General features: G+C 72.0%; 46 protein-coding genes (1 of these 46 only partly in view). 19 read left to right on the top strand and 27 right to left on the bottom strand.

Features of this window, described 5'->3' with window-relative positions; translation table 11 throughout:
- Position 1: 1 nt before the first annotated feature.
- Complete coding sequence (locus ACNYC2_RS10685; RefSeq protein ID WP_419706986.1) at positions 2 to 454, bottom strand: SRPBCC family protein; 453 nt, start codon at positions 452 to 454, stop codon at positions 2 to 4.
- 144 nt (positions 455 to 598) lie between these two features.
- Here ACNYC2_RS10685 and ACNYC2_RS10680 point away from each other — a divergent pair, with 144 nt between their 5' ends.
- Complete coding sequence (locus tag ACNYC2_RS10680) at positions 599 to 1,468, top strand: SDR family NAD(P)-dependent oxidoreductase (protein ID WP_419706985.1); 870 nt, start codon at positions 599 to 601, stop codon at positions 1,466 to 1,468.
- Positions 1,469 to 1,487: 19 nt separating this feature from the next.
- Positions 1,488 to 2,954 carry a family 43 glycosylhydrolase gene (locus tag ACNYC2_RS10675; protein ID WP_419706984.1) on the top strand — a complete coding sequence of 489 codons (1,467 nt, stop codon included), beginning with the start codon at positions 1,488 to 1,490 and terminating at the stop codon, positions 2,952 to 2,954.
- Between the two features lie 29 nt (positions 2,955 to 2,983).
- Here the strand turns inward: ACNYC2_RS10675 and lnt are convergent, their stop codons facing one another.
- Positions 2,984 to 4,636 (bottom strand): apolipoprotein N-acyltransferase, encoded by a 1,653-nt coding sequence (gene lnt, locus ACNYC2_RS10670; protein WP_419706983.1) that lies wholly within the window; start codon positions 4,634 to 4,636, stop codon positions 2,984 to 2,986.
- A gap of 141 nt (positions 4,637 to 4,777) precedes the next feature.
- Between lnt and ACNYC2_RS10665 the strand changes: the two genes are divergently transcribed.
- Positions 4,778 to 5,350, top strand: coding sequence for a TetR/AcrR family transcriptional regulator (locus ACNYC2_RS10665; RefSeq protein WP_419706982.1), 573 nt, complete (start codon positions 4,778 to 4,780; stop codon positions 5,348 to 5,350).
- Here ACNYC2_RS10665 and ACNYC2_RS10660 read toward each other — a convergent pair.
- From ACNYC2_RS10660 to ACNYC2_RS10650, 3 genes are read right to left on the bottom strand one after another with little or no spacing between them, the layout of a single operon-like run.
- Positions 5,347 to 5,928 carry an SRPBCC family protein gene (locus ACNYC2_RS10660; RefSeq protein ID WP_419706981.1) on the bottom strand — a complete coding sequence of 194 codons (582 nt, stop codon included), beginning with the start codon at positions 5,926 to 5,928 and terminating at the stop codon, positions 5,347 to 5,349. The two genes, ACNYC2_RS10665 and ACNYC2_RS10660, sit on opposite strands and share 4 nt — an antisense overlap.
- A gap of 24 nt (positions 5,929 to 5,952) precedes the next feature.
- Positions 5,953 to 6,831: an NmrA/HSCARG family protein gene (locus ACNYC2_RS10655; protein ID WP_419706980.1), complete on the bottom strand. Its 879-nt coding sequence runs from the start codon at positions 6,829 to 6,831 to the stop codon at positions 5,953 to 5,955.
- A gap of 38 nt (positions 6,832 to 6,869) precedes the next feature.
- Entirely contained in the window at positions 6,870 to 7,808 is a 939-nt protein-coding gene (locus ACNYC2_RS10650) for an NADP-dependent oxidoreductase (protein ID WP_419706979.1), read from the bottom strand.
- Positions 7,809 to 7,920: 112 nt separating this feature from the next.
- Between ACNYC2_RS10650 and ACNYC2_RS10645 the strand changes: the two genes are divergently transcribed.
- The 9 genes from ACNYC2_RS10645 (at position 7,921) to rbsD (ending at position 19,382) form a co-directional block, all read left to right on the top strand.
- On the top strand, positions 7,921 to 8,421 hold the full coding sequence (locus ACNYC2_RS10645) for a MarR family winged helix-turn-helix transcriptional regulator (protein ID WP_419706978.1): 501 nt from the start codon (positions 7,921 to 7,923) through the stop codon (positions 8,419 to 8,421).
- 189 nt (positions 8,422 to 8,610) lie between these two features.
- Positions 8,611 to 10,074, top strand: coding sequence for a family 43 glycosylhydrolase (locus ACNYC2_RS10640; RefSeq protein ID WP_419706977.1), 1,464 nt, complete (start codon positions 8,611 to 8,613; stop codon positions 10,072 to 10,074).
- Positions 10,075 to 10,146: 72 nt separating this feature from the next.
- Positions 10,147 to 13,023 carry a sugar-binding domain-containing protein gene (locus tag ACNYC2_RS10635; protein ID WP_419706976.1) on the top strand — a complete coding sequence of 959 codons (2,877 nt, stop codon included), beginning with the start codon at positions 10,147 to 10,149 and terminating at the stop codon, positions 13,021 to 13,023.
- A 453-nt stretch (positions 13,024 to 13,476) separates the two neighbouring features.
- Positions 13,477 to 14,514, top strand: coding sequence for a LacI family DNA-binding transcriptional regulator (locus ACNYC2_RS10630; protein ID WP_419706975.1), 1,038 nt, complete (start codon positions 13,477 to 13,479; stop codon positions 14,512 to 14,514).
- On the top strand, positions 14,514 to 16,061 hold the full coding sequence (locus ACNYC2_RS10625; RefSeq protein WP_419706974.1) for a sugar ABC transporter ATP-binding protein: 1,548 nt from the start codon (positions 14,514 to 14,516) through the stop codon (positions 16,059 to 16,061). The genes ACNYC2_RS10630 and ACNYC2_RS10625 overlap by 1 nt, the downstream gene beginning before the upstream one ends.
- Entirely contained in the window at positions 16,058 to 17,038 is a 981-nt protein-coding gene (locus ACNYC2_RS10620; RefSeq protein ID WP_419706973.1) for an ABC transporter permease, read from the top strand. Before ACNYC2_RS10625 ends, ACNYC2_RS10620 begins: the two co-directional genes overlap by 4 nt.
- A gap of 90 nt (positions 17,039 to 17,128) precedes the next feature.
- Entirely contained in the window at positions 17,129 to 18,073 is a 945-nt protein-coding gene (locus tag ACNYC2_RS10615; protein ID WP_419706972.1) for a substrate-binding domain-containing protein, read from the top strand.
- Positions 18,070 to 18,999: a ribokinase gene (locus tag ACNYC2_RS10610; RefSeq protein ID WP_419706971.1), complete on the top strand. Its 930-nt coding sequence runs from the start codon at positions 18,070 to 18,072 to the stop codon at positions 18,997 to 18,999. Before ACNYC2_RS10615 ends, ACNYC2_RS10610 begins: the two co-directional genes overlap by 4 nt.
- Positions 18,996 to 19,382: a D-ribose pyranase gene (gene rbsD, locus ACNYC2_RS10605; protein WP_419706970.1), complete on the top strand. Its 387-nt coding sequence runs from the start codon at positions 18,996 to 18,998 to the stop codon at positions 19,380 to 19,382. The genes ACNYC2_RS10610 and rbsD overlap by 4 nt, the downstream gene beginning before the upstream one ends.
- Position 19,383: 1 nt before the next feature.
- Here rbsD and ACNYC2_RS10600 read toward each other — a convergent pair whose 3' ends face one another.
- From ACNYC2_RS10600 to ACNYC2_RS10585, 4 genes are all read right to left on the bottom strand, one after another.
- Entirely contained in the window at positions 19,384 to 20,754 is a 1,371-nt protein-coding gene (locus ACNYC2_RS10600) for an ABC transporter substrate-binding protein (RefSeq protein WP_419706969.1), read from the bottom strand.
- 11 nt (positions 20,755 to 20,765) lie between these two features.
- A complete protein-coding gene (locus tag ACNYC2_RS10595) occupies positions 20,766 to 21,677 on the bottom strand; it encodes a carbohydrate ABC transporter permease (RefSeq protein ID WP_419706968.1) in 912 nt (303 codons plus the stop codon).
- A gap of 26 nt (positions 21,678 to 21,703) precedes the next feature.
- Entirely contained in the window at positions 21,704 to 22,654 is a 951-nt protein-coding gene (locus ACNYC2_RS10590; protein ID WP_419706967.1) for a carbohydrate ABC transporter permease, read from the bottom strand.
- Positions 22,655 to 22,745: 91 nt separating this feature from the next.
- Entirely contained in the window at positions 22,746 to 24,956 is a 2,211-nt protein-coding gene (locus tag ACNYC2_RS10585; protein ID WP_419706966.1) for an alpha-galactosidase, read from the bottom strand.
- Between the two features lie 202 nt (positions 24,957 to 25,158).
- Here ACNYC2_RS10585 and ACNYC2_RS10580 point away from each other — a divergent pair, with 202 nt between their 5' ends.
- Positions 25,159 to 26,310: an ROK family transcriptional regulator gene (locus tag ACNYC2_RS10580; RefSeq protein ID WP_419706965.1), complete on the top strand. Its 1,152-nt coding sequence runs from the start codon at positions 25,159 to 25,161 to the stop codon at positions 26,308 to 26,310.
- 305 nt (positions 26,311 to 26,615) lie between these two features.
- Here the strand turns inward: ACNYC2_RS10580 and ACNYC2_RS10575 are convergent, their stop codons facing one another.
- The 14 genes from ACNYC2_RS10575 to ACNYC2_RS10510 form a co-directional block, all read right to left on the bottom strand.
- The gene (locus ACNYC2_RS10575) at positions 26,616 to 27,413 is read right to left on the bottom strand and encodes a glyoxalase (RefSeq protein WP_419706964.1); all 798 of its coding nucleotides are present in this window, start codon (positions 27,411 to 27,413) and stop codon (positions 26,616 to 26,618) included.
- A 95-nt stretch (positions 27,414 to 27,508) separates the two neighbouring features.
- Positions 27,509 to 28,972, bottom strand: coding sequence for a PepSY-associated TM helix domain-containing protein (locus ACNYC2_RS10570; protein WP_419706963.1), 1,464 nt, complete (start codon positions 28,970 to 28,972; stop codon positions 27,509 to 27,511).
- 14 nt (positions 28,973 to 28,986) lie between these two features.
- Entirely contained in the window at positions 28,987 to 30,213 is a 1,227-nt protein-coding gene (locus ACNYC2_RS10565) for a Dyp-type peroxidase (RefSeq protein WP_419706962.1), read from the bottom strand.
- Positions 30,213 to 30,860, bottom strand: a complete 648-nt coding sequence (locus ACNYC2_RS10560) for a copper chaperone PCu(A)C (protein WP_419706961.1) — start codon at positions 30,858 to 30,860, stop codon at positions 30,213 to 30,215. Before ACNYC2_RS10560 ends, ACNYC2_RS10565 begins: the two co-directional genes overlap by 1 nt.
- A 20-nt stretch (positions 30,861 to 30,880) precedes the next feature.
- Positions 30,881 to 31,519 carry a copper resistance CopC family protein gene (locus ACNYC2_RS10555; protein WP_419706960.1) on the bottom strand — a complete coding sequence of 213 codons (639 nt, stop codon included), beginning with the start codon at positions 31,517 to 31,519 and terminating at the stop codon, positions 30,881 to 30,883.
- A gap of 145 nt (positions 31,520 to 31,664) precedes the next feature.
- Positions 31,665 to 32,312 carry a hypothetical protein gene (locus ACNYC2_RS10550; protein WP_419706959.1) on the bottom strand — a complete coding sequence of 216 codons (648 nt, stop codon included), beginning with the start codon at positions 32,310 to 32,312 and terminating at the stop codon, positions 31,665 to 31,667.
- 188 nt (positions 32,313 to 32,500) lie between these two features.
- A complete protein-coding gene (locus ACNYC2_RS10545; protein ID WP_419706958.1) occupies positions 32,501 to 33,844 on the bottom strand; it encodes a replication-associated recombination protein A in 1,344 nt (447 codons plus the stop codon).
- Between the two features lie 33 nt (positions 33,845 to 33,877).
- Positions 33,878 to 35,407: an alpha-L-fucosidase gene (locus tag ACNYC2_RS10540; RefSeq protein WP_419706957.1), complete on the bottom strand. Its 1,530-nt coding sequence runs from the start codon at positions 35,405 to 35,407 to the stop codon at positions 33,878 to 33,880.
- Positions 35,408 to 35,573: 166 nt separating this feature from the next.
- Complete coding sequence (locus ACNYC2_RS10535) at positions 35,574 to 38,150, bottom strand: excinuclease ABC subunit UvrA (protein WP_419706956.1); 2,577 nt, start codon at positions 38,148 to 38,150, stop codon at positions 35,574 to 35,576.
- A 287-nt stretch (positions 38,151 to 38,437) separates the two neighbouring features.
- The gene (locus ACNYC2_RS10530) at positions 38,438 to 39,007 is read right to left on the bottom strand and encodes a TetR/AcrR family transcriptional regulator (RefSeq protein ID WP_419706955.1); all 570 of its coding nucleotides are present in this window, start codon (positions 39,005 to 39,007) and stop codon (positions 38,438 to 38,440) included.
- Entirely contained in the window at positions 39,000 to 39,836 is an 837-nt protein-coding gene (locus tag ACNYC2_RS10525) for an alpha/beta fold hydrolase (protein ID WP_419706954.1), read from the bottom strand. The genes ACNYC2_RS10530 and ACNYC2_RS10525 overlap by 8 nt, the downstream gene beginning before the upstream one ends.
- A gap of 218 nt (positions 39,837 to 40,054) precedes the next feature.
- Positions 40,055 to 40,939: a cation-transporting ATPase gene (locus ACNYC2_RS10520; protein ID WP_419706953.1), complete on the bottom strand. Its 885-nt coding sequence runs from the start codon at positions 40,937 to 40,939 to the stop codon at positions 40,055 to 40,057.
- A gap of 171 nt (positions 40,940 to 41,110) precedes the next feature.
- Positions 41,111 to 43,720, bottom strand: coding sequence for an ABC transporter permease (locus ACNYC2_RS10515; RefSeq protein WP_419706952.1), 2,610 nt, complete (start codon positions 43,718 to 43,720; stop codon positions 41,111 to 41,113).
- The gene (locus tag ACNYC2_RS10510; RefSeq protein ID WP_419706951.1) at positions 43,720 to 44,511 is read right to left on the bottom strand and encodes an ABC transporter ATP-binding protein; all 792 of its coding nucleotides are present in this window, start codon (positions 44,509 to 44,511) and stop codon (positions 43,720 to 43,722) included. Before ACNYC2_RS10510 ends, ACNYC2_RS10515 begins: the two co-directional genes overlap by 1 nt.
- 154 nt (positions 44,512 to 44,665) lie before the next feature.
- On the opposite strand from ACNYC2_RS10510, the gene ACNYC2_RS10505 reads away from it, so the two are divergent.
- Together ACNYC2_RS10505 and ACNYC2_RS10500 are read left to right on the top strand one after the other, a co-directional pair.
- Positions 44,666 to 45,619, top strand: coding sequence for a DUF389 domain-containing protein (locus ACNYC2_RS10505; RefSeq protein ID WP_419707817.1), 954 nt, complete (start codon positions 44,666 to 44,668; stop codon positions 45,617 to 45,619).
- 94 nt (positions 45,620 to 45,713) lie between these two features.
- Positions 45,714 to 49,082 carry a S8 family serine peptidase gene (locus ACNYC2_RS10500; protein WP_419706950.1) on the top strand — a complete coding sequence of 1,123 codons (3,369 nt, stop codon included), beginning with the start codon at positions 45,714 to 45,716 and terminating at the stop codon, positions 49,080 to 49,082.
- Positions 49,083 to 49,145: 63 nt separating this feature from the next.
- On the opposite strand, the gene ACNYC2_RS10495 is transcribed toward ACNYC2_RS10500, so the two are convergent.
- Entirely contained in the window at positions 49,146 to 50,342 is a 1,197-nt protein-coding gene (locus ACNYC2_RS10495; RefSeq protein WP_419706949.1) for an MFS transporter, read from the bottom strand.
- Positions 50,343 to 50,389: 47 nt separating this feature from the next.
- On the opposite strand from ACNYC2_RS10495, the gene ACNYC2_RS10490 reads away from it, so the two are divergent.
- Complete coding sequence (locus tag ACNYC2_RS10490; protein ID WP_419706948.1) at positions 50,390 to 51,460, top strand: LacI family DNA-binding transcriptional regulator; 1,071 nt, start codon at positions 50,390 to 50,392, stop codon at positions 51,458 to 51,460.
- A 111-nt stretch (positions 51,461 to 51,571) separates the two neighbouring features.
- Here the strand turns inward: ACNYC2_RS10490 and ACNYC2_RS10485 are convergent, their stop codons facing one another.
- The gene (locus tag ACNYC2_RS10485; protein WP_419706947.1) at positions 51,572 to 52,240 is read right to left on the bottom strand and encodes a response regulator transcription factor; all 669 of its coding nucleotides are present in this window, start codon (positions 52,238 to 52,240) and stop codon (positions 51,572 to 51,574) included.
- A complete protein-coding gene (locus ACNYC2_RS10480; RefSeq protein WP_419706946.1) occupies positions 52,222 to 53,388 on the bottom strand; it encodes a sensor histidine kinase in 1,167 nt (388 codons plus the stop codon). The genes ACNYC2_RS10485 and ACNYC2_RS10480 overlap by 19 nt, the downstream gene beginning before the upstream one ends.
- 162 nt (positions 53,389 to 53,550) lie before the next feature.
- Here ACNYC2_RS10480 and ACNYC2_RS10475 point away from each other — a divergent pair, with 162 nt between their 5' ends.
- From ACNYC2_RS10475 to ACNYC2_RS10465, 3 genes are all read left to right on the top strand, one after another.
- Complete coding sequence (locus tag ACNYC2_RS10475) at positions 53,551 to 54,261, top strand: ATP-binding cassette domain-containing protein (protein WP_419706945.1); 711 nt, start codon at positions 53,551 to 53,553, stop codon at positions 54,259 to 54,261.
- Positions 54,258 to 55,052 (top strand): hypothetical protein, encoded by a 795-nt coding sequence (locus tag ACNYC2_RS10470; RefSeq protein WP_419706944.1) that lies wholly within the window; start codon positions 54,258 to 54,260, stop codon positions 55,050 to 55,052. Before ACNYC2_RS10475 ends, ACNYC2_RS10470 begins: the two co-directional genes overlap by 4 nt.
- Positions 55,053 to 55,173: 121 nt before the next feature.
- A complete protein-coding gene (locus tag ACNYC2_RS10465; protein WP_419706943.1) occupies positions 55,174 to 56,565 on the top strand; it encodes an ABC transporter substrate-binding protein in 1,392 nt (463 codons plus the stop codon).
- Between the two features lie 437 nt (positions 56,566 to 57,002).
- Here ACNYC2_RS10465 and ACNYC2_RS10460 read toward each other — a convergent pair whose 3' ends face one another.
- A protein-coding gene (locus tag ACNYC2_RS10460; protein WP_419706942.1) for a TetR/AcrR family transcriptional regulator crosses the window boundary here: on the bottom strand, positions 57,003 to 57,232 show its 3' end. The gene runs 349 nt beyond the window's last position; the window shows 230 of its 579 coding nt (coding positions 350-579); the start codon falls outside the window, past its right edge; the stop codon is at positions 57,003 to 57,005.

Raw genomic sequence — 57,232 nt, 5'->3', positions numbered from 1 at the left:
GTCAGCGTTGGAGCTGCTCGGGTGCCTGCCGCTCCGCGATGAGCGCGAGCCGCCGTAGCGTCTCGACGTTGCGCGGGCGGATCACCGCGCTGCGCACCGGCCGGGGCACCAGCACGCCGGGCCCCTTGTCCGCGTCCTCCGTGATCCGGATGAGGCACCCGACAGCCACCGGCGTCACCTCGATCAGCACGCGCGCCTCGCCCGCGGGCCAGCCCCTGGCCTGCAGCTCTATCGACCGCTCGGGGTCCCAGGCGCGGACCACCGTCTCGTCGTCGAGCAGGGCGGGCCACAAACCCACGGAGTGCAGGATGCGCGTGCCCGGCTCAGGCCACGTCGGGTCGACCGCCCGGATGCGTGCCGTGCCGACCACCCACGTCGAGTAGGACCAGCCGTCGGCGAGCACGCGCAGCACCGCGTCGGGAGTGCATCGAGCGGCCCGCGTGACGGTCACCATGATCTGACTCTAGCCAGGTCGCGGGCACTGGCAACCGGCCCGGTCCGCGGCCTCGGGTACTGCCGCGTGCGGGTGGTGCGCATCCTGCCTATCGTCGGGAGACGGCTTCGAGACGAGGGGCGAACCCGAGAGGGAGCGCGCCCCATGATCGAGGACGTGACCGAGGACATGACCGAGGACAAGGACAGGCCCGGCAGCCGCCCGACGGCGACGCCGTCGGCGCTACGAGAGGTGGCACTCGTCACCGGCGGGTCCAGCGGTATCGGCTTCGCGATGGCCCGGGAGCTCGCGCAGCGGGGTCACGAGGTGCTCGTGGTCGCCGAACGCGACGTCGACGAGGCCGTGCGCCAGCTGGCCGCGCACACGGACGCCCGCGTGACCGGCCTGGAGGTCGACCTCGCCCTGTCCGCGGGGGTCGAGGCCGCAGCCGCCCGCGCACGGGAGCTCGGGGTGCGGACGTTCGTGCTCAACGCGGGCGTCGGCGTCCACGGGCCGTTCGCGGACACCCCCCTGCGGGACGAGCTCCGGCTCGTCGACCTCAACGTCCGCTCGGTGGTGCACCTCGCGCACCTCGTCGTCCCCGACCTGGTCGAGGCGGGCGCCGGCAGGATCCTCGTCACGTCGTCGATCGCCGCGACGATGCCCGCCCCGCTCTTCGCCACGTATGCCGCGTCGAAGGCGTTCGCCCGCTCGTTCGCCTGGTCGCTGCGCCACGAGCTCGCCGGCACGGGCGTCACCGTGACGTCGGTGCTGCCCTCGGGCACCCGGACGCCGTTCTTCCGCGCGGCGGAGATGGAACGCACGCACATCGGGCGGGCACCCAAGGCCAACCCGGCGATGGTGGCCCGCCGCGCGATCGACGCCCTCCTGGAGGGCCGCGCCGAGGTCGCCACCGGTCTGCAGGCCAAGGCCCTCATGGCGATCGCCGCTCTGCTCCCCCAGCCCGCGCGATCGAGGTTCCACGGCTGGTTCTACGAACCGGGCGCGCGGGCACGTTCGACAGGCCGGACCTGATTGCTGTAGACCCTGCTCCATGAACGTCGTACCTATCATTCCCGGCTTCCACCCAGACCCCTCGGTATGCCGGGTGGGCGACGACTACTACCTCGCGAACTCGTCGTTCGAGTACGCGCCGGGAGTCCCGCTCTGGCACAGCCGCGACCTGCTGACCTGGACCCTCGTCGGGAACGTCCTCGACCGCCCCGAGCAGTTCCTGGCCGGGCGCGCCGGCTCCAGCCAGGGCGTGTACGCGCCGACCCTGCGCCATCACGACGGCCGGTTCTGGCTGATCACCACCGACGTCACCGGCCCCGCCGGGCAGCTCGTCGTCTCCGCCGAGGACCCCGCGGGCCCCTGGAGCGCCCCGATCTACCTCGAGGGTCTGCGCGGCATCGACCCCGACCTCGCCTGGGACGACGACGGCACGTGCTTCGTGACGTACTGCTCCTCCGGCCCGGACGGGGTGGGGATCGCCCAGGTGCGCGTCGACCTCGAGAAGGGGATCGCCCTGGAGGAGCCCCGGTGGCTGTGGAGCGGGACCGGCCTCGCGCACCCCGAGGCGCCGCACCTGTACCGGCGCGGCGCCTACTGGTACCTGCTCATCGCCGAGGGCGGCACGGAGCGCGGCCACAGCGTCTCGGTGGCGCGCGCGACCCGGCCCGAGGGCCCCTACACCGGCGCCCCGGTGAACCCGGTGCTCAGCCACCGCAGCACCACCCACCCCGTCCAGAACACCGGCCACGCCGACCTCGTCGAGAACGCGGACGGCAGCTGGTCCATGGTCTACCTGGCCGTGCGCCCGCGCGGCTACACACCGATGTTCCACGTCAACGGCCGCGAGACCTTCCTCGCGGGCATCGAATGGGTGGACGACTGGCCGGTGGTCGACGAGGACCGCTACGACGTGCCGGTCCAGGACACGTCGTACACGGACACGTTCGACGGCTCCGGGCTGCACCCGCGCTGGGTCTCCCCCGGCGCCGGCCTGGCCGAGATCGCGGCACCTGGGCCGGACGGCGGGCTCCGGCTCAGCCCTGGCACCGGGCCGCGGGCCGACGCCGGCGCCCTGACCGCGCGCGCCCTCGATCCCGCCTGGCGCTTCGAGGCGGACCTGAACCTGGCGCACGGTGCGGGCGCGCTCCTGCTGCGCCTGGACGACACCCACTGGTGCGAGCTCCGCGCCGACGCCGGCCAGGTGTACGCCGTCGTCCGCATCGGTCCCCTCGAGACGCGGCACGGCGCGGCGGTCCCGCTGACCGGGCCCTCGCTCACGCTCCGGGCCGAGTCGGTCACCCCCACGACGAACGGGCCGGACGACGTGCGCCTGACCGCCGTCGTCGACGGGACCGAGCACGAGCTGACCCGTTTCGACGGCCGGTACCTCTCGACCGAGGTGGCCGCCGGGTTCACGGGGCGGGTCGTCGGGCTGCGGGCGCTCGACGGCGTCGTCGACGTCACCGAGGTGCGCTACGCCCCGCTCACCGCGGACGAGGCGGGCTGACCTGTCCGGCCGGCTGACCGCTCAGGCGGTCAGCCGGCCACCCGCCGCCGGGCCGCGAATCCCAGGACGGCGAGGCTCAGGAGGGTTCCCCACCACAGCAGCCCCTGGACCCACGGGCCGAGCACGACCCCAGCGGTGCGGCCGTCGCGCAGCTCGATGTCGGTGACCAGGGTGCCCGCCTCGTCGAACGGGAGCGACTGGAGCAGGGTCCCGTCCGGCGTGAACACCTGGCTGGTGCCGGTCGTGGAGAGGTTGACGACGCTGCGGCCGGTCTCGATCGCGCGCATGCGGGCGATCTCGCGCTGCTGCAGGTTCTCGTCGGTGCCGCGGAAGTCCGCGTTGTTCGTCTGGAACATGAACACCTGAGCGCCGTCGCGCACGCCCTCCTGGATGACGTCGTCGAAGGCGACGTCGAAACAGATCGCGAGGCCCGCCTTCACACGCCCGAGGTCGAAGACCGGTGAGTCGTCGCCAGGTGTGTACCCGCGCGAGATGAGGCCGACGAGGTCGGGGACTATCGCGCTGTACAGCCACCGGTCGGGGATGTACTCGCCGAACGGCACCGGGTGTCGCTTCGCGTGCGTCGCCGTGGACCCGTCCGCCGTCCAGAGGAACGAGGTGTTGTAGACCAGGGCACCGACCTCGGACGCCGCGTTCAGGACGATCGGCGCACCGTACGCGTCAGCGGCCGCGGAGAGTGTCTGGGCGGTGGCCGCGTTCGACCTGGGGTCGCTGTCGACACCGCCCTCCGGCCACACCACGACGTCCACCCGCTCGCTCTCCACCAGCGGCGCCGAGGCGTCGAGCTGCGAGCGCAGCACTTCCAGCGGCGCGCGCTCGTCCGCGTACGCGGCGGGCCCGTTGCCCTGGACGGCGCCGACGCGGAGGGTTCCGGCGTCGGCGGTCGGGAACTGGGGAACCACGATCATGACGACGGCGAGCACGGCGACGGGCAGCGCGCCCCACCACCGGGCGGCCGAGCCTGCACGCTCGCCGACCCACCCCGTCGGTCGAGCCTGTCGAGACCCCGCCCACCGGACGGCCTCGACCGCTCCGGCGCACAGCACGACCATGAGGAACCCGAGCCCGGAGACGCCCAGCCAGGACGCGACGGGGGCGATCGGGCTCTCCGACTGGCTCATCCCGAGCCGGCCCCACGGGAACCCGCCGTACGGCCACGAGCCCAGCACGAGCTCGCGCGCCGTCCACGCCCCGGCGACGAGCGCCGGGAGCGCCACGAGACGGACGGCCGCGGTGTCGCGCCAGCGCGGCAGCCACCGGTAGGCGAGCGTGACGAGGGGCGAGAAGACCGCGAGGAGGAGCGTCTCGAACGTGGCGAGGGCCACCCACGGCACCCAGCCGAGCGGGTCGTCGCCGAGGAACTGCGACGCCCACGACACGTGCGGGAAGTAGAACGCGGCGCCGAACGCCGCCCCGACGAGCACGCTGCCCCACAGGCTCCGCCCGATCAGGGAGACCAGCGCGAGCGGAACGGCCACGAACGCGAGCGGCCACCAGCCGAGCGAGGGGAAGGCCGCGTCGAGCGCGAACCCGCCGGCAACCGCGAGAGGGAGCGCCGCCCAGAGCGGCACGAGCGGGCGCTCGGCGGACGGTGCGGCGGTGCCGGCGGCAGCCTGCACGCGGGCCCGGTCGGTGCGGCCCGGGATGACGTTGTGAACCAAGGCTCTCGTTCTCGCAGAGTGAGCTGAAGTGAGCGGAAGGGGACACGGCACGCGGCGACAGGCCGGTGAGCGTCACGCGAATAGTAGTCCGTGCCGCTGGGACGCCCGCGTGCGGGGCCTCCTACGTATCCTGTGAGCACGATGTCACTCGAACCACCCAAGAAGCTGAGAAGGGATGCGGCAGAGAACGCCGAGCGCATCATGGCTGCCGCACTACGAGCCGGACTCGCCGAGGGCAAGTTCGTCCCCCTCGCGCAGATCGCCGCCGACGCGGGTGTGGGGGTCGGCACCCTCTACCGCCGCTACCCCAACCGCGAAGCGCTCCTCGAGGCAATGGCGGTGCGCGCCTACCGGCTGATCCTCGCGGAAGCGGAGGACGCCCTGGTCTCCGGCGAGACAGGTCACGACGCGATCGGCCGGTACCTGCGCCAGTCGTTCGTCCATCGCGACGAGCTCGTGCTCCCCCTCCACGGTGCCCCCATGACCGAGGGAACCGAGTCCGCCGAGCTCCGCAAGCGAATGCAGCAGACCATGAGCGCCATCATCGAGCGGGGCCACGGCGACGGCAGCGTTCGCCAGGACGTGACCGCCGGGACCGTCGTCCGGTTCGGCGCGATGCTCGCTCAGCCGATGTCGAACGTCCCGCACTGGGAGACGGCCGCCGCGGAGCAGAGGTCGGTGTTCCTGCGCGGCATCGCCCCCGGGTCCGACTAGGACCCGTCCTGTTCCCGTCCCTTGCGCGCTTCCGCCTCGACCACCTGGACGCACCTCGTGAGGGCGGCCACCATGTACCGGCGCCAGAGGGGAGCGAACGGTCCGGCGAGAATCCAGCGACGGCCCGGAAGCGGCTTGAACTCGTAGGTCCACCGGATGAGGGTGCCGTCTCCGTCGGGGTTGAAGTTCCACTCCCCTCGGATGCCGGTCGCGAGACGCGACAGGACGTTCGTGAACCCCGTGAGCTGGTACGCGAAGCTCGAGCCCTCCGTGTACTCGGTCAGCTGCTCGTCGGCCTGCGAGCCGTCCTCGAACTGCGGGTTCCTGGTCGGACCGACGTGATCCCAGGCTTCGGTCTGGTTCTCGACGCCACTGACGCCGGGGAACGGTGCCACCCGGTGAAAGACGCTCGGGAGGTCGATGGGGACGATCAGCCGGAACGCCTCGGCGGGCCCGACCGAGGTGCGCTGCTGGACCGTGACGGGGACCGTGCGGTCGCCGGGCTCGACGAGAAGCGCGATCACGGGGGCCGGGGTTCCGCGGTCGCCCTTCGTCACGTCCGGGCTCTGGTCGGTCATCGTGGTTCTCCTGTTCGGGATCGGTTACTTCGCCGGCTCGTGCCGCCGCTGCGTGGCCAGCCACGACCGTAGGTCACTGACGTCCGCTACCAGCGAGCGTGACCGTGCCAGGTCAGCCTGGTACGAGGACCCTCCGGCGAACCATCGGAACATCGCCTTGAGGTCTTCGTCGTCGCCGAGGTACTCGAGCGGGATGGTCTCGAACCGCGCCGGCACCCCGAGGGTCTCGCCGGCCTGGGCGGCGACGACGTCGAGGGTGAGCTCGTCGCCCGCGACCTCGATCGCGCGGCCGTCGATGGTGCTCGGCTCGAGAAGAAGCCGGGCGGCGGCGCGGCCGATGTCCCGCACGGCGATCATCTGCATCGGCACGTCGCCCGGCATCGGCATGCGGATCACGATCTCGCCGTCCTGGTCGGGCGTGAGCTGCGCGGCCAGGTTCTCCATGAAGAAGGTGGGACGCAGGATCGTGGCCGGCACGAGGGCGTCCAGCCGCTGCTCCACGGCGAACTTGCTCTCGAAGTGGGGAATGCCCGTCTTGCGTTCGGCGCCGCCCACCGAGGAGTAGACGACGTGGGGAACGTTCGCCCGCGCGGCGGCGTCGGCGACGGCGTGCCCCCGTCGCACCTCGCCTGCCGGACCCTCCGGGCCCTCGAACGTCGTCATGTAGAAGAGGGAGGCGACGCCGGCGAGCCCGTCGGCGAGCGACCTGCTGTCCTCCTGGTCCGCCCGCACCACGTCGGCGCCGGCCGCACGCAGCGCCCGGGCCGCGGAGGAGCCGGGATCGCGAACGAGCGCGCGGACGGGGACGTCGGCGTCGGCGTCGTGCAGGGCGTCGATGACGCTGCGGCCTTGCTGGCCGGTCGCGCCGATGACGGCGATGGGAAGTCGTGGTGCGGAGGTCATCTCATGTCCATTCACAAGTCGTCAGGTGCGAAGACGGATCAGCGGGCGTCGGGGACGGCGACGACCTTGCCGCGCAGCTCGCCGACGGCGGCCTGGGCGTGGATCGCGGGGAGGTCGCTCAGCGGGACGCGCCGCGCGACGTCGACGGTGAGCTCGCCGCTGTCGACCAGGGCGACCAGCTGGGCCAGCTCGTCGACGTCGGCGCGGACGAAGATCCCGGCGGCCCGCACCCCGCGCTCGTCGTCGCTGGGCGTGGGCATCCACGCGGTCGTCGATGCCACGACGCCGCCGTCACGAACGAGGGCGACGAGAGCCGTGAACTCGTCCGGGCTGATGGGTGCCAGGTTGAGCAGGACGTCGACGGGCGCGCTCACCGAGCCGAGGACGGTGGAGGCCGTGTGGTCGATGACCTCGTCAGCACCAGCAGTCGTGACGGCGTCACGGCTGCGGGGGCTCGCCGTGGCGATGACGTAGGCACCGGCCCGCTTGGCGAGCTGGACCGCGTACCCGCCCACCGATCCACCGGCGCCGGTGATCAGCACCCGCTGACCGTCCTTGAGCCCGGCCTCGTCGAAGAGCGCCTGCCAGGCGGTGAGCGCCACGGACGGCAGCGCGGCCGCGTCGGCGAGGTCGATGCTGGTCGGCGCCTTCACGAGGACGCCGGCGGGGGCGACCACGTACTCCGCCGCGGAGCCGTCGTCGGTCATCGGGAGGAAGCCGACGACCGCGTCGCCGACCTGGAACCCGGTCACGCCGTCGCCGATCGCGTCGACGGTGCCGGAGACGTCGTAGCCGGGCACGTGCGGCAGCGTCACCGGGATCGGCAGGAGGCCGCCCCGGATGCCGTTGTCGGCCGGGTTGAACGCGGAGCCCGCCACGCGGACGAGCACCTGGCCCGCACCGGCGACGGGCCGGTCGGTGTCCTCGTAGCGCAGGACCTCGGGGGAACCGGTCTGGTGGAAACGTACTGCCTTCATGATGACCTTCTCTCGGTTGTTGCTTCGGATTCGAAGCATCTGGTGAGACCGTAGCACTGCTTCAAGTTCGTAGCAAGTACTTTGAGTTCGCAGCAACACGTAGACTGCGGGCATGGCAGATTCCGCTCGCTCCTTCGACCCCACCGAGCTAGGCGCCTACTTCGCGCTCATCGAGGTGAGCAGCCTCTTGCGACATGCGGTCGAGCAGCAGCTCCGGGAGGCCGGCGACCTCAGCTACGTGCAGTTCCAGCTCCTGGCCCGGCTCGGCGACTCGCCCGACGGGAGCCATCGCATGACCGACCTGGCCGACGGTGTCGTCTACAGCCGCAGCGGCCTCACCTACCAGGCCCAGTCGCTCGAGCAGCGCGGGCTCGTCACGCGCGCACCGTCACCCGACGACGAGCGCAGCACGACGGTCACGATCACCCAGCAGGGCAGGGACACCCTCACGAAGGTGTTCCCCGGCCATATCGCCGTGCTCGACGGGCTGCTGTTCGAGCCCCTGGCGCGCGAAGACGTCGAGGTCCTGGCCGACGTGCTGGGCCGGGTCCGCGACCACATGCGCGCGGCACCCCCGCGGTCCGCGGCGCCGCGCAGGCGCAAGACGAGCTGACCTCCACACCCTGCCTGCAACCGCGATCGAGGAGCATGCGGCGAGCCTAGCGCATAAGCGGACGATTTCGTCCGCTTACTTCCAGCAAGTGTTCTGGCGCGCGCAGACCCGCGCCTTGACCGCACGCCCCCGCTCCGGCAGAGTTCGCGATGTTAGCGCTCACAATTTCGATGACAAAGGAGTCATCCCGTGCCGTCACCCTTTGCCGTCCCGCTGGCCAGGCTGCGCCGCCGGGCCCTCGCGGCCGGGACCGCCGCCCTCATGGCGCTCGTCCTCGTGCCCGCCGCTCCGGCGTCCGCCCAGTTCATCGACGTGCCCAATCCGATAGTGCAGCAGCGCGCCGACACGGCGATCTACAAGCACACCGACGGCTACTACTACATGACGGCGTCCGTGCCGGACTACAAGCGCGTCGAGCTGCGCCGGTCGCAGACCCTCGCGGGCCTCGGCTCGGCCACCCCGGTCACCGCGTTCACCGCGCCGTCCAGCGGCAACCTGAGCGGCTGGATCTGGGCGCCCGACATCCAGTACGTCGACGGCGCCTGGTACATGTACTTCTCGGCGTCACCCGACTCGTCGCGGTTCGCGCAGCGGCTGTACTCCATCCGCAACACGTCGGCGAACCCGACGACCGGCACCTGGTCGGCGCCGCAGCGCATGACGACGGGCTGGGACTCGTTCCAGCTCGACCCGGCGTCGTTCACCCTGAACGGCACGCGGTACTTCGCGTGGGCGCAGGACAGCCCCAGCACCAGCTACAACAGCCACATGTACCTGGCGCGGATGACCTCGCCGACGACCATCGACACCGCCTCCGCCATCGAGATCGCGCGGCCCACCCACTCCTGGGAGATGGAGGGCGTCGCCGGCGTGGTCGAGGGGCCGTCGCCGATCGTGAAGAACGGCCGCGTCTTCATCGCGTACTCGGCGTCCGCCACCGACTCCCGGTACAAGCTCGGCCTGGTGTCCGCCTCGGCGTCGGCCAACCTGCTGTCCGCGTCGTCGTGGTCCAAGCGGGCGACGCCCGTCTTCCAGACGGCGAACGGCGTCCACGGGCCGGGGCACGGAAGCTTCACGGTCGCGGAGGACGGCGTGACCGACATCCTCGTCTACCACGCCCGCGACTACGCGACGCCGAACCCGGACGCCCTGACCGACCCCAACCGGCACACCCGCGTCCAGCAGCTGTACTGGGCGGCGGACGGCTACCCGTTCTTCGGCCAGCCGCAGGCGACCGGCTCCGGGCAGCCGGGCATCCGCGGGCGGCACAGCGACAAGTGCGTCGACGACTACGAGTGGAACACCGCCGACGGCGCCCCGGTCCGGCTCTACACGTGCAGTACCGCGGCCGCGCAGAAGTGGGAGCTCAGCTACGCCGGCGGCTACTACCGCATCAAGAACCTCCATGCTTCCAAGTGCCTGGACAACCTGAACGGTTCGGCGGCACTCAACGCCGACGTCGGCCTGTGGACCTGCAACGGCAGCACCGACCAGGACTGGTCGATCGTCGACCAGGGCAACGGCTGGTTCTCCCTGCGCAACCGGACCAGCGGGACCTGCCTCGACAACTACCAGTGGGACGCCGCCAACGGCGCGCGTCTGTCGCTGTACACCTGCAACGGCCTCGACGCCCAGCTCTGGCGCCGCGGCTGATCCGCGAATCGTCCAGGTAAGAGCAGAGCATCGTCCCTTCAGCGGCCGCCTGGGCCGACCTAGGGTCGTGCCATGCTCACCGTCGAGTCCATGCCCGATCCGGACGCCACTGACCCGCAGATATTGCCCGAGGGACCCGCGGCCGTCGACCTGTCGGGTCAGTGGCGCTGCGCCCTGGACCCGGACGCCGTGGGCGAGCTCGAGCAGTGGTTCCGCACCGCGCTGCCCGAGGGCTCCCCGGCGGTCGCTCTCCCGGGCTCGATCCAGCACCAGGGCCTCGGAGACCCCGTCGGGCTCGACACCCCGTGGACCGGCAGCATCGTCGACCGCTCGTACTTCACCGACGAGCGCTACGCCCCGTACCGCGAGCCGGACAACATCGCGGTGCCGTTCTGGCTCCAGCCGCGCGTCTACTTCCGCGGTGCCGCCTGGTTCCAGCGCGAGGTGGAGGTTCCCGCGGACTGGGCGGGACGCGACGTCGTGCTGTCGCTGGAGCGGGTCCACTGGGAGTCGACGGTCTGGCTGGACGAGCGACAGGTCGGGTCCGAGCGCAGCCTCACGACCGCGCACCGGTTCGACGTCGGCCGCCTCTCCCCCGGCCGGCACCTGCTCACCATCCGCGTGGACAACCGCACGGTGGTCGACGTCGGGCCGAACGCGCACAGCATCTCCGACCACACGCAGGGCAACTGGAACGGGATCGTCGGCGCGCTCACCCTCGCCACGCTGCCGGAGGTGACGATCCGGCGCGTGCGGGTCGTGCCCGACGTCGCGGCCAGGTCCGCGCTGGTCAAGGTCGACATCGCCGCGGGCAGCGGCGGCGCGGGGACCGGCAGCATCCGCGTCACCGCACGGCGCTTCAACGTCCCCGGGGAGCAAGAGGCCGGGCCGGTGAGCGTCGCCTTCGAGGCCGAGCACAGCCGCGACCTGGCCGAACGCGGCCTCACCGCCGGCGGCACGCACGTAGACGTGCTGCTCCCGCTGGGCGACGACGCACTGACCTGGGACGAGTTCCGGCCGGCGCTGTACGAGCTGACCGTCGAGCTGGTCACCGACGTCCGCGGCAGCGAGCACCGGCACACCGCCCGTACGGTGTTCGGCCTGCGCGAGGTCGGCGTCCAGGACACCCAGGTGACGATCAACGGCCGCCGGACGTTCATCCGCGGCACCCTCGAGTCGTGCGTCTTCCCGCTGACGGGCTACCCGCCCACCGACGTCGGCTCGTGGCGCCGCATCATCGCCGTCTGCCAGGCCCACGGGCTGAACCTGCTGCGCTTCCACTCCTGGTGCCCGCCGGAGGCGGCGTTCGTGGCCGCCGACGAGGCGGGCTTCTACGTGCAGGTGGAGGGCCCGGTCTGGGCAAACCAGGGCGCCGCGCTCGGCGAGGGCCGCCCCGTCGACGCGTTCCTGCACGAGGAGACCCGCCGCATCCTCGACGCCTACGGCAACCACCCCTCCTTCGTCATGATGGCGCATGGCAACGAGCCCGGCGGGCGGGACGCCGAGTTCCTCGCGTCGTGGGTCAACGCCTGGCGGACGTACGACCCCCGGCGCCTGTACACGAGCGGCGCCGGCTGGCCGGCCATCACCGAGAACGACTTCGACAACATCTCGGAACCGCGCGCGCACCGGTGGGGCGAGGGGCTGGAGTCGCGGCTCAACGGCCGCCCGCCCGAGACCGAGTCCGACTACCGCGAGTGGGTGCTGTCGCGTCCCCGCCCGATCATCAGCCACGAGATCGGCCAGTGGTGCGCCTACCCCGACTTCGCCGAGACGTCGAGGTACACGGGGCTCATGGAGCCCAAGAACTTCGGCATCTTCGCCGACTTCCTCCGCGAGGCCGGCATGGCCGACCAGGCCGAGGCGTTCCTCCACGCCTCCGGCCGCCTCCAGCTGCTCTGCTACAAGGAGGACATCGAGGCGGCGCTGCGGACCGAGGGGTTCGGCGGCTTCCACCTGCTCGGCCTGAGCGACTTCCCCGGTCAGGGCACCGCCCTGGTCGGCGTGCTCAACCCGTTCTGGGAGTCGAAGGGCTACAGCACGGCGGAGGAGTTCGCGCGCTTCTGCGGGCCGACCGTCCCGCTGGCACGGCTGCCGCGCAGGGTCTGGACCGCGGACCAGGAGATCGAGTTCGAGGTCCAGGTCGCGCACTTCGGCCCGACGGCGCTCGACGCCGACGTGGGCTGGCGCCTCCTGGATGCCGATGGCGCGGAGCTCGGCAGCGGCGTCGTCGCCCGGAGTGCGCACATCCCGATCGGCAACGGCACCCGGTTCGGCCCCGTGGTCGTGCCCGCGGGTCTCGTCTCGGCGCCCGCGCAGGTGCGGCTCGTCGTCTCCGTGGCGGATGCCACCGGCGCCATCTACCAGAACGACTGGGACCTGTGGGTGTACCCGGACGCCGACCACAAGGCGCCCGACGCCGTCCTGGTCACCACCGAGATCGGCGAGGCGCTCGAACAGGCCGGGGACGGCGGCACCGTGCTGCTGGAGCTCGCACCCGAGAGCATCGGGAACGACGTCGCCCTGGGATTCACCCCCGCGTTCTGGAACACCGCGTGGACCGAGGGCCAGGCGCCCCACACCCTCGGCGTCCTGCACGACCCGGCGCACCCGGTGTTCCGCCACTTCCCCACCGACGGCACCACCGACTGGCAGTGGTGGGAGCTGCTGCACGGCGCCAAGGCGATGCTGCTCGACCAGCTCCCGCAGCGCCTGCGACCGCTCGTGCAGCCCATCGACACATGGTTCGAGGCGCGCCGGCTCGGCGTGCTGTTCGAGGCGAACCTCGGCGCGGGAAAGATCGTGGTGAGCTCGCTCAATCTCGATCCCACTGGCGACCGGGCCGCCGCCCGCCAGCTCCGGCACAGCCTGCTGGAGTACATGGCGGGCGACGACTTCGCGCCCACTGAGCGGATCGAGGCGAACGACCTGATGAGCGTCCTGCGCTGACACCCTCGGCCTTGGTTACGACCAAGACCTCCACCCATGGCTCGGCCATGTCAGCGATCCGGTACTGGCTCACGTTCAAAAGGCTTCAGGCGGCCGTAACCCCCGGGGTTATGGCCGTCCGGAGCGTTATGGTCGCCTGGAGCCTGGGGCCGTCAGACCGGTCCATGTGCACCCGCTGGAGTTCGAGATCGGTCGCGTGCATCCGACCGGTCTCGCGGCACCACGCCTGATGAGGCGAACTTCGGACGCAGGACACCAGTGTGCCGGTGTTGCTGGTCCGTGACCGCACTCCGGGTTGACGGTCTCGACCTCGACAGCCCGCGCCGCACCCGCCGATTGACATCCGCGCGATCCGCTCGTACCTTCGTGGAATCGGTTCCATGGAATCGGTTCCATGAACTCGTCCCTCCCGACAAGCGACGTCGGGCCACGAGTGCGGCAAGGAGGCTGTGAATGCGTGCGGTGACCATCCATGACGTGGCGGCCGAGGCAGGTGTGTCGGCGGCGACCGCGTCGCGCGTGCTGTCGGGGCACCCGGCCACGTCCGAGGAGTCGCGCACCCGCGTGACCGAGGCGGCCCGCAGGCTCGGCTTCCGGCCGAACGCGCAGGCGCGATCGCTGCGCAAGAACCACACCAACACGATCGGTCTGCTCCTGTCGGACGTGCGCAACCCCTTCTTCGCGGACATCGCGCACAACGCCGAGCAGCACGCGCTCGAGTCCGGGATCGCGACCCTCCTGTGCAACGCGAACGAGAGCACGGAGCAGCAGGACCTGTACCTCGACCTTCTCCTGTCGCAGCGGGTCGCGGGCATCATCGTCGCCCCCCAGGGCGACGGGGCCGGCTCGCTGCGCGAGGTCCTCACGCTCGGGGTGCCGGTGGTGTTCGTGGACCGCACGATCGACGGGGTCGACGTCCCGAGCGTCACCTCGGACAACCGCTCCGGCATCACCGGCGCGGTCGCTCACCTGGCCGGCCTCGGGCACCACCGCATCGGGCTCGTCGCCGGGCCCCAGGAGACGTCGACGGGCCGCGAGCGCCTCGAGGCGTTCCGGCAGGCGGTCGCGGACCACGGCCTGGACGACGACGCCGGGCTGGTGCACCTGGGCGACTTCCAGGTGACCAGTGGTGTACGGGCCGCGAACCAGCTCCTGGACCTGCCCCACCCGCCCACGGCGGTCCTCGCCGCGGACTCGCTGATGACGTTCGGCGTGCTGGAGGTGCTGCGCGAACGGGGTATCCGGGTGGGCAGCGACCTGTCGGTCGTCGGGTACGACGACGTCGCGGCGTTCCGCTGGTTCAGCCCGCAGCTCACCGTCGTCGCGCACGATCCCGCGCGCATGGGCGCCCTCGCTGTCGATCTGATCCGTGACGTCCTGGACGGCCGCCCGGCTCAGTCGGTCGTCCTGGAGTCGTCGCTGGTCGTGCGCGAGTCCACCGGGCCGGCTCCTCAAGCGGGTCCTGTCCCCCACCCCGCAGGAAGGCAGTGATGACCGCGGATCCGGTGCTCTCGTTGGAGCACGTCACGAAGAAGTTCGGCCCGGTCACCGTGATCGACGGTGTCACGGTCCACGTCCGGCCCGGCCACGTCCAGGTCCTTCTCGGAGAGAACGGCGCCGGCAAGTCGACCCTCATCAAGATGATGGCGGGCATCTACCAGCCTGACGGCGGTCGTGTCGTCGTGGACGGCCGCCCGGTCGTGCTGTCCGACGTGCGCACCGCGGAGTCCCTCGGGATAGCGACGATCCATCAGGAGCTGAACCTCGTGCCGACGATGTCGGTGGCGGAGAACATCGTGCTCGGGCGGATGCCCTCCAGGGCGGGTCTGCTCGACCGCCGCGCTGTGCGGCGCACAGCGCGCGAGGCGCTCGACCGCATCGGGCTCGACCTCGATGTCGACACGCTGGTCGGCGATCTCGGTATCGCACGCCAGCAGCTCGTCGAGATCGCCAAGGCCCTCAGCACGAAGGCCCGCATCCTGATCCTCGACGAGCCGACGGCCGCTCTCACGGGCGACGAGACCGACGCGCTCTTCGGGGTCGTCGAGGAGCTGCGTGCGGCCGGCGTCGGGATGGTCTTCATCAGCCACCATCTGGAGGAGATCGGCCGGATCGGCGACTCCGTGAGCGTGCTGCGCGACGGCGCGCTGGTCGCGGAGGTACCGGCATCCACGGACGAGGACGAGCTCGTTCGTCTCATGGTGGGCCGGGACATCACCGACCACTACCCGCGGCGCCGGGACCACGACGGACCGGACGAGGTGCTGCTCCAGGTCGACGGGCTGAGCAGCGGCGACCGGCTGCGCGACATCAGCCTGACCGCGCGGGCCGGCGAGGTCGTCGGGATCGCGGGACTGGTCGGCGCCGGACGCACGGAGCTGCTGCGCGCGATCGCCGGGGCCGACCCCTATGACTCGGGAGAGGTGCGGGTAGCGGGCAGGCCGGTACCGCGCCGTGGCATCCCGGCGGCGATCTCCGCCGGCATCGGCCTGGTCCCGGAGGACCGCAAGGCGCAGGGCCTCGTGCTCGATGCGTCGGTGAACGAGAACATCGGGTACGCCACGCTCGGCAGCACCGCCCGCGCCGGCCTCGCGGACCGGCGCGGTCAGCGGGACCGGGCCCGCCAGATGGCGGAGCGGCTGCGCATCCGCATGAGCGGCATCGACCAGCCGGTCCGCGACCTGTCGGGCGGCAACCAGCAGAAGGCCGTGTTTGCCCGCTGGACGCTCGCCGGGTCCAGGGTCCTGCTGCTCGACGAGCCGACGCGCGGCGTCGACGTCGGTGCGCGGGTCGAGATCTACGAGGCCGTCAACGCCATCACCGCGGCGGGCGGGACCGTCGTGATGGTCTCGAGCGACCTGCCCGAGGTGCTCGGCATGAGCGACCGGGTCCTCGTGATGAGCGGCGGCCGCCTCGCCGGCGAGCTCTCCCGCGAGGACGCCACCCAGGACCGCGTCATGGCACTCGCCGTGCGCGACGTCGACCGCGACGCCGAAGACCACACGAACGCAGCGACCACAGAAGGAACGGACCGATGACCACCACGACCGCCGCACCGGCGAAGCAGCGCTCGGTGCGCTCCGCCCTCGGCTCCCTCCTGTCCGGCAACGGGGCCCTGGTCGGCCTCCTCGTGCTGTGCCTGGCCCTGTACATCGCCACGCCCGCGTTCCTGACCGGACCCAACCTCGTCAACATCGGGATCCAGGCGTCCACCATCGCGGTCCTGGCGTTCGGCATGACGTTCGTCATCGTGGCCGGCGGGATCGACCTGTCCGTCGGCTCGGTGGCCGCGCTGTCGGCGATGGCGTCGGCCTGGATCTTCACGTCGGCCGGCCTGCCCGGCTGGATGTCGATCGTCGCGGGCCTGGCGACCGGCGCGCTCGCCGGCGCCGTCAGCGGGCTCGGTGTCGCGTTCGGCCGCCTCCCCTCGTTCATCGCCACCCTGGCGATGCTGTCGGTGGCCCGCGGCCTGACCCTCGTCCTGTCCGACGGGCGGCCCATCGCCACGTCCCCCGAGGTGTCGTTCCTCGGCTCGCGCCTGGGTGGTGTACCGGTCCCGATCCTCGTGCTGGTCGTCACCGGCGTGATCGCGTCGTTCGTGCTCAACCGCACCGTCGTCGGACGAGAGATGTACGCCGTCGGCGGCAACGTGGAGGCCGCGCGGCTGTCCGGCATCCGGGTGCGCAAGGTCCTCGTGACCGTCTTCGCACTGGCCGGCGTCTATGCCGCGCTCGCGGGGATGCTGCTCGCCGGCCGGCTCAACTCGGCCCAGCCGCAGGCCGCCTCGGGCTACGAGCTCGACGCGATCGCCGCCGTCGTCATCGGCGGTGCCTCCCTCGCCGGCGGTGTCGGCAAGGTCTCGGGCACGCTCATCGGCGCACTGGTCCTGGCCGTCATCCGCAACGGCCTCAACCTCCTGAACGTGTCGTCGTTCTGGCAGCAGGTGGTCATCGGGCTCGTCATCGCGATCGCGGTCGGGATCGACGTGCTCCGCCGCAAGAACACGCGGCACTGACCCACCGCCCCTCCTGTCTTACCCGCAACACCCGCACCACCGTGCACCACCCTCGGCCCAAGGACGGGCCGCCGAAAGAAGGAGCCGAAGTTGAAGTTCTCGACCACCACGAAGGTCGTCACGTCCGTCGTGACGAGCCTTGTCCTCGCCACGACGCTGACCGCGTGCAACCGCGGCGGTGACGCAGCCTCCGGGCAGCAGTCCGTCACCCTCTCGCTGTCCACGCTCAGCAACCCGTTCTTCGTCGACGTGCGGGACGGCGCACAGGACGCGGCCGACGAGCTCGGCCTGACCCTCGACGTCGTCGACGCGCAGGACGACTCCGCCACGCAGGCCGACCAGGTGGCCAACGCCATCACCGGCGGCGCGGCCGGCGTCATCATCAACGCCGTCGACTCCGACGCCGCCGGCGCGGCCGTCGCCCCGGCCCTGTCCGACGACCTGCCCGTCATCGGCGTCGACCGTGCCGTCAACGGCGCCGACATCACCTCCCTCGTCTCCAGCGACAACGTCGCCGGTGGCAAGCAGGCCGCCGACGCGCTCGCCGCGGCGATCGGCGAGAAGGGCAAGGTCATCGTCCTGCAGGGAGTCGCGGGCACGTCCGCCAGCCGCGACCGTGGCCAGGGCTTCGCCGAGGGCATCGCGGCCTACCCGGACATCGAGGTCGTCGCCACGCAGACGGCGAACTTCGAGCGCGCCGAGGGGCTCGACGTCGCGACCAACCTGCTGCAGTCGAACCCCGACGCCGTCGGCATCTTCGCCGAGAACGACGAGATGGCGCTCGGTGCGATCCAGGCCCTGGGTGACCGGGCGGGCAGCGACGTCTTCGTGGTCGGCTTCGACGGCACCGACGACGGCCTCGCCGCGGTCGAGGCGGGCACGCTCGCCGCGACGATCGCGCAGCAGCCGGCAGAGCTCGGCAAGCAGGCGGTCGAGCTCATGAAGCAGGTGCTCGACGGCGAGCAGGTCGCCAAGGACACCCCCGTGCCCGTCCAGACCGTCACCGAGGACAACGTGACGGACTTCCTCAAGTGAGCCGGGTCGTCGTCGTCGGCTCCGTGAACGCCGACCTGCTCACCCAGGTGGCGGTCCACCCCGCCCCCGGGGAGACCGTCCTCGGACGGTCGATGTCCGTCCTGGCCGGCGGCAAGGGCGCGAACCAGGCGGTCGCGGCCGCCCGGCTCGGGGCCGAGGTCGCGTTCGTCGGGGCCGTCGGCGACGACTCGTTCGCCGGCCCGGCGACGGCCGGCCTGCGGGCCGCGGGCGTCGACCTGTCGGCGCTCGCCACGGTGGCCGGACCCACCGGCATCGCGCTCGTCACCGTGTCCGCCGACGGCGAGAACTCGATAGTCGTCATCTCGGGGGCCAACGCCGCCGTGGCGGCCGACACCGTGTCCGCGCACGCCGCGGCCGTCGCCGGGGCGGACGTCGTGGTGCTGCAGGGCGAGATCCCCCGCGCGGCCACCGAGACGGCCGCCCGGCTCGCGCGCGGCCGCGTGGTGCTCAACCTCGCGCCCGTGATCGAGCTCTCCGCCGACGTGGTCCGCCTCGCGGACCCCCTGGTGGTCAACGAGCACGAGGCCCGGCTCGCGCTGTCGCTGGTCGGCGGTCCGGACGTGCCCGACGACGACCACGCTGCGGCGGCGCGCGCGCTGACCTCCGCCGGGGTGACGTCCGTCGTCATCACCCTCGGTAGCGCGGGAGCCGTCGTCGCGACCCGCTCCGGCTCTACCGAGGGTGATGCGGAGGTCGCCGCGGTGCCCTCCCCGAAGGTCAGCGCCGTCGACACGACCGGCGCCGGCGACGCCTTCGTCGGTGCCCTCGCCTCCCGGCTCGCCGCCGGGGACGAGCTGCTCGACGCCGCCCGCCTCGCCGCCCGCGTCGGCGCGTACGCCGTCACGGGCGTCGGAGCGCAGTCCTCCTACCCCTCCTCGACCGACGCGCTGCCGGAGGTGCGATGACCCGCCGGCACGGCATCCTCAACCCGGCCCTGGCCGCGGGGCTGGCCCGGCTCGGGCACGGGCACCTGGTGGTCGTGGCCGACTACGGCCTCCCCCTCCCCCGCGAGGCGGACGTGGTCGACCTGACCCTCGTGCACGGCGTGCCACGCTTCACCCAGGTGCTCGACGCGCTGCTCGCCGAGATCGCCGTCGAGGGTTCCTTCGCCGCGGCGGAGAGCAGCGGGACCGACGTCGAGACCTGGCTGCGCGAGCGTGGCCTCACCCCCGACCTCCTGCCGCACGACGAGCTCAAGGCCCTGCTGCCGCAGGCGCGCCTCGTCGTCCGGACCGGCGAGGCGACACCGTACGCGAACGTCGTGCTGCACTGCGGCGTACCGTTCTGACCTACTCGTCGAGCAGCTCGTCGACCCGCCGGTTCGCGGGCACGAGGCTCTCCGGCCCGGTCTGGAACGACAGCACCGAGTCCATGGTGGGCTGCATGATCGTCTGGAGCTGGGCCCAGCGGTCGGTCACCGGCGAGGGGGTGGCGGTGCCGTCGGCCACGTGCACCGAGAAGGCCTCGGCGTCCACGCCGAGCTCCGTGAAGGTCTTGACCGCCTGGTCGGAGGCCTCCTTGACGGCCGGGAAGACCCGCCCCTCCTCGGCGACCTCGAGCTGGCAGCCGGGGCTCGCGAGATGCTCGACCCAGGCCCACGCCTCGTCGGGGTGCGGCGTGCCGGCGTAGATCGCGTCGGAGAGGCCGTTGAAGACCGTGCCCCGCTCCCCCGACGGGCCGACGGGTGTGGGCGCCACCTGGAAGTCCGCGCCGGCGAGCTCGCTGATCGACCGGGCGTTCCACGATCCCTCGATGAGGGACGCGTACGCCCCGGCGCCCAGTGCCTCCTGGCTGCCGATGCCCGACGTCGCGACCGCCAGCGGCGGCATGTAGCCCTTGTCGATCAGGGACCGGTACCAGCCGATCGTCTCGACCAGGGCGGGGTCGTCGTAGTTGAACCCGGTGGGCCAGGGGTTGCGGTCGGAGTAGGTCCAGCCGTTGCTCAGCGCGAACGGCGCCCACTGGACCTGGCCGTACCCGCCGCCGGACTCGTTGTACCCGAGGCCGTAGACCTCGACGTCCTCCTTGTCGAAGCCGGGCTCGTCACCGCGTACGCCGTTGCCGTCCACGCTCATGTGCGCGACGAACTCCTCGAACGTGCCGCCGTCCGTGGTGTTCCACTCCAGCTCCCACAGGTCCTCGCTGGTGTACCCGGCCTCGGCGAGCATGTCGGCGTTGTAGTACAGGCCCACGGTGTCCCAGTCCTTCGGCAGCCCGTAGAGGCCGCCGTCCTGGCCGCGCCACAGGTCGACGAGGCCGTCCTCGTACTGGGTCAGGTCGATCCCGGACTCGGCCACCCGGTCGGAGACGTCGAGGATCTGGTCGAGCTCGGCGAACTTGCCGAACTGCTGGGAGTGGTCGACGAAGACGTCCGGCGCGCTCTCGGCGACCATCCGGGCGGTGAGCTGGGTCCAGTAGTCGTCCCAGCCGTACTGCTCGATGTTGATCCGGACGCCGGGGTTGGCCGCCTCGAAGTCGTTGGCGCACTGCTGGTAGCCGGGCACCTGGTTGGCGTCCCACATCCAGTAGGTGAGCGTCACGGTGCCGTCCGGCGCCGCGGGGTCCGCGGTGGCGCACCCGGCGAGGCCGAGGCCCAGGCCGACGGCGGCGGCGAGCGCCTTGGTGGCCATCTTCGCTGTGGCTGTCTTCGTTGTGGTCATCGTCGATGTCCTCACTTGATCCCCGAGAAGCCGATGGAGTTGACGATCCGCCGGCCGAGCACGACGAAGAGCAGCACGATGGGCAGCGCCGCGACGAGGGTGGCCGCCATGAGGCCCGACCAGTCGGGGCTGCCCTGCGGCGTCTGGGAGCGGAAGATGCCGAGCGCCACGGTGAGCACCCGCACGTTGTCGGACTGCCCGACCAGCAGCGGCCAGAAGTACTCGTTCCATGCCTGGATGTAGGTGAGCACCGCGAGCGTCGTGATGGGTGCGGCGCTCATCGGGAGGACTATCCGCAGGAACGTGCGGGCCCGGCCGGCGCCGTCGATCATCGCGGCCTCCTCGATCTCGTGCGGTATGCCGAGGAAGAACTGCCGCAGGAAGAAGATCGCGAACGGGGTCATGAAGAACGTCGGGAGCACGAGGCCCGGGAACGTGTTGAGCAGGCCCAGCTCCTTGATGAGCACGAAGTTCGGGATGGCGGTGAAGATGCCGGGCACCATGAGCGCCGACAGGAACACGGCGAACACGATGTCCCGGCCGGGCCAGCGCAGCCGGGCGAACGCGTAGGCGGCCATCGCCGAGAAGAAGACCTGGCCCAGCGTGATGGCGGTGGACACGATCACCGAGTTGCGCAGGTACAGCCAGAAGTTGATCCGGCCGCCGGCTCCGCCCTGGGCGAGCGACTCCTCCAGCGTGGTGAGCCCGAACACGCGCCGGAACGCGTCGAGCGTGAAGCCCGCGGGGAGCAGGTTGCCCGCCTGCGCGGCGAGCTCGGAGTTCGTGGAGAGCGACGTGCGCAGCATCCAGTAGAACGGGAAGAGCGTGATCAGCAGGATCACGATCATCGTGGCCCAGCCGAGGATCACGCCCCAGCGCGGCCTGGTGGGCGTGGTCGTAGCGGGCGCGGTCGTCGTCGACATGCCGGCTCCTTCGGTCGGTGTGGGCATCAGTTCGTGTCCGACTCGCTCGCGCGCGTCAGGCGGAGCTGCAGGAGCGCCACGCCGAGCAGGACGAGGAAGAGCACCACGGAGAGCGCCGACGCGTACCCGAAGTCGAGCTGGCCGAACGCGAGGTCGTAGATGTACAGGTAGATGACCCGCGTCGCGTCGACCGGGCCGCCGCCGGAGGTGACCGCGACGGTGTCGAAGATCTGGAACGAGCCGGTGATCGTGACGACCAGCACGAGCGCGAGCACCGGCCGCAGCAGCGGCAGCGTCACCGACCAGAACTGCCGCAGGGGCCCGGCGCCGTCGAGCTCGGCGGCCTCGTACACCTGCTGGTCGATCATCTGGAGGCCGGCGAAGATCAGCAGGGCCGTGTAGCCCATGTGCCGCCACACGTTGATCAGCGCGATGGTGGGTAGTGCGAGCGCCGGGTCGCCGAAGAACGCCTGCGCGTCGATCCCCACGCCTTCCAGGAGCACGTTCACGATGCCCATCTGGAAGTCGAGCATGAAGAACCAGACGAGGGCGACGATGACGTTCGCCACGAAGTACGGCAGGAGCACCGCACCCCGCACGAACGCCGAGCGGGTGAGCCGCTGCATGAGGACGGCGATCCCGACGGCGAGCACCGTCTGCAGGCCGATGTTCATCACCACGTAGTACGCGGTGACCTTCATCGCGTTCCAGAACAGCGGGTCCTGCACCAGGCGCTCGTAGTTGTCCAGGCCCACGTACCGGGGCGGCGCGAGCACCGAGTAGTCGGTCAGCGAGAACCACGCCCCGCGCACCGCCGGCACGAGATAGAAGGTGACGAAGCCGATCGTCGCCGGGACGAGGAAGATCAGGGCGGTGCGCAGGTCGCCGTACCGGGACCGGCGCGATCTTCCCCGTCTGCCCGGGCTGCCCTGCCTGCCCGGGGCTGCCTCCGGGGCCGCCGTGGTGACAACTGCCATGGTGTCTCTCCTGTCGCGTCGTTGCGAGCTCGGGCATGCTGGGGTGACTCGGGTGGGGCGGGGCCGCGGCTGTCCGCCGCGGCCCCGTCCGTCAGACCTCGGGGACGGACCGGACGTCGAGCAGCACCGACCGCTCCGGGAACTGGTTGGGCACCTGCAGGCCGACGACGCCGAGGGTGCGGCCGGACAGCCGCGCGCCGTCCTTCCACCAGGCCGGCGCCCAGGTGCCCGCCCAGGGCGAGATGTCGTCGCCGGGGGCGAGCGGACGTACCTCGTAGGTCCGTGCCGGGTCGAGGCCGGGCAGGCGCACCCGTCCGGGCGGCGCGAAGACGCCGGTCGTCAGCTGCACGACCGCGAAGATGCCGGCGGACCGGTCGTTCGCGACCACGCCGTGCACGCGCAGGGCGGCGTCGGGGTGGTCGGCGCGCACCACCTTGCCGGTGTGCAGCAGCCCGCGGTGCTCCCGGTACGCGCTGATCCAGGCGGCGAGGCCGGTCAGGTCGTCCTCCGAGGCGCGGGTCAGGTCCCACTCGACGCCCAGGTGGCCGAAGAACGCCGTCGCGCCGCGGAAGCTCAGCTCGTGGGTACGGCCCGTGGTGTGGGCGTGCGTCGAGCCGATGTGGGAGCCCATCATCTCGGGCGGGACGATCATGCCCGTGCCCGCCTCGATGACCTGCCGCTCCAGGGCGTCTATGCAGTCGGAGGCCCAGATCCGGTCCGTGCGCTCGAGGATGCCCAGGTCGGTGCGCCCGCCGCCGCCCGAGCAGCTCTCGAACTCCACGTCCGGGTGGGCGGCGCGCAGGGCGTCGATGAGCTGGTAGGCGGCGAGCGTCTGGCCGTGCACGCCCGGCCGTCCGGTGGCCTGGTGCCCCGCCTCGATGAGGTCGCGGTTGTGGTCCCACTTGACGAACGCGATCGGGTACTCGGTGAGGATCGCGTCCATCCGCCCGAACACGTGGTCCCAGGCGCCCCGGTTCGCGAGGTCCAGCACCTGCTGGTTGCGGGCCGACGGCGGCAGGCGCCGGCCGGTCCGCAGGATCCACTCGGGGTGCTCCCGCGCGAGGTCGGAGTCCGGGTTGACCATCTCCGGCTCGAACCACAGCCCGAACTCCATGCCGAGCCCGGTGACGTGGTCGGCCAGCGGGTGCAGGCCGTCCGGCCAGACGTCCTTGTCGACGTACCAGTCGCCGAGGCCCGCCGTGTCGTCGCGTCGCCCCTTGAACCACCCGTCGTCGAGCACGTAGCGCTCGATCCCGACGGCGGCCGCCGCGTCCGCGAGCGCCGTCAGGCGGGGCAGGTCGTGGTCGAAGTAGACGGCCTCCCAGACGTTGATCAGCGTCTTGCGGGGGCTGGTGGGGTGCTGCGGCCGGGAGCGCAGGTAGGTGTGGAAGCGGTGGGAGAGCTCGTCGAGCCCGTCGCCGTAGGACGCGTACAGCCAGGGCGAGGAGTACGACTCGCCGGCGGTGAGCCGCACCTCGCCCGACAGGAGCAGCTCGCCGCCGCCCAGCACGCGGGCGCCGCTGGGCATCTCCTGCTCGGCGTAGGTGCGGGTGTTGCCGGACCAGCCGACGTGGACGCCCCAGACCTCGCCGCCGCCGTGCCCGAAGCCGGAACGGCCCGCGGTGAGCAGCAGGGTGCCGTCGTGGGTGCGGGCGCGGCGGGTCTCGCGCAGGTGGGTGCCCGCGGTGAAGGCGTGCCGCTGGGCGGAGCGCTCGCGCAGGTGCCGGCCGGTCCAGTCGAGGATCTCGTCGGCCTCCGCCGGGACGGGCAGCGAGGTGTCGAGGCCGGCCACGGTGAAGACGTCGTCGGCCGCGTTGGTCAGGGTGGAGCGGGTGCGCACGAGCCCGGACGGATACTGCTCGACGACGAGGGTCAGCAGCAGGCCGGCGTCGGGGTCGGCCGCGGTCACGACGAGGCGGTGGGCGACGGGGGTCCCGTCGTCGCGCGTGAGCGGGCCGGTGAGCGTGGTGCCGGTGACGCGGAACGCCGTCGACCACGCGACGCCGTCCCGGGAGCCGGTGACGCCGGGGGTGGCGAGCCAGCCCGCCGACTGCTCGGGCAGCATCGAGAGCGCGTACGGGGCGTCGGGGGTGCCCGACACCACGGGGACCACCGAGGCGAGCACGAGCTCGGCGACCTCGGCCGGGCCGACGTCGCCCAGGTCCGCACCCCAGTGGAGCACGCGCGGCAGGCGCTCACCGGACGTGTCGAGCAGCAGGCTCACGCCCCCGGCACGCAGGTGGGCGAACGACTGCGCTGCGTCGGGTGCGGCGTCGTGCTGGGTCTGGAGAGAGACGGACATCGGGTGGATTCCTCAGGGTTCGGGACGTCGGTGTCGAGTAAGTTTTACTACGAAAGATATTAGAGGGTCAAGGACGACGACCGGCCAAATTCGGATGCTTATTTGTTTTGCGGTGGAACCTAACGACGAATAGGCTGGTCGCGCGGCACAATGGCCGCGAGGGTCCCGGACGCGCGATCCCCGAGCGATGGTTGGAGGGTCGATGACGACGAGCAGCGAGGTGCAGCCCTGGGTGCCGCTCGCGGGCCAGTCCCACCGCCTCGCGCTCGAGGTGCTGCTGCACGGTCCCCTGTCGCGGGCCGAGCTCGCGCGGCGCACCGACCTCAGCGCGGGCAGCCTGACCCGCCTCACGAAACCCCTGGTGGAGGCCGGTCTCCTCGTCGAGGCCGGGCCCGACACCGCTGACCTGCGCCCCGGCCGCCCGTCCCAACCCCTCGACATCGTCCCCGACGCGCACCACTTCGTCGGCGCGAAGGTCACCGGGGACGCCGTCCACGGCGTCGTCACCACCCTGCGGGCCGACGTCGTCGCCTCCGCCAGCCGGCCGCTCGACGGCCGCACTCCGGACGACGTCGCCGACGCCGTCGGCGCTCTCGTGGACCACCTGGCCGCCCAGGTACCGGACGTGACCGCCGTCGGCGTCTCCCTCGGCGGGAACGTCCTGCCCGACGGGACGGTGCAGCGCGCACCCTTCCTCGGCTGGACCGACGTCGCGCTGACCACGCTCCTGCAGGAGCGGACGGGCCGCCCCGTCGTCGCGGCCAACGACGTCCTGGCGCTGACCGAGGCCACGCACTGGTTCGGCGAGGGCCGGGGGCACCACCAGTTCGCCCTCGTCACGGTCGGCGCGGGCATCGGGGTCGGCATCGTCGCGCACGACCGCCTCCTCGACGGGCCCAACGCGGGCCTCGGCCTGCTCGGGCACCACCCGCTGGACCCGCTGGGCCCGCCCTGCCCGCTCGGGCACCGTGGGTGCGCCACCGCGATGCTCACCACCGGCTCGATCGAGCGCCAGGTCGCCGCCGCACGCGGCGACCTGGTGCCCTACGACGAGGTCCTCGACCTCGCCGACGCCGGCGACGAGCTCGCCCGCCACGTGGTGGACGACGCCGGGCGCGCGCTCGGCCGGCTGGTCGCCGTCGTCACCAACGTCGCGCTGCCCGAGGTGGTGGTCCTCGGTGGCGAGGGCGCCCGTCTCGCGGTCGTCGCGCGGAAGGCGCTCGACGCCGGGCTCGCGGGCGACCTGGACCCGCTCGCCGAGCCGCCGGAGCTCGCGGTACAGGCCTCCGGGTTCGACGTCTGGGCCCGCGGCGCCGCGGTCATCGCGATCCAGACCTACGTGCTGGGCCGCTGAAGCCTCGCTGGCCGAGCTCGCCGCCTTTCGCTGGTCGGGCTTGTCGAGACCGGGTCCGTCGGGTCACGGGGTCTCGACAGGCTCGACCAGCGAAAGGCCAAGCTCGACCGCCGGAGCAAGGTATGCCCGGGGAGAAGGTGCCAGGCACGCTGAAATTCGTTCGGCCCTGCCCGGCCCAGTTCGCCTCAGCTGAACTATTCAGCCCAGCCCGCAAACCTGGTGCCCAGCCGAACGAAGTTCAGCCCAGCCGGCACCCACCGAACCACCACACCGTGACCGCCGGGACGGCATCAGAGAGACCGCGCTCAGCCCTGAGGCCCTGCGGACTCGGCGATCCAGGTCTCCAGGTCGTCGACCAGCTGCAGGTCGTCGGCCACGCGCCGCCGCTCGTCGTCGTCCAGCTCGGTCACGACCGCCTCCAGGTCGGCCCTCAGCCCCGGGATGCGCTCGCGTTCGTCGAGGGCGGTCGCCAGCTCCACGAGCGTCGCGTATGCGATCGCCCGGTCCACGGGCGTCGCGTCACCGCCGTGCCTGCGCAGCGCGGAGGTCACGACCCGGAACGCGGCCTTGTCGTCGTTCTTGAACTCCCGGTAGATGCGGGCGTTGTCCAGGGCGCGCCGCAAGGGCGGCAGACTCTTGTCGCCTCCGTACTCGAGGTCCTCGGGCTCGTCGCGCTGGATGAAGACGATGCTGTTCCCGGTGGGGTCGAGAAGCGTGAACCGGGAGGCGCCGGGACGGTACCTGGTGATGCGCGGCAGGCCCTTGGCGAGGACCTTGCCGTACGCCTTGCGCATCGCCGCGGTGAACGCCGCGTGGTAGGACGCGACGTCATCGACGAACACCAGGCAGCCGCCCGCGTCCTCGTTCGCCGGGTCGATCCCCTGGGGCGCCTTCTTGTAGTCCAGCTGGAAGCCGCTCATCGCGAACGAGAGGTAGAGATACGGCTTGTGCATCTCGTACGCGATGTCGAAGCCGAGCGCCCGGTAGAACGCGGTGGTCTCCTCGCCGGAGACGCAGGGCAGCATGGGGACCGTCGTCTCGTTCGCCCGGATGCCGGCTGTCGGCGGGGCGGTGGTCGGCGAGGTGGTGGCTTTCTGGTTCACGCAGGACTCCTCGGGGTCGGGTGCCGGGAAGGCTAGGCCGGATCGCAGAGGATCGCCTATGAAACTGTTTCCCTTCCCGGCACCCGCGAGTCCGCTCACGCCCGTCGCCGCGCCCGGACCACCCCGATCAGGACGTCCACCAGCACGAAGGCTGCGAGCGTGTACCCGACCAGCGGGAGGAACCACCCCACCGCGACGGCGCACACGACCACGGCGGCCAGCCCCCACCACGGTGCGCCACGCAGCGCCCCGCGGACCGGCGGCGGGCCCGCGAGCCCGCGCGGCTCGCGGGTCGGCCGCCGCTTCCACCACATGAGGTATCCGAGCACCACCATCGAGCCGATGCCCAGCGCGAGCACGAAGAGCACGAGCTGGTTGGCCAGGCCGAACAGCAGACCCATGTGCAGGTCGATGCCCCAGGTGGTGAGCTTGGCCGCCAGCGGGAAGTCCGCGAAGTCCGCCTGGTCGACCACCTGCATGGTGCTCCCGTCGACCGCGACGGAGTCGCCGGCGGTCGGCACGCTGCTCTTGTTCTCCTGCACCACCCACGCGGTGCCGGGCTCGGCGGGCGGCTTGATCTCTATCTCGCCCGTGTCGACGTTGACCCGCTGCGCGATGGCGAGCACCGCATCGAAGGTCGCGGGGTTCGCCACGCCCGTGTGCTCGCTGGGCGCTCCCCCGTGCCCCGCGTGCTCGTCGTCGCCGGCCGGAGCGTCGTCGGACAGGGCGGTGTTCACCGACGGGGTGAGCCAGCCGAGGCTGGTCCGCAGGCTCTCGACGTTGGCGCCGCCGTGCTGGGACCAGGTGATCCCGGTGACGGACAGGAACAGCGCCGCCAGCACCACGACGGCGCCGATCGTGGTGTGCCAGGACAGCACGCGCCGGTAGCCGGTCCGCCGGCGCTTCGGAGGCGCGACGGCGCTGGTGACGGCGGCTGCACGACGGGCGGCGCGCAGCCGGAGGATCCACAGCACGAGCCCCGCGGTGGCGACGATCCCGAGCCAGGAGGCCGCGAGCTCGCTGTACAGCCGCCCGGGGTCCCCCAGGTGCAGGCTGCGGTGCAGGTTCGAGACCCAGGCCCGCATCGGCAGCGAGCCGCTGGACCCGTAGGTGACCAGGTCGCCCCGGACCTCGCCGGTACCGGGGTCGACGAAGATCGCGCGGGACTCGCTCGACCCCAGCCCGTCCTGGCCGAACATGACCCGCGTGGTGTCGCCCGGCTCGGGCGCCGGACGCACCGCCGCGAGCACAGCGCCCTCGCCGATGTGGTCCTGTGCGGCTTCGATCTGTTCCCCGAGGGGCAACGACGCGCCGGTGACCGGGGCGTGCAGCTCGTGGTCGTAGACCACCTGCTCCAGCGCGGGGGTCAGCGCGTACAGGGCGCCGCTGGTCGCGGCCACCAGGATGAACGGGCCGACCAGGAGGCCCGCGTAGAAGTGCAGCCGCCGCAGGAGCGGGCCGAACCACGGTCGGTGCCCCTGGTTCGGCGGGTTCGTCCCGTTCGAGAGTGCGGGGTCGGTGTCGGCGGGGAGATGGTCGCCGGCAAGCGTCTCGGTCATTGAGGAGCTCGCTTTCAGGTGAGAAGGGTTTCACCGACGAAGCCGCCCTCGGCGCACCCCGGCGGGATGGCGAAGACGGCCGAGCCGATCGGCACTGTCCATTCGTTGAGCAGGTCGAGCTGGTCCAGGCGTTTCTGGATCGGCACGAACTGCCGGTCGACGTCGGCCTGGAACGAGACGAAGATCAGCCCCGACAGGGAAACCGCCTCCCCGATGGGCCGGTCGTCGTAGTTGTAGCCACGCCGGAAGATCCGCTCGGCAGCGAGATCGCTGCGTGCACGGCGCACGTGGGAGAACTCCGGGATCACCGGGAACCCGATGGGCGTGGTCGCCTCGAAGTCGGGTTCGTCGAACTCGTCGGTTCCGGTCAGCGGCGCCCCGTTGGACAGGTAACGGCCCACCGACTGCTCGCGTCCGCCGCGGTCGAGCCGGTCCCACTTGTCCAGGTCCATGCCGATGCGGCGCACGACGGCGCTCGTCCCGCCGGCCAGCCACCCGTCGCGGTTCCACACGACCTGGTCGAAGTCCGCGGTGCCGGGCGCCGGGTTGGACGTGCCGTCGACCTGGCCGAAGAGGTTGCGCATGGTCGTGCCCGGCCGCACGCTGCCGTGTGCGCGCCGGAACCCCTGCTGGCTCCAGCGCACCGAGGCGAAGCTCCGGGTGTCCTTGAGCAGCATGCGGGCGGTGTGCGCGACGGCGAGCGGGTCGTCCGCGGCGATCTGGAGCAGGAGGTCGCCGTCGCTGAACTCGGGCAGCAGCCGGTCGACGGCGAACGCGGGCAGGGCTTTCAGCCAGCCCGGAGCCGCGCCGCGGGCCCTGGCGACGAACCGGGGGCCGAACCCGAACGTGACGGTGAGCCGCGCCGGGACCGTCGCCAGCTCGGGCTCGGAGTCCGCCAGCGCGGGGCTCCCCTGCGTCAGGCGAGCGGCGTCGTCGGTGAGGATACGCATCATCCGCACCAGGTCCTCGCGGGTGGTGCCGTCGAGCAGGTCGAGCGCGACGAACAGCCCGTGGGCCTGGGCGGCGGTGTCGATCCCCGCCTGGTGCGTGCCGTAGAACTGCACGGTCTGCCCGCCGTGCAGCGCCACCGGCTCGGCGGCGGGACCGTCGGTGCTGCTCACGGCGAGGTCAGCGCCGATGGCGGCGGCCGCGCCGACGCCGGCGACAGCTCCTCCGAGGAGGAACTGCCGCCGGGTCGACCCGGCCCGGCCGGAGCTCACGCTCTTACCGGGCCTCGTCATCAGTCGTCCGTGCCCATGCGGTCGGCACCGCTGTCGGCACCGCTGTCGGCGTCGCCCATGTCCATCTCGGCGTCACCGCCCACGTAGTTCTCGTTCGCCCCCGAGTAGTCCTTCACGGGTGCGGTGAACTCGAAGGTCGAGTCGTCGGCGAACGTGAGGGTGAACGTGGCCTCCTCGCCCGCCTCCAGCGGGTCGGTGAGGTCCATCAGCATGATGTGGCTACCGCCGGGCGCCAGGGTGACGGTCTCGCCGGCGGGGATGACGAACCCGCCCTCGATCTCCCGCATGATCATCTCGCCGGACTCGTTCTCCACGGTCTCGTGCAGCTCGAGCATCGAGGACGCCTCGGTGGTCGCGGAGACCACCGTGACGTCGTCGGGCCCCGCATTGGTCAGCTCGCCGAACGCGGCGGACATCCCGGAGTCGGCGGCCTTCACCCAGCCGTCGGCGAGGGTCACGCTCTGCCCGGCGGGTTCGGCCGCGCCGTCGGCGTCGTCGGGCGACGCGCCCGCGGTGGTGCCGCAGCCCGCGAGGGCCAGGGCGACCGCCGCGAGGACGACGCCCGACCGGACGCCGGTCTTGCTCCGGGCCTTGCTCCCGGTCATGCTCTCGGTCTTGCTCTGACGAAGGGTCAGCAGGTTCTTCACAGGAATACCTCTCACACGGATCACACCGTCTCCGAGGAACCCGGCTCGTCGCCGGGCTCCTCGGCGCCGCCCGCATCGCTGCGGCGGCGCAGGAACTGGACAAGTACGAGCAGGGCCACCGCGACGGCGGCCCCGCCCGCGCCGACGAGGACGACCCGCCAGGGCCCCTCGTCCTCCTGTGCGATCTGAGTCTGCGTACTGCTCTGTGCGTCGGTCCCCGGCACGCTCGCCCCACCGGTCTCGGCGGCGCCTGCTTCGACGCCGCCCGCCCCGTCGGCCAACGGCTCCCCGTCACCGACGGTGAACGGGACGACACCCGTGATCGGGTGCCCGTCGGACGACACGACCCGCCAGCGGATCTCGTACCCGGCGTCGGGCATGCCCGCGTCGAGCACCGCCGTCACCACGGGGCCGTCGACCGTCGGGACGGCGGACACCCACTCGGTGCCGGCGGCGTCGGACACGACGACGGCGGCACCCATGTCCAGGACGTCGGCGGAGAACGTCAGGGACACCTCCGCCGGCGCCTCGGCCAGCCTCTGGTCGGACGCGGGGTCGCTGGAGATCAGCTTGTCGTGGGCGGACGCGGGTGCCGCCGTCGCGCACAGCGCGACGACAGCCACCGCGAGCCCGGCCACGAGGGGACGGGATCGGGGCATGAGACGACCTCTCCTCCGACGTCGCACGGCGACGTCAGCACACACAGGGACACGGGGTCCCCGCTCGCCGCTCGGGTGCACACACGTGAGCACAGGGCGAGCACGGAACAGACCACGGGCACCGGATGTGCCCGTGATGCAGAGCTCAGACCGCGTGCGGTGCGGGAGGTCCCCTGCGGAGCAGAGGGGAAAGCTGAGGGCTCGGGTGCAGCGGCCGGAAGGTCGCGGCGACCACGCCGGGCAGGGCCGGGAGCACGAAGGAGCCGACCTGGTCGACGACGGCACGCCCGCCCAGCAGCCAGGCGGCGGCCCGCACGGCGAGCTCGCGCAGGCGAAGGAGCAACAGCTCCCCGCGGTACAGGACCGCGATCGTGACGACCGCGGCAAGGCCGTGCGAGAGCCACATCGTGAGGTCGGCGGGCGCCATCTCGACGGCCTGCCCGGCGGCCGGCGCCGGCGGCATCGTCGGCGTCATCATGCCTTCGTGCCCGGCGTGCGCACCCGACCCGGCAGACGCCGGCCGAGCCGCGGCCGGGGTGCCCAGCATGAAGAGCGTGTGGAAGAACAGCTGGCTCGCGACGACCGAGGCCGACAGCCCGGCCAGCGACAACCGCCCGGACCAGGCCATGCAGACCGGCAGGGAGAGCACCAGCGGGACGACGACGCCCAGCAGGCCGGGCATCTCCCCGCCGCCGGCGATGTGCGACATGAGGGCGACAAAGGTCGCGGACGACGCCGCGAGACCACCACGCAACGCACGCGCACCCCTGGTGCGGTCGTCGCGTGCGGGCATCTGGTCGCCCTCCGTCTCACGGTCGGCCAGGCTCCGGCGGCTCGGGACGACGCCGTGGCCTGGAAAGTATCGGACGCAGCCTAACCGTCAGGGGGCTCCCAGAACAGCACCGATCCGACATACTGGCGGCGACCCGGCGTGTGATCCTGGTCCCCCTCGAGGCCCCGGAGGCGGCGCCCCTGCGGTCGTCAGCGCTCCGCCTGCGTGTCCTCGGCGCCGTCGCTCCGCCGCTCGGCCCGCAGCGCGTCCCAGTGCTTGAGCCGTTCGGTGATCTGCCGCTCGTACCCGTTCCCGGTCGGCTCGTAGTACCGCTCCCGGTCCATACCGTCGGGGAAGTAGTCGGCGCCGGAGAAGCCCGTCTCCGTATCGGGGTCGTACCGGTAGCCCTTGCCGTAGCCGAGGTCCTTCATCAGCCGCGTGGGGGCGTTGAGGATGTGGGCGGGCGGCACGAGGGACCCGGTCCGCTTCGCGGCGGCCGTGGCGGCACTGAACCCGCGGTAAACGGCTGTCGACTTCGGCGCGGTCGCCAGGTAGACGACCGCCTGGGCGATCGCGAGCTCGCCCTCGGGCGAGCCGAGCCGCTCGTACACGTCCCAGGCGGTGAGCGCCTGGTGCACCGCCTCCGGGTCGGCGATGCCGATGTCCTCGGTGGCGAAGCGGACGATGCGGCGGGCGATGAACAGCGGGTCCTCGCCGCCGTCGAGCATCCGGGCGAGCCAGTACAGCGCAGCGTCCGGATCGGAGCCCCGCATCGACTTGTGCAGCGCCGAGATCAGGTTGTAGTGGCCCTCCTGGGCCTTGTCGTAGATCGGCGCGCGCTTCTGGACCTCCGCGGCCAGCCCCGCCGTGTCGAGCGGGGCCGTGCCCTCGGGCAGCGCCTGGAGCTGCTCGGCCAGGTTGAGCAGGTACCGCCCGTCGCCGTCGGCCATGGCGACGAGCGCGGCCCGGGCGTCGTCGTCCAGCGGCAGCGCCCGGCCGGCGTCGGCCTCCGCGCGGTCGATCAGGGTCTCGAGCGCGGCGCCGTCGAGCCGCCGCAGGACGAACACCTGGCAGCGCGACAGGAGCGCGCCGTTGAGCTCGAAGCTCGGGTTCTCGGTGGTGGCGCCGACGAGGACTATCGTCCCGTCCTCGACGTAGGGCAGGAAGCTGTCCTGCTGCGCGCGGTTGAAGCGGTGGATCTCGTCGACGAACAGCAGCGTGCCCTGGCCGATCTCGCGGCGGCGCTGCGCGGCCGTGAAGACCTTCCGGAGGTCGGCGACGCCCGAGAACGTGGCCGACAGCGGCTCGAACGCGAGGTGCGTCCGCTCCGCGAGGAGCCGGGCGATGGTGGTCTTGCCGCAGCCAGGCGGTCCCCACAGGATCGTCGAGACCATCTGGCCGCGGCCGACCAGCCGGCCGATCGGCGCGTCGGGAGCGAGCAGGTGGTCCTGGCCGACCACCTCTTCGAGCACGCGGGGCCGGAGCCGGTCGGCGAGCGGCCGGGGCGGCTCGTCGTCCGCGAACAGCGACAGCGGCTCGGGTGCGTCGCTCATCGGGCCACGGTATCGCGGGGCGGCGGCCCGCCGTCACGCCTGGTGCAGGAAGTCCTTCCGCGGCTGGACCTGGTCGGGCTCGAGGAACAGCTTCACCACGGCCGGACCGTCCGTGCGCACGATCAGCTCACCGGCGGTCTGCTCCCAGTCGACGGCGCCGGACTCCCCGAGCAGCGACACCTCCTTGATCGGACGTGTGAGCAGACCGGCCCCCTTGCCGAACGCACGGATCCGCAGGACGCCGTCGGCGGGCTCGGCCAGCGGGATCGCGTAGACGTACTCACCGTTCACGTCCTTGCGTGCGGTGAACCGGAAGTCGGCGCCGGTGAACTCTGCCGGCTTGCCGTCGACAAATGATCCGACAGCGACCTCGGTCGGCCCCTCCGTGGCGATCACCCAGGGCCGCGTGCCGTAGATCGCCTCGCCGTTGCGGTTCAGCCAGGCACCGATCGAGCGCAGCAGCTCCTGCTCCTCGTCCGGGATGGTCCCGTCCGGCTTCGGGCCGACGTTGAGCAGGAGCACGCCGTTCTTCGAGACGACGTCGGCAAGCTCGGCGATCAGGTCGTCCGCCGACTTGTACTCGTGGCCCCGCACCCACGACCACGCCGTCTTCGAGACCGAGGTGTCGTTCTGCCAGACCGACGGCCGGATGTCGCCCATCGTGCCGCGCTCGATGTCGTACACGGCGGTGCCCTCGACGAACGCGCCCCACTTGTAGTTGATGACCACCTCGCGCCCCCACTGCGCGGCGCGGTTGTAGTAGTAGGCGGCGAGCTGCGCGAGGTACGGCTTGAAGACCGGCTGCTCGATCCACCAGTCGAACCACAGCACCTGCGGGCGGTAGCGGTCGATGATCTCCACGGTCCGCAGCAGCCAGTCCTCCAGGTACCGCTCGTTCGGCGCGGTCTCCTCGCGCTGCGCCGGACCGTAGAAGTCCTGGAACCGAGGGTCGAGGACGTCCGAGTCGAACCGCGCGCCGCCGTTCATGAAGAACCAGTGCTCCGCACGGTGCGACGACGCCCCGCGCACCATCCAGGCTTTGTCCGTCGCCTCGGAGAGCGCCCCGAACACGTCGCGCCCGGGGCCCATGCGGGCGGCGCTCCAGCGGGAGCGGTCCGTGTCGTACATGGCGAAGCCGTCGTGGTGCTCGGCGACCGGGACGACGAACTGGGCGCCCGCCTGGCGGAACAGCCTTGCCCACTCGTCCGGGTCGAACCGGTCCATGGTGAAGGACGGGATGAAGTCCTTGTAACCGAAGTCGCGGTGGGCGCCGTACGTCGCGACGTGGTGCTCGAACTCCCGCGTGCCCTCCCGGTACATCTCCCGGGAGTACCACTCGCTGTTGAAGGCGGGCACCGAGTAGACGCCCCAGTGGATGAAGATGCCGAACTTGGCGTCCTCGTACCACCGCGGCGGGGTGTAGGCGCGCAACGAGTCCCAGTCGTCGCGGTAGGGGCCGGCATCGATGACGGCCCGCACCTCCGCGAGGGCGCCGGTGTTGTCGGACACGTCGACGGGCGCGGGCAGCGCGGCAGGGTCGATCGGGGGCAGCGGACCGGTCATGAGGACTCTCTCGTTGATCGGGTAATGGTCGGTTCTATCCGATGAATGTCAGCAGTGAACGGACCGTGGCAGGCCGAATACAGGTGACCACCGATCAAATTCATCAGATGTCCAACGCTACATGCCAGAGGCCCTGACTTCGATCCTCTGCACGGGCGGCGTCCGGCTAAGGCACGACGGGCACGGTCGCCAGGTGGGTGCGCAGGTAGCTGCCGGTGACGCTGGCAGGGTTGCCCGCGACGTCGTCGGGCGAACCGGTGGCGACCACCGTGCCGCCCGCCGCCCCTCCGCCGGGTCCCATGTCGACGATGTGGTCGGCGTTCGCGATCATGTCGAGGTCGTGCTCGATGACGATCACCGTCGCGCCCTGGTCCAGGAGCCGCTGGGTGACGTTCAGCAGAGTGCGGACGTCGAGGGGGTGGAGGCCGACGCTCGGTTCGTCGAGGACGAAGAGGGTGTCGGCCTGGTCCCGGTGCAGCTCGGCGGCGAGCTTGAGGCGCTGCGCCTCGCCGCCCGAGAGCGCCGGCGTGTCCTCCCCGAGCGTGAGGTAGCCCAGGCCCAGGTCGACGAGGGCCTGGAGCTTGGTGCGCACCTTGCGGATGTCGCCGACGTGCTCGAGGGCGTGCCCGACGGTCGAGGCGAGCAGCTCGGGCAGCGAGATGCCGCCCGTCGGCCCCTCGTCGGCACGCTGCCCCGAGGAAGGACGGCGGACGATCATCGCGTCCGGGGCGTACCGGGTGCCACCGCAGTCCGGGCAGGCGATGTCGACGTCGGGCAGGAACTGCACGTCCAGGACGATCTGCCCGGTGCCCTCGCAGCGCGGGCACCGGAGCGACCCGGTGTTGTAGGAGAAGTCGGCAGCGCCCAGACCACGCTCGACGGCCGCATCGGTGGCGGCGAAGGCCCGGCGCAGGTCGTCCATGATCCCGCTGTAGGTGGCGACGGTGGACCGGACGTTGACGCCGATCGGGGTGGCGTCGACGACGTCGGCCCGGCGGATCCCTGGTGCGTCGACCACGGTGACGTGCGCCGGCGCGCGTCCGCCCGCCGCCGCTGCCTGGACGGCGGGGACGAGGCTGTCGAGGACGAGCGTGGTCTTGCCGGAACCGGAGGCTCCGGTGACGGCGGTCAGCCGCCCGAGCGGGATGTCGACGTTCAGCGCGTGCACCGTGTGCAGCGGTGCGGTCTCGAGATGGATGCTGCCGCGGTCGAACACCTCGCCGCGGCCGGCGCGGTCCCGGATCACCACCGGCTCGCGGCCGGTGAGGAATCCGCCCAGCAGCGAGGCGGGGTCGTCGTCGAGGTCCTTGACGGTGCCCGTGGCCAGGACCGTGCCGCCCTCGGCACCCGAGCCGAGGCCGATCTCGATCAGCCAGTCGGCCTCGCGCAGCACCTGCACGTCATGGTCGACCAGGACCACCGAGTTGCCGTCCCGCAGCAGGTCCTGGACCACCCCGAGCAGTCCGTCGACGTTCGAGGGGTGCAGACCGATGGACGGTTCGTCCAGGACGTAGAGCACTCCGGTGGTCCGGTTCCGCACCGCGCGCGCCAGCTGGACCCGCTGCCGCTCCCCCGTCGACAGGGTGGAGCCCGCCCGGTCCAGGCTCAGATAGCCCAGCCCGAGCTCGACCAGCCGGCCGGCCATCTCCAGCAGCTTGTCGACCAGGTCCTGCGCCATCGGGCACATGTCCGACGGCAGCGTGCCGGGCAGGGTCGGGGCCCAGGCCACCACCTCGTCGAGCGTCTTGGCGGTCGCCTCGGCGAGGTTGATGCCGGCGACCTGGCTGCCGAGCGCCTTCTGGCTGAGCCGGGTGCCGTGACAGGTCGAGCACCTCTGCGCGCTGATGAACCTGTTCACGCGCGCCAGGCCGCGTTCGGTGGTGGCCTTGTCCAGCGCCTCCTGCACCGCGAGGCGTGCGTTGCGGTAGGTGAAGTTCAGCTCGAACAGCTTGCCGCTCTTCGAGGGCACCGAGATGTGGCGCTTCTCCTCCGGCCCGTGCATCACGGTCTCGCGCTCGGCGGCGGTGAGCTCGCTGTAGGGGACGTCGGTGCGGACGCCGAGCTCGGCCACCACCTGCGGCATCACTGTCAGCCCGAACATCGACCACGGCGCCACCGCGCCGCCGTCGATCGTCCTGCTCGGGTCGGGCACGAGGGATGCCTCGTCGATCTCCCGCACCACACCGGTACCGGAGCAGGCAGGGCAGGCGCCGTCGGAGTTGAACGCGAGCACCTCGGCGCCCGGCGGGTAGAACACGGCCGCGCAGACCGGGCACACCAGGTTCAGGTCCGCCGCCACGTCGATCGTCGGGTCCAGCCGATGACCGTTCGGGCACAGGTGCGAGCCCAGCCGGGAGAACATCAGGCGCAGCACGTTCAGCAGCTCGGTGGAGGTCCCGAACGTGCTGCGCACGCCCGGCACGGCCGGCCGCTGCCGGAGCGCGAGCGCCGCGGGGACGTGCTCGACGCTGTCGACGGCCGCTCGTGGCGCATGGGACATCCGGCGGCGGGTGTAGGTCGAGAGCGCCTCGACGTAGCGCCGGGATCCCTCGGCGTAGAGCACCCCCATGGCGAGCGACGACTTCCCGGACCCAGAGACGCCGGCGATCGCTACGAGCTGTCGCAGCGGCACGGTCACGTCCACGTCCTTGAGGTTGTGGACCTTCGCCCCGCGCACCTCGATCGCGAGCGGTGCGTCGCCCCGTCCCGTGCCTGCCGACCTACCTGCCGACTTCTCCACCATCGATCCTCCGGATGTCGTCCGTTGGCGCCGCAGACGACGCAACTCTATTCCGCACGTCGCCCGCCGGCTGAGCTTGTCGAAACCTCCCGGGGTCCCCCTGCGCGACCGGGCCCGGCGGTTGCCCGACCCGGTCTGCGCAGTCCGCTCGCGCTGGCCTGGCGCATCCACCGCGGCGCCCTGTTCGGCTGGGCGGCGGGGTTCACGCTCCTCGGCGCGGCGCTCGGCTCGTGGCAGGACTTCAAGGGCGTGAAGATTCAACCGTGAGCCGCTGGTCCGCGGAAATCAGGTCAGGCCGTCTTCGCTTTGAGGCCTTCGTCGAGGAAGCCGAGCATCCAGGTGAAGCTGTCATCGACATCGGCATCGATCTGAAAGCTGCCGATCGATTCAAGGGTCGCGAATCCGTGCAGGATGCTGCGCAGCATCCGCAGCGCGTGGATCTCCTGATCGGGATCCAACCGGTAGCCGTGCAGCATGGCCGCCCAGGAGGCAAGCACCCGACCGACAGCCGGGACGAGTGGATCGTCGGGCCCACCGGAGCGGGCAGCATTGCCTGCCGCATACCGGCCAGGATGTTCCAGCACGTACGTTCGCATGGCGTGGGCACCGGCAACAAGGGCCTCGCTGCCGGATCGCCCCTGAGTAGCATCGCGGATGGCATCGGCGATCTCGGTCATGGCCAGGACCGCGATCCGGTGGGCCAGGTCGGCCTGGCCGGCGACGTGCTTGTAGAGCGACGGGGTCTTGACACCGAGACGCTCGGCCAGCAGGCCCATGCTGAGGTTCTCGAAACCGATCTCGTCGATCATCGCAGCCCCCGCCTCGACGATCCCCGCCGACGTCAGTCCTGCCTTAGGCATTGGCCAGCGTCCTGGCCAGGAACGGCAGGGCCAGTGCGAGGACCTCGTCGGGCGTCTGGGCGTGCGGGTAGTGACCGGCGCCCTCGATCACGGCCAGCTCACCGAGGCCGGCGGGCAGGTCGGCGACAATCTTTTCACCCTCGGCGCGCGGGTCGGCCCAGTCGGGGTCGAGGCTGCCCTCGATGATCAGGACCGGGCATGCGACATTGGGCAGCTGCGCACCGGCGTCAGTAGGCGCGCTCTTGCACATGGCCTGCAGTGCCTTCATCCGGCCGGGCTCGCTCATCTTGGCCTCGATCCGGCCCAGCTCGTCGTGCCAGTCGGCGGGCTTGCTCGGATAGGCAAGGTCGAGGTACTTCTTCCAGGCTGAGAGGCTGCCCAGGGCCATGGTCATGCTGAGCTGTGTGGAGCCCACCCGGTAACGCTTCACCCGGAACAGCCCGCCCAGAGGGATCGACTGCTTCCGGGTGAAGGGGGCCAGCTCGATGACCCCGGTGATCAGCTCGGGCGCGACGGCCGCAGCGATGGTCGCGGCACCGCCGCTGATCGACTGGCCGATGATCACGGCCGGGCCACCCAGGTGGCGCACGACGGCGAGCAGGTCGCCGGCGATGTCGGTGCGGCTGTAGCCGGTCCATTCGAGGCTGGACTCACCGCAGCCGCGGATGTCGACGTTTGCGACCCGGTACCCGGCCGCCACCAGGGCGGGGGCGATGAAGCGGTAGGAGTGCCGGCTGTCCCCCATGCCGTGCGCCAGGACCACGAGCGGCCCTTCTCCAGCAACGTCGTAGGCGATGGTGTTGCCGTCGATGTTCAGGTACTCGGGCACGATGTCCTCCATGAAAGTTAACTGCGTTAGCCACAAGCTAGCGCGATTAGCCTTGGAGCGTCAACCCTCCGCAACCTCCGGAATCCCCGGGCCCACATCCCGTCTCACGTCGACGCCCTCGTGCCCGAGCTGCGGGATTACCGCACCAGGCACGAGGGCGTGTGTCATACGTCAGGCAGCGTCAGTCCGTGTCGATCCGCTGCGTCAGGCAGGACGGCCTAGAAGAAGTTCCGCGGGTCGAAGTCCTTGGCCAGGTCCGAGAGGCCCTGACCTGCGCCGGAGACCTGGTCCCCCAGACCCGACAGGGCGCCGTCGGCCGTGCCGGCCAGGCCCTCGACACCAGCCGCGGCCTCGCCGACGGCACCGCTGCCGAGCTCGCCGACACCCGCGGCGGCCTCGTCGAGGGCGCCCGTGCCGAGCTCGCCGACCGACGACGCGAGCCCCTCGACGTCGACCCCCGACGCGAGCGCGTCGAAGTCGACCCCTAGGTTCGCCGCGTTCTCGAGGAGCGGGCCCGCGACGCTGCTCACCGCGGCGCCGGCCGCGACCGCGCCCAGGATGCCGACGGCCCCGACGGCGACTCCCGCCACCGCTGCGCCCGCGCCGACCTTCGTCAGCGTCGACCGCATGGAGCCCGGCCGGCGCGCCTCCGAACGTGCCGCTGCCCGGGACAGATCGGCGACGCTGGCCGAGCGGGGCTGCTCGTGCGGCGGCAGCTCCGTCTGCATGCGCTGCTGGACCGCCTCACGCTGCGCCGGCGTCAGCCGGGCGAACGACTCGGCATGGATCTGCTCGATCTGATGCGGATCGGCGGTCTGCATGAGGTAGTCGTAGCGGGCGATGGCCTGCCGGTCGGCGTCGGTGGGCGCCTGCGCGCCCGGCCGGCCCTGCGGGACGGGCCGAGCCTGCGGGGCGGGCGGGTAGCCCGGCGCTGCCGCGGGCTGGGAACGCCCGTTCACGGCTCCGACGACGTCCTCGAGCGTGGACCGCCAGGACTTCTGACCCGTCGAACCGCCCTGTGGTGCCCCCTGTTGCTGCTGCTGCCCGCTCTGGGAGTCGAGCACCTTCTTCGCGAGGCCGATCATGTTGGAGAGCTTGGACATGTGGTCCGTTCCTTCCGTCGGTCTGGGGCACCACCCTTCCAGGCCCTGATGAGAAGTTCGTGAGAGCCGGATGAGAGAAAGTGCTGATCAACCGGCACGAGGACGGCGCGACGACGGCGCCCGCGCGCAGCCAGGCTGTGCACGGGCGCCGTCGTCAGCGGCGGAACGCCGTCACTCGACGCCGAGCGCCGCCACCGGTGAGGTGCGGGCAGCCGCCCGGGCCGGCAGGACCGACGCGAGCAGGCCGGCGATCAGGGCGACGGCCAGGACGATGCCCAGGTCCGCCCACGGGACGGCGTACCGGACGTCGCCCATGACGGACAGTGCGGTGGCCGCCCCCGCCCAGCCGAACACGAGCCCCAGCACGATGCCGAGGACCGCACCGACGCCCGCGATGAGCACACCCTCCACCGCGAGCATGCCGCGCAGCTGCTCCTTGCTCAGGCCGATGGCCCGCAGGGTCGCGGACTCGCGGGTCCGCTCGATGACCGAGAGGGACAGCGTGTTCGTGACGCCGATCAGGGCGATCACGACGGCGACGGCGAGCAGGCCCACCACGATGCCGAGGATCACGTCGACCACCTGCCGGAACTGAGCCGCCTGGGCGGCCGGCCCCATGACGAACGCGCCGCCGTCCACCTGCGCGACGGCGTCCTGCACGTCCGCCAGGACGGTGGTCGCCTCACCACCCGAGATGTGCGCCCAGATGTCGGTCGTCGTGTTCTCGGCGGGGACGTTCACGCGGCCGAGGTCGGCGGCCGTGATCGTGCGGTTGAGGGCGTCGGCGGTCGTGATGACGACGGTCAGGTCGACCGAGCCGTCGTCGCCCGACACCGTGACCGGGTCGCCCGCGTCGAGGGACATCTCGTCGGCCGTGCCCTGGGAGAGCAGGATCGAACCCTCGGTCAGCCGCTTCGCCTCCTCCGGCACGTTCACCACCGCGGCGAGCTCGGCGGGATCCGCGGCCACGACGGTCGAGTCCTCGCTCTCGCCGACCGTGACCGTCGCGCTCGTCACGAGCGCCGTGTCCGCGATGCCGGGGGTGTCGGCCACGGCGTCGTGCAGACCCTCGACGTACTCGGGCGCGGACGCCGACACGCTCACGTCGTACGGGAACTGCTCGTCGAGCAGGCTGTCCGCGGACATGCGGGCGCTCGCCGCACCCGTCGACATCATCGTCACGAGCGTGACGCCGATGAGCAGCGCCGTGGAGGTCGCCGCCGTCCGGCGCGGGTTGCGCAGGGTGTTGGCGACCGCCAGGCGAGCCGCCGGACCGGTACGGGCCACGAGCGAGCCCAGCAGCGCCGCGACGCGGGGCAGCCACAGCACCGCGCTGAGCACGACGCCGAAGAACGCCAGGGCACCACCGCCGACCGCGGCGACCAGACCGAACTGGGTGCCGCCGTTCATGCCGAGCGCCACGCCGCCGCCGAGGGCCGCGAAGCCGCCGACCAGGGCGAGCAGCGAGATCACGAGGCGGGTGCGGCCGGAGCGGGCGCGCAGCGTCGGGGCGTCGGACGGCCGCAGCGCGGCGAGCGGCGCGACCCGGGTGGCCGAGCGGGCGGGGGCCAGTGCGGCCAGGACGGTCACGCCGGCACCCACCGCGAGCGGGAGCACCACCGCCTGCCAGGTCGGCGTGATCGTCGCGGGCAGCGGCACGCCCAGGTCGAAGGCGGGCGCCACCATGAGCGCCACCTGGGCGAGCACCCCGCCGGTCAGGATGCCCACGGCGGAGGCGACCAAGCCGAGGATCGCCGCTTCGAGCAGCACGCTGCGGTAGAGCTGGCCGGTCCCGGCGCCGATGCAGCGCAGCAGGGCGAGCGTGCGCGTCCGCTGGGCGACGAGCACCTGGAACGTGTTGGTGATGACCATGGCCGCGATGAGCAGCGCGATGGCGGCGAACGTCATGACGAACACGAGGAAGACGAGGTCCTGGCCACCGGTCTGCGCGGCGGCCCGCTCGGTCGCGACCTCCTCGGTGGTGTCGACGGTCACGCTGCGGTCGGCCCCGCCGGCGGCGGCGTCGAGGGACTCAGCGAGCGGACCGGGCACGCTCCCGCCGTCCAGCGGCGCGTCGAGCGCGACGAGCAGCTCGGTGACCGGGTTCGGGTAGGGCTCCACGGCGTTCCAGGCGTCGAGCGTGGCCGCGGGAACCGCCGCGGCCCCGCCGTACACCGAGTAGGCACCGTACGGGTCGGCGGCGAGGCCGGTCACGGTCAGGGTCTCGGTGACGTCCTCCGGCTCGCCGAGCTCGGCGGCCGGGTCGTCCGCCTGGCTCTCGGCCCAGCCCTCGGGGTACACGGTGCGTTTGAGCGTCACGGTGTCGCCCAGGCCCACCTCGAGCCGCTCGGCCAGGTTCGACGTCAGCGCCACCTCGCCGTCCGCGGCGGGCCAGGCGCCGTCGGTCACCTCGAGCGGCGAGAGTCGCGGGTCCTCGGGAACGGGCGCGAACGTCTGGTAGCCGCCCTTGCCGCCGTTGCGCAGGTCGCCGAACCAGCTCGTGAGCGGCTGGACGGTCGCGACGCCGTCGACGGCCGAGACGGCGCTGACGTCGTCGGTGGTGAACGAGCTGTCGTCGGCCGTGGCCACGACGACGTCGGCCTTCGCGTACTGCGCCGCGACCATGTCGTGCGTGGTGCCCTGGATGACGCCGCCGGCGAGGAGCGTCACGGTGACGAACGCCGTGCTGATCAGGATCGCCACTCCCGCGGCGGTGAGGCGGCCGACGCTGCGCCGCATCTGCCCGAGGGTGAGGCGGGCGGTGGGGAACGACGTCGCCATCACACACCCGTCCGGGGAGTCGTCGCGACGGCGGGTTCGAGGGTGCGCAGCGCGTCGAGGCCGGCCATCGCGGAATCAGGCGTCGGGTCACTGATGTCGCCCGCGATCCGCCCGTCCGCGATCAATACCGCACGATCCGCATACGCGGCCGCGGACGGGTCGTGCGTGACCATGATGATCGTGCGACCCAGCTCCCGCACCGAACGACGCAGGAAGGACAGGACCTCGGCCCCGGACCGCGAGTCCAGGTTCCCCGTCGGCTCGTCCGCGAACACCACATCAGGCTGCGCGATCAGCGCACGCGCGATCGCGACACGCTGCTGCTGCCCACCGGACAGCTCCCCCGGCCGGTGCGTCAGCCGACCCTTCAGACCCAGGGTGTCCACCAGGGTGTCGAACCACGCACGGTCCACGCTCCCGCCCGCGAGCTCGACCGGGAGCGTGATGTTCTGCTCGGCCGTGAACATCGGCAGCAGGTTGAACTGCTGGAACACGAACCCGACCCGGTCCCGGCGCAGCCTCGTCAGCGCCTTGTCGTTCAGACCCGTGATCTCCGTCTCCCCGAGGAACGCCTGACCGCTGGTCGCGGAGTCCAGACCCGCCAGCAGGTGCATCAGCGTCGACTTGCCCGAGCCCGACGGGCCCATGATCGCCGTGAACCGGCCCTGCTCGAAGTCGACGTCCACCCCGTCCAGGGCCCGTACGGTCGCCTCGCCCTTCCCATAGGTCTTGGTCAGTGAGCGTGCGCGCACAGCGGGTGTGGCCCCGGACGCGTTAACGGTGAAGTCCATGGAAGAGACGCTACGGAGCGACGCCCCCGCACCGCGTCCGGCCCTGGTCTGGTCCTGCCGCGACGGTGGTCATACCCAGGTCGTACGACTGTCCATCAGGGTTGCGTCAATGCCGGCGTGGTGCGGTGTTTCACCCGGCTAGAGTTTCGGCGTGATGCAACACCTCCGCGTGGTCAGCCCGCCCGCGAGCACCCCCGACGTCCTCGACCTCCTGCGGTCCGACCCCGCCGCGACCAACGTCATGGTGCTCCACGGATGCGCCGTCGACCCGCCGGGCGACGTCGTCATGGCCGACGTCGCACGCGAGGCGCTCAGCCCCGTGCTGGAGCGCCTGACCGACCTGGGTCTGCAGCGGGAGGGATCGATCGCCGTCGAGTCCGTCAACACCTCGCTGTCCCACCACGCCCGGCGCGCGGAGGACGCCGCACCCGGGCTCCCGGAGGACGCGCTCGTCTGGCACGAGGTGGTGGGGCGCACGGAGGTGGAGGCGCGCACCTCGCTGGGTTACCTCGCGCTCATGGCCCTGGCCACGACGATCGGCATGATCGGCGTCCTGTTCGACCAGCCGATCCTCGTGGTCGGCGCCATGGTGGTCGGCCCCGACTTCGGGCCGCTGGCCGCGATCTCGGTAGGGCTGGTCGGGGGTCGCTGGCGCACGGTGGGCCGGGCAGTGTCCACGCTGGCCGCGGGGTTCGGCGCCGGGTTCGTCGCGTCGGTGCTCATGGCTCTGCTGCTCCAGGCCTGGGGCCTCGCCGACCAGTCCACCCTGCTGGCCGACCGGCCCCAGACCTCGTTCATCTGGGCGCCGGACACCCTGAGCTGGATCGTCGGTTTCCTGGCCGGTGCGGCAGGCATGATCTCGCTCACCTCGGGCCGCTCCGGCGTCCTGGTGGGCGTGCTGATCTCCGTGACCACGGTCCCGGCGGTGGGGAACGCCGCGGTCGCGCTCGCCTACGGCGTGGGCAACGAGGCCACCGGGTCGCTGGCCCAGTTCGGCATCAACGTCGCGATGATCGTGGCCGGTGCCGTGACGTGCCTCCTGATCCAGCGGGCCTGGTGGCGGTTCCAGCCGAGGCCCGCACGCCTCCGCGTCCGCGCGAACCACTGATTCCGCAGGTCACGCAACCCTTTCTCGGGTCCCGCGCGTCTGTTGACCGTGGCGCCGCACAGGCGGCGCGCTCGATCCGGACGGGAGAAACCCGATGCGTAGACAAGCAAGTGCAGCTGCGGTCGCGATGGCGGTCGCACTGGGTGGGGGGACGTGGGCGACCGCGGCCGTCCCGCAGGACACACCGGCACCACACCACGAGCAGGAGTCTCCGGCAGCCGCGGCGCAGGGTCGTCCCGCGACCGTGACGCTGCTGACCGGCGACGTCGTCACGGTACGGACCGCGCCGGACGGCTCCGTCACGGCGACGGTCGAGCCCGGCGCGGGCCGTGAGCACATGGCCTTCTTCCAGCAGCGTGAGGGTGAGCATCTCTACGTCATCCCGCGCGACGTCGCGCGGCTCGTGCCCGGCCGCCTCGACCGCGCGCTGTTCGACGTGGCCGGCCTGGTCAAGGCCGGGTACGACGACGCGTCCCAGGACACGCTGCCCGTGATCGTCCAGGCCGCCGCGGCGGCCGGCTCGTCCGACGGCGGCGCCCGGTCGGCGGCGCCGGCCGGGCAGAGCTGGGCGGCGTCGGGCATCACGCCCGACCGGAAGCTGGAGTCGGTGAGCGCGGTGGCCGACGTCCTGCCGAAGGGCCGGGCGGCGAAGCTGCTCGACGCCCTCGCGCCGGCCGGCACCGGCGCCTCCGCGAGGAAGGCCGACGGCGGCAGCGTCGGGTACGTCTGGCTGGACCAGCCGGTCCGGGCCTCGGACGCCGACTCCAGCCCGCAGATCGGCGCCCCCGAGGCGTGGGAGGCCGGGTTCACCGGTGCGGGTGTCACGGTCGCCGTCCTCGACACGGGCATCGACGCGACGCACCCCGACCTGGACGAGGCAGTGGTCGGCGAACGCGACTTCTCCGGCAAGGGCGACGTGGCCGACGGCGACGGCCACGGCACGCACGTCGCCTCGATCCTCGCCGGTTCGGGCGAGGCGTCCGACGGCGCGAACAAGGGCGTCGCCCCGGACGCCGACCTGCTGGTCGGCAAGGTGCTGGACGACAACGGCGACGGCACGCTGTCCGGCGTCATCGAGGGTATGGAGTGGGCGGCCGCGGAGGGCGCCGACGTCGTGAACATGTCGCTGGGCAGCCTGTTCTTCGACGTCCCGTCCCCGGACGCCGTCGCGGTGGACGAGCTGACCGAGCAGTACGGCACGCTGTTCGTCGTCTCGGCGGGCAACTACGGCGAGCTCGGCCAGGGCAGCGTGGGCTCGCCCGGCATCGCCGCGAAGGCCCTCACGGTGGGCGCCGTCGACGACGCGGACGAGGTCACCGTCTACTCCAGCCGTGGCGGCGCCGACGCCGGGCTGCTCAAGCCGGACGTCGTCGCCCCGGGTGACGGGATCGTCGCCGCGCGGGCCGCTGGCACGACGGCGGGCGACGTCGTCGACGACCTGCACGTCGCGCTGAGCGGCACGTCCATGGCCGCCCCGCACGTGGCGGGCGCCGCCGCGGTGCTCAAGCAGGCCCGGCCGGACCTCTCCAACACGGCGCTCAAGTCCGCGCTGATGGGTTCCGCAGAGCCGACCGGCGCCGACGTCTGGACGGAGGGCGCCGGGCGGATCACCGTCCCGGGCGCCATCGCACAGCAGGTCACGGCCACGCCCTCGGTCTCGTTCGGCACCTTCGCCTGGCCGCACGACGGCGAGACGGCCACCGACACTGTGACCTACACGAACGCGGGACCCGACGACGTCACGCTCGCCCTCGCGGGCGACGTCACCGACTCGGAGGGTGCCTCGGTGTCCGACGCGCTCACGCTCTCGGCCGACTCCGTGGTCGTGCCTGCGGGCGGGACCGCGACCGTCGACGTGACCGCGGCCGACGGCCCGGGCGCCATCGGCCCCGTGGGCGGCACGCTCGTCGCCACCGGGACGGACGGCACCACCGTGCGCACGCCCGTCGGCTGGGCCAAGGAGCGCGAGTACGTGAACCTCACGGTGCGCGCCGTCGACCGGGCGGGCGAGCCCGTCACCGCCGACACGTGGGGCGCCGCGATCAAGCTGGACCCCGAGAACGGCGGCCTCTTCGGCACCAACCTCTTCTTCGAGGACGGCGTCGCCACGGCGCGCGTCATCCCCGGCGTCTACAGCCCGATGGCGTTCATCGAGACGTTCGGCGAGGACGGCACGGCTACCGAAGCGCTGTTCCTGTCGAGCGGTGAGGTCGACGCCACGGCCGACGCCGAGGTGCTCCTGGACGGGACGACGGCGCGGGAGGTCACCACCTCCACGCACCGGCCGGCCGAGCTGGCGAGCCTGGGCCTCTCCGTGGAGACCGAGGACTCGGCGGAGGTCGCCTATGCCGCGGTCAACGTGAAGTACGGGCCGGAGACGAACCTGGCACTGACCCCGGTGCCGGCGGCGACCCACGGCGACTACGACACGATCGTCCAGGCGACGCTGCTCGCGCCCACCACGGGTGACGAGGCGGCCCCATACCGCTACGACCTCGCCCACCACAGCGAGGGCGTGGAGGTGCCCGCGCTGCGGGGCGACCGCCGCACGACGGTCGCCGTCGACACCACCTACGGCGCGTCGGTCGGCGACACCCACCTCGCGGAGCGCCTGTACTGGGAGCCGGGCACCATCATCGCCGGCGGCGCCGTGGAGGCGGTGCCCGTCGGCACGCGGCGCCCCGAGTACCTGACGGCGCTGCCGGGCAGGTGGTACCTCCAGTCCGAGATCCAGGAGGACGGTGTGGGCGTCGTGCTCGCCGAGGCCGAGAGGCACGTCTGGAGCGAACCGGGCCGTGTGCGGCAAGGCCTGGCCGCAGGCGTTCTGACCGCGGGGATCTACCCGGCGGCGCCGATCGAGCACCGGAACGGTGAGCTCTGGATCGGCCCGTGGCCGCGGGTCGACGACGACGGCGGCGTGCTGTGGGGCGCCGAGGTCAACCAGCGCCTGCGTGTCTGGCAGGACGGCGAGCTGATCCACGACGAGGGCGGCGACGCCTACCCCGTCGTCCCGGAGGGCGGGGCGGACTACCGGATGCTGCTGGAGAGCACGCCCGACGACCCCGCCTACCGGCTGTCCACCAGCGTCCGCTCCGAGTGGGAGTACCACGCACGATCCGACGTCGCCGACGAGGCCCGCCCGCCGGTGCTCGACACCACGTGGGACGTGCGCGGGCTCGACCCGTCCGGTTCCGCACCGGCGACCACGCGGGTGCAGATCGGCGCGGGCTACCAGGAGGGCGCGTACGACACGTCGACGGTCGAGGGCGCCCGCCTGTGGTGGTCGTCCGACGACGGCGCCACCTGGCACCGCGCCAAGGTGACCCGGACCGGTGACGGCACCTTCGTCGCGGCGGTCCGGGCGCCGGCCGGCGCCGAGCACGTCTCGCTCAAGGTCGAGGCGTGGGACGCGGCGGGTGCGTCGGTCACCAAGACGGTAGTCCGGGCGTACGCCATCAACTGACAGTCCCGTTGAGTGCTGGGTATTCGCCCTGTCGTGAGCGATCACGGGGCAAATACCCAGCACTCAACGGGGACTGTCAGTCACCTTCTCCCCCGGCGTGACCAGAGGCGTGAGCAGCAGGAGCAGCGCGCCGAGGCACGCGACGGCGAGCATCGCGCCGCGCAGGCCTACTGCGTCGGACCAGAAGCCCACGTAGGACGGCCCGAACAGGAACCCGAGATAGGCGACGGTGGACGCTGTCGAGGTGGCGCGACCTCGGTTGGCCTCGTCGACGCGGGACGACACGACGGACAGGATCATCGGGAACAGGACGGCGGTGCCCGCCGCCGCGAGCGCGATACCCAGGGCGCTCACCGCCAGGTTGGGACCGAACGCGACGACCACCGCTCCGGCCGCGGCAGCCGTCGCGCCGACGGCGATGGTGGGGCGGGCGTACGCGGCTCCGATGCGTCCGGTGCTGAACCGGGTGATCGCCGCGGTGGCGGCGAAGACCGCCGGGGCCAACGTGCCGACCGCGGGGCTGGCGCCGAGCGCGTCGGTGGCGAAGATGGCACTCCAGCTCTGGTGGGCGTTCTCGCTGGCGAAGGCCAGCGCGCCGAGCAGGCCCAGGCCGATCAGCGACAGGGTGGGCAGGGCAGGGAGCCGCGCGTCCGCGCTCCCGGTCGGGACCGGCTGAGCGGGCACCGCGGCACCGGGCCTGGCGGGGAGCACCCTCGCCATCACCACCGCGGCGAGGAGCGCGGCCACCGCGACGAGGACGAACGGCGTCACGACCGGCGCCCCGGCACTCGTGAGCAGACCGGTACCGAGGCTGGCGACCACGACGAACGAGGAGAAGACGCCGTGCACCCGGGTGATGAACGGGCGCCCTGCCTCACGTTCGGCGCGCCCCGCGACGGAGTTGATCGCGACGTCCGAGGCGCCGGACGTGACGCCGATCAGGGCCAGGGCGAGCGACGCGCTGACCAGGTCCTCGGCGAGGAGGACGGCGCCGGCCCCCACCAGCCCGAGCGCGGCGACGGCGACGGCGGCCACGCGCAGCCCCCACCGGTCGATCGCCCGGCCGGTGAGCAGCATCGCGGGCAGCGCCCCCGCCCCGACGAACAGCAGGGCCACACCGAGCTCGGCGTGATCGAGCCCTGCCTGGGCCCGGAACCCCGGGATCGAGGCACCCCACGCGCCCCAGAAGGCTCCGAAGACGGCGAAGGCGATCGCTGCGGCGGCAGCCGTGGACGGCACGGCCCAGAAGTGTCGTGACATCTGTGTAACGCTACACAATGCCGGCGCCCGCGCATAGACTGCTGTCCGTGAACAGCCAGGTCCCGCGTCGAGCCACGCTGGCGCAGGTCGCTGAGCTCGCCGGCGTCTCGACGATGACGGCGTCCTACACGTTCGGCAGACCGGAGCGGGTCTCCGCGGCCTCGCGGGAGAAGGTCCTCGCCGCTGCCCGGGCGCTGGGCTTCACGGCACCCGACCCGTCGGCCAGATCGCTGCGACGGGGCAAGGCGGGGGCGCTCGGCGTGGTGCTGGGCGAGCATCTGACGTACGCGTTCGACGACCCGCAGGCGACGGCCTTCATGGCGGGCGTGGCAGAGGTGTGCGCCGAGCAGGGACAGGCGATGACCATCCTCCCGGTCACCGATGCCACCACGGACGTGGCGCGGATCAGCGCGGCGGCCGTGGACGGCTACGTGCTGTGGACGACGGAGGACGGCGCGCCGGTGGTGGACGCCGCCATCGCGACCGGGCGCCCCGTCGTCGTGCACAGCGGCCCGGCCGTCGCAGGAGCCCACGTCGTAGGGATCGACAACCGTGCGGCGGCCCGGGCGATCGGCCGGCTTGTCTTCGCAGGCGGCACGGTGCCGGCAGTACTGAGCTTTCCCCTGACCGGCGCGCGCGAGGCGGCCGTCGTCGCTGGTCCGGACCCGGACGATGCGACGTTCCCCGTCACCCGCGAGCGGTTGCTCGGCTTCCGCGACGCGGCGGGCGACGTCGGCGCCGACTGGAACGACGTGCTCGTCGCGGTGTGCTCGACGAACGACGCCCGCGAGGCGCGGGCCATGACGCACGAGCTCATGTCGCGCACCGGCCGCCCGGACGCCCTCGCCACGATGAGCGACGAGCTCGCGTCCGGCGCCTTGCGGGCCATCGAGGCCTCCGGGCTGCACGTGCCGAGCGACGTAGCGCTCACCGGCTGGGACGACGCGGAGGCCGCGCGCGCCCAGGGCATCACGTCGGTCGCGCAGTCCATGCGCGAGCAGGGCGCGGCGTGCGCCCGGTATGCCCTCGCGGGCTCCACCGCCGACTTCACCGATCGGTGGCACATCGTCGAGCGCGCCTCCACCCGCGCGACGACGATGCCCCCACCGGCGGCCTGACCGTGCGGATCAGCTGGCGGCAGGCAACGGTTGGCGGAGAGTGAGCGCCGGTCAAGCCGGTGGACAGGGAACGAGGGCCGGCGCTTTCGCCGGCACGTTCGCCGGCACTGCTCAGAGCAGGCCGGCGTCGCGGACGCGCAGCGCGATGGTCACGCGGTTGTCGGTCTCGAGCTTGAGGAAGATGCGGGTCACCGTCGCCTTGACGGTGGCCACGCTGACGAACAGCCGCGCCGCGATCTCCGCGTTGCTCGCACCCCGGGAGATCTCCAGGGCGACGTCGAGCTCACGCGGCGTCAGGACGTCGAGCCCGGCGCGTGCGCTCTCGCGCTTCGCGCCGTCGGCCGTGCCGGCGGTCGCCGCCGTGATCACCTGGCGGGCGACGGTCGGGGACATGACGGGCTCGCCGTCCGACACGGACCGGATGGCCGCGATCACCTTCTCGGGTGCGGCGTCCTTCAGGATGTAACCCGACACCCCGGCGGCGAGCGCCCGCAGCACGAGGTCGTCCACGTGGAACGTGGTCAGCATGATGATCGACGGCGGGTCGGGCCGCTGGAGCAGAGCCTCTGCCGTCGTGACGCCGTCCTGGTTGGGCATGCGGACGTCCATGAGCACGACGTCGGGGGCGAGATCGCGGGTGGCGGCCTCCGCCTCGATCCCGTCGGCGGCCTCTCCGACGATCTCGATGTCGCTCTCACCGCCGAGGATCAGGCTGAGGCCGCGGCGGACGAGCGGGTCGTCGTCGACGAGCAGCAGGCGGATCACTCGGTCACGCTCCATGGCAGAGAGGCCTCCACGACGAACCGGTCGCCGTCGTTGTGATGGGTCAGGGTGCCGCCGAGGAGCGCCGCGCGCTCGCCGAGCCCGATGAGTCCGAGCCCGTTGGAGGGTCCGTCGGAGGGACCGTCGGAGGGCCCGTCGGAGGATACGGAGGCCGCACCCCGGAGGCGCGCGGCGTTCGTCACGCGGACCTCGACGGACGTCCCGGACGCACCGCTCAGCTCGACCGTCACGGGTGCGCCCGGCGCATGCTTGCGCGCGTTCGTCAGGGCCTCCTGCACGATGCGGTAGACGTGCCTGCCTACCTGCGGGGGCAGCTGCTCGACGTCCTCGAGCGCCGAGCGGTAGCCGACGCGCTGACCCGCCTCCCGCACCTCGGAGACGAGGGCGGGCAGGTCGTCGAAGGAGGGCTGCGGGCCGCCCAGCGGGTCTTCCTCGCGCAGCGAGCCGAGCGTGCTGCGCAGCTCCTCGAGCGAGGCGTGCGCGTTGTCCCGGATGACCGCCGCCGCCTGGCGGACCTCGTCGGCGGTCAGGTCGGTGCGGTGCGCGAGCGCGCCCGCGTGCAGGGACAGGATGGAGAGCCGGTGGGCGAGCACGTCGTGCATCTCGCGCGCGATCCGCGCCCGCTCCCCCGCGCGCGCACGCTCCAGACCGTCGCGCCGCTCCCCCTCCCGCCGTCGTTCCTCCGACAGCTCGAGGTCCCGCGTGCTGCGCCGGTAGAGACCGAAGCCGACCAGGCACCCGATCGTCACGGCGCCACCGACCGCGGCCACCAGGGTGGGCACCTCCCATCCGGAGTCGACGAACGAGGTGCCGACGAACACGAGCCACAGCACCGCGGCGGCCCCGGCGGTACGCCGCCAGTCACGGTGCGTGGCGAGCGAGACCAGCGCTACGAACGCGGCGCCCGTGGCCGAGCTCGACTCCACGGTCAGCAGCGCGGTGCCGACCGCGATGACGAACGGCAGCCGCCGACGCCAGTGCAGCAGGACCAGTGCGACCGCTCCGAGGGACAGGTCGAGTGCGGCCACCGGCCACTCCTCGATGCCCTGGGCGACGATGAACGCCCAGGCGATTCCGGCGAACACCAGCGGCACGGACGCGATCACGTAGCGCAGCAGCTCTTGCCTGCCAGTCAGGGGTCTCATCGCGACCGATCGTAGGCAGCCGGTCGGGGCGGTGCCAGCGACCTCGGGCCACGAGCGGATAGACCAAGGTCTAGGTTCCGGCCGGCGCGGAGGAGACCTGCGACGCCCGGTATGGCCCCAGGTCCGTAGCAGCGGCGACCCCGCGCCGGGTGGACTGGACCCATGATCACTTTCGACCATGTCACCAAGCGCTACGGCGCGACCCTCGCGCTCGACGACGTCTCGTTCGAGGTGCCGGCGAGCTCCATCACGGGCTTCCTCGGGCCCAACGGCGCCGGCAAGACCACCGCGATGCGGATCCTCCTCGGCCACAGCCGGGCCACCTCTGGCCGGGCGACGATCGACGGGCAGCAGTACGCGACGATCCGTAACCCTGCCGGCACGGTGGGCGCCCTGCTCGACGCGCAGGCCGTCCACCCCGGACGCACCGGTGCCGAGACCCTGGGCCTCGCCGCGGCGATGATCGGCGTCGACCGCCGGCGCGTCGGACAGGTGCTCGATCTCGTCGGTCTCTCCGCCGCCGAGAGCCGGCGCGCGGTCAAGGGCTACTCGCTCGGTATGCGCCAGCGCCTCGGGATAGCCCAGGCCCTCCTGGGAGCACCGAAGGCGCTCGTCCTCGACGAACCGGCGAACGGCCTCGACCCCCAGGGCATCCGGGCCATCCGCGATCTGCTGCGTGCCGTCGCGGACGACGGCTGCGCCGTGCTGCTGAGCTCCCATCTGCTGCACGAGGTGGCGCAGCTCGCCGACCGCGTCGTCATCATCGGCCGGGGCCGCATCCTCGAGGCCGGCGCGATCGACCCCAGCGCGGCGCAGGACCTGGAGAACCGTTACTTCAACCTCACCTCGACGAACGATCGGAGCGCAGCATGAGCACCACGACCCTGCCCTACGCCAGCCGGCTACGCGTGGACGGAAGGCCCTCGCGCACCGTCCCGTTCCCGCGTCTGGCCGCCGTGGAGATCCGCAAGCTCACCGACACCCGGGCGGCGGTCGTGCTCCTGACGCTGCTCGTGCTCGCGGCGGTCGGCGCGATGCTCGTCCGCACCTTCGTCTTCACCTTGGACGTCCAGGACGTCCAGGAGATCGCCACCAGCACCGGGCCCGCCCTGAGCCTGTTCCTCCCGGTCCTCGGGATCATCTCGGTGACGAGCGAGTGGAGCAAGCGCACCGCGCTCACGACCTTCGCCCTCGAACCGCGCCGCTGGCGCGTGCTCGTCGCCAAGCTCGCCGCCGGGACCGCGGTGGCGATCACCACCAGCGCCCTGATGATCGCGGTCGCCTATCCGACGGCCGCCGCCGTGGCCGCCACCCGGGACACGGCGGCGAGCTTCGCGCTCGACCCGGTCGCCCTCGCCGGCTGGACCGCCACCAATGTCCTGTACACGCTGTGCGGTATCGCTCTGGGCGCCATGCTGCTCAACGGTGCGGCATCGATCGTCGTCTACTTCGTGGCCTCGATCGTCTGGGGGTTCGTCGGCCTCACGGGCGATCTCGGCAGCACGCTCGCGAGCTGGCTCGACCTCAACGCCACGACCGTCCCGCTGGCCGACGGCGAGATGAGCCTCAAGGCAGTGGGGCCGCTCCTCTCCTCGATCGGTCTGTGGGTCGCGGCGCCCTTCCTCCTCGGCCTCCTTCGGGTGAGCCGGATCGAGCTGCGCTGACAGATCCGGACAAGTCGCTGGACCAAGCGGTTCGGTCCCGGCTGGGGCGGCGCCTACGGGTTGCCGCCCCAGCTCACGGGCCGGATGCTTGACGCTCCGACCGAAAGGGTTACCCCGCCACATGTCCGCACCCGCACCATCAGCCATCCGCCGCTGGACCGTGGCAGCGCTCACCAGCGCGTGCGTCCTGGCGCTGGCACTGACCGCGTGCGGCGCCCCCCGTACGGTCGCAGGGGGCAGCGCCGACCGTACGGGGCTCTCCCACGGTGCGCACGACGCCGTCCTCCAGAAGGGCGGCGACCTGCTGGTCTGGGCATGGGAGCCCACGCTGGACAAGGTCGTCGAGGACTTCGAGGCCAAGTACCCCAACGTGAACATCGAGATGGCGAACGTCGGCACGGGCAACGACCACTACGTCGCCCTGCAGAACGCGATCAGCGCCGGGTCCGGCGTCCCCGACGTCACACAGATGGAGTACTACGCACTGCCGCAGTTCTCCATCGCCGGCTCGCTGGCCGACCTGACCGAGTTCGGTGCGAGCGACCTGGGCAGGTCGTTCTCGGCCGGCCCGTGGGGTGCCGTGACCGCGACCGGCAGCGCGACAGGTGACCAGGCCGTGTACGGCCTGCCGATGGACTCCGGCCCGATGGCCCTGTTCTACAACGCGAAGGTGTTCCAGGAGGCGGGCGTGGCGGTGCCCACGACGTGGGAGGAGTTCGTCGGCGCCGCGGAGGCCATCCATGCGCACGACCCGGACACGTACATCACGTCGGACAGCGGCGACGCCGGGTTCACGACGTCGATGATCTGGCAGGCCGGCGGTCACCCGTTCAAGGTGGACGGCACGAACGTCACGGTGGACCTCGCCGACGAGGGCAGCACACGGTTCGCGCGCATGTGGCAGCAGCTCATCGACCGTGGCCTGCTCGCCGACGTCCCCGCCTGGTCGGACGTCTGGTTCCAGGCCCTGGGCAACGGCGAGATCGCCGCGCTCGTGACCGGTGCCTGGATGCCCGCGAACCTCGCGACCGGTGCCGGCGCGGCGTCGGGCGACTGGCGCGTCGCGCGGATGCCCCAGTGGACCAAGGGGGCCTACCAGACCGCTGAGAACGGCGGCTCAGCGCTGGCGATCCCGCAAGGGAGCCAGAACAAGGAGCTGGCCTACGCCTTCCTCAAGTACGCGAACATCGGTGACGGCGTCACCACCCGTCTGGAGGCCGGCGCCTTCCCTGCCACGATGCGGGACCTGACCGACCCCGCCTTCCTCGCGGAGGAGCCCGACTTCTTCGGCGGGCAGCAGATCAACCGGGTCCTGGCCGACTCGGCCGCCCACGTCGCTCCCGGGTGGCAGTACCTGCCCTATCAGGTGCACGCCAACAGCGTCTTCCCCGACACCGTCGGGCAGGCCTACACCGGCTCGGGGACCCTCGCGGACGGGCACGAGGCCTGGCAGGAGTCGGTCGTCCGGTACGGCAACGAGCAGGGGTTCAGCGTCACCGGCCCGGACGAATAGGTCGCTGCCTCACCCCGTCACGGACGCGCGCCACGTGCCCACGGTCGCTGCAGCGAGGTCCGCCTCCAGAACACGATCACGCATGCTTTCGGACGCAAAACCGGGCCTAACTGTGTTCTGGAGGCGGACATCGATGCCGGCCCCCGCTGGGGCGAGGTGGTCACCGCAGCGTGCCGCCGACACTCCTAGTGTCCTGCGTCTGAAGTTGGCCTCATGAGTTGACCCCATAAGTTGTGCGGTCCCGCGAGATCGGTCCGTTGCACTCGTTGTGGTTCGAGATCGGTCGCTTGCTCTGAGATCGGTCCGTTGATTGACCGATCTCAGAGCAAGCGACCGATCTCGGTTCGGGCCGCGTGCATCCGACCGAGCTCGCGGCGCCACGAGCCTGGAACGCGAACCTCAGACGCAGGACACCAGCGGTTCGACGCCGGGGCGGTTCACGACGGGCGGCCCTCACCGGTGAAAGACCCCAACGTTGTGATGAAGTGCTCGGCCGCGGCGTCGATCTCGGCGGTCGGGGTCAGCAGTCGCTGCAGCAGCAGCCCCCGCAGACACGAGGTGGCGATGATGCTCTGCCGCTCTGCCTGCGCCGGCGTGACGCCGTCGCGCAGGGCGGCCGCCTCAAGGATGCGCGCCAGGTCGTCGATGTCCGCGACGAACTCGTGGA

This window comes from Promicromonospora sp. NFX87 (genome assembly GCF_048564965.1).
Taxonomy (GTDB): domain Bacteria; phylum Actinomycetota; class Actinomycetes; order Actinomycetales; family Cellulomonadaceae; genus Promicromonospora.
Note: the sequence above shows the minus strand (reverse complement) of the source record. Positions and strands in the feature narration are given on the sequence as shown.

Bases quoted from the DNA above. Each gene is read 5' to 3' on its own strand.
- ACNYC2_RS10685 (WP_419706986.1), bottom strand. From the start codon at position 454: ATGGTGACCGTCACGCGGGCCGCTCGATGCACTCCCGACGCGGTGCTG.
- ACNYC2_RS10680 (WP_419706985.1), top strand. From the start codon at position 599: ATGATCGAGGACGTGACCGAGGACATGACCGAGGACAAGGACAGGCCC.
- ACNYC2_RS10675 (WP_419706984.1), top strand. From the start codon at position 1,488: ATGAACGTCGTACCTATCATTCCCGGCTTCCACCCAGACCCCTCGGTA.
- ACNYC2_RS10665 (WP_419706982.1), top strand. From the start codon at position 4,778: ATGTCACTCGAACCACCCAAGAAGCTGAGAAGGGATGCGGCAGAGAAC.
- ACNYC2_RS10660 (WP_419706981.1), bottom strand. From the start codon at position 5,928: ATGACCGACCAGAGCCCGGACGTGACGAAGGGCGACCGCGGAACCCCG.
- ACNYC2_RS10655 (WP_419706980.1), bottom strand. From the start codon at position 6,831: ATGACCTCCGCACCACGACTTCCCATCGCCGTCATCGGCGCGACCGGC.
- ACNYC2_RS10650 (WP_419706979.1), bottom strand. From the start codon at position 7,808: ATGAAGGCAGTACGTTTCCACCAGACCGGTTCCCCCGAGGTCCTGCGC.
- ACNYC2_RS10645 (WP_419706978.1), top strand. From the start codon at position 7,921: ATGGCAGATTCCGCTCGCTCCTTCGACCCCACCGAGCTAGGCGCCTAC.
- ACNYC2_RS10635 (WP_419706976.1), top strand. From the start codon at position 10,147: ATGCTCACCGTCGAGTCCATGCCCGATCCGGACGCCACTGACCCGCAG.
- ACNYC2_RS10630 (WP_419706975.1), top strand. From the start codon at position 13,477: ATGCGTGCGGTGACCATCCATGACGTGGCGGCCGAGGCAGGTGTGTCG.
- ACNYC2_RS10625 (WP_419706974.1), top strand. From the start codon at position 14,514: ATGACCGCGGATCCGGTGCTCTCGTTGGAGCACGTCACGAAGAAGTTC.
- ACNYC2_RS10620 (WP_419706973.1), top strand. From the start codon at position 16,058: ATGACCACCACGACCGCCGCACCGGCGAAGCAGCGCTCGGTGCGCTCC.
- rbsD (WP_419706970.1), top strand. From the start codon at position 18,996: ATGACCCGCCGGCACGGCATCCTCAACCCGGCCCTGGCCGCGGGGCTG.
- ACNYC2_RS10600 (WP_419706969.1), bottom strand. From the start codon at position 20,754: ATGACCACAACGAAGACAGCCACAGCGAAGATGGCCACCAAGGCGCTC.
- ACNYC2_RS10595 (WP_419706968.1), bottom strand. From the start codon at position 21,677: ATGTCGACGACGACCGCGCCCGCTACGACCACGCCCACCAGGCCGCGC.
- ACNYC2_RS10590 (WP_419706967.1), bottom strand. From the start codon at position 22,654: ATGGCAGTTGTCACCACGGCGGCCCCGGAGGCAGCCCCGGGCAGGCAG.
- ACNYC2_RS10585 (WP_419706966.1), bottom strand. From the start codon at position 24,956: ATGTCCGTCTCTCTCCAGACCCAGCACGACGCCGCACCCGACGCAGCG.
- ACNYC2_RS10580 (WP_419706965.1), top strand. From the start codon at position 25,159: ATGACGACGAGCAGCGAGGTGCAGCCCTGGGTGCCGCTCGCGGGCCAG.
- ACNYC2_RS10570 (WP_419706963.1), bottom strand. From the start codon at position 28,972: ATGACCGAGACGCTTGCCGGCGACCATCTCCCCGCCGACACCGACCCC.
- ACNYC2_RS10565 (WP_419706962.1), bottom strand. From the start codon at position 30,213: ATGACGAGGCCCGGTAAGAGCGTGAGCTCCGGCCGGGCCGGGTCGACC.
- ACNYC2_RS10555 (WP_419706960.1), bottom strand. From the start codon at position 31,519: ATGCCCCGATCCCGTCCCCTCGTGGCCGGGCTCGCGGTGGCTGTCGTC.
- ACNYC2_RS10550 (WP_419706959.1), bottom strand. From the start codon at position 32,312: ATGCCCGCACGCGACGACCGCACCAGGGGTGCGCGTGCGTTGCGTGGT.
- ACNYC2_RS10545 (WP_419706958.1), bottom strand. From the start codon at position 33,844: ATGAGCGACGCACCCGAGCCGCTGTCGCTGTTCGCGGACGACGAGCCG.
- ACNYC2_RS10540 (WP_419706957.1), bottom strand. From the start codon at position 35,407: ATGACCGGTCCGCTGCCCCCGATCGACCCTGCCGCGCTGCCCGCGCCC.
- ACNYC2_RS10535 (WP_419706956.1), bottom strand. From the start codon at position 38,150: ATGGTGGAGAAGTCGGCAGGTAGGTCGGCAGGCACGGGACGGGGCGAC.
- ACNYC2_RS10530 (WP_419706955.1), bottom strand. From the start codon at position 39,007: ATGCCTAAGGCAGGACTGACGTCGGCGGGGATCGTCGAGGCGGGGGCT.
- ACNYC2_RS10520 (WP_419706953.1), bottom strand. From the start codon at position 40,939: ATGTCCAAGCTCTCCAACATGATCGGCCTCGCGAAGAAGGTGCTCGAC.
- ACNYC2_RS10515 (WP_419706952.1), bottom strand. From the start codon at position 43,720: ATGGCGACGTCGTTCCCCACCGCCCGCCTCACCCTCGGGCAGATGCGG.
- ACNYC2_RS10510 (WP_419706951.1), bottom strand. From the start codon at position 44,511: ATGGACTTCACCGTTAACGCGTCCGGGGCCACACCCGCTGTGCGCGCA.
- ACNYC2_RS10505 (WP_419707817.1), top strand. From the start codon at position 44,666: ATGCAACACCTCCGCGTGGTCAGCCCGCCCGCGAGCACCCCCGACGTC.
- ACNYC2_RS10500 (WP_419706950.1), top strand. From the start codon at position 45,714: ATGCGTAGACAAGCAAGTGCAGCTGCGGTCGCGATGGCGGTCGCACTG.
- ACNYC2_RS10495 (WP_419706949.1), bottom strand. From the start codon at position 50,342: ATGTCACGACACTTCTGGGCCGTGCCGTCCACGGCTGCCGCCGCAGCG.
- ACNYC2_RS10485 (WP_419706947.1), bottom strand. From the start codon at position 52,240: ATGGAGCGTGACCGAGTGATCCGCCTGCTGCTCGTCGACGACGACCCG.
- ACNYC2_RS10480 (WP_419706946.1), bottom strand. From the start codon at position 53,388: ATGAGACCCCTGACTGGCAGGCAAGAGCTGCTGCGCTACGTGATCGCG.
- ACNYC2_RS10475 (WP_419706945.1), top strand. From the start codon at position 53,551: ATGATCACTTTCGACCATGTCACCAAGCGCTACGGCGCGACCCTCGCG.
- ACNYC2_RS10470 (WP_419706944.1), top strand. From the start codon at position 54,258: ATGAGCACCACGACCCTGCCCTACGCCAGCCGGCTACGCGTGGACGGA.
- ACNYC2_RS10465 (WP_419706943.1), top strand. From the start codon at position 55,174: ATGTCCGCACCCGCACCATCAGCCATCCGCCGCTGGACCGTGGCAGCG.